Below are 57671 nucleotides of genomic sequence, written 5' to 3'. Positions count from 1 at the left end.
CACGTGATTATCACGTTGGGAACAGCATGGGTTTATCGATTAAAAGCATTGGATATGATTGTAGCCAATTGTCATAAAATACCACAAAAAGAGTTTCAGAAAGAGCTTTTGTCTGTTAATGAAGTGGTGCAATGTCTTCAGAATTGTATTCATTTGGTGCGAGCAATTAACCCTTCTGTACAGTTTATATTTACGGTATCTCCGGTGAGACATAGTAAAGATGGCTTTGTAGAGAATACACGAAGTAAATCTCACTTATTTACTGCAATACATCATGTGATAGATAAAATAAAAGGAGCATCCTATTTTCCGGCTTATGAAATAATGATGGATGAGCTTAGGGATTATCGTTTCTATAATGAGGATATGATTCATCCCAGTAAACTTGCAATACAGTATATTTGGGAGTGTTTTATAGAAGTATGGATTTCTAAAGAAGCAACACAGATTATGAATAAAGTCGAGGAAATTGTTAAAGGAATTTCTCATAAACCCTTTAATCCGCAAAGTGTAGCGTACCAGAAGTTTCTTAAGAAGTTAGAATTAAAAAAAGAACAACTCACCAGAGAGCATCCACATATGAGCTGGGATCAATAATAATTTTAATAAAATAAGGTAGCCTAAAAATAGCTACCTTATTTTTTACAAGTTTATTTTTATGGTGTTCATTAATAAACACTAATTGTTTGGTATAAATAATGGCGATAAAGTAACCGTAGCGTTTCCTCTGGCTCCTCTGTGATTGGTATACGTTTTGTTTTTCTCGATAGTATAAAAAGAATCGACATAATCATCATTGTTGATGTACCACTCATCTGGCATAGCCTGTAAAATAGCACCAGCAATTTGACCTAGTGTATTTACCCATGATTGTCCTGTAACGGTTCCTACAATTTGAAAAATTCCGTCAATAATAATTTTTACTAATTCTTTAAAATTGTAATTATCATCTTTTTCAAACAATTGTATATTGGCAGCTTGATATTTGTAATCCTCCCAAAAAAGCATAATTTGATTTGGATAGTAAGTGGTGCCTTCATGATCAAGGTAATACATTGGGATAATCTTTACTTCTGCTTCATTGTTATTGTTTTTTATGCCAGAAGTAATAGCGTAGATCTCTGCTGCACCACTAATCCAAGGTTCTTCATCATTGTCTAATTTTATTCGATCCAGTTTTGTTGTTTCCAACCCACTATTAGATTTTGAAGAAGGACTTAAGTCCATTTGAGAAGATAAGAAACGGCTATTTTGTAGCCCATTAATTTGTAGTTGGTGATTCATATAATCGACTTCTGCCTTTAAAGCTTCAAAACCTTTGGTTTCGATAATAATTACAGGTACATCGGGTGTTTTTTTGCTATCTAGATAAACAACTTCTCCATCAAGATTGAAAGCTTCAATTTTTGACCATGATTTCTCGTCTCCTTCTGGGGCAAATGATACCAATAACTTTGTATAATCGACAGTTCTGTTATTAGGTTTTTGCATCCATAGTTCAGGAATTTCCATTCGCACTGGGATTTTACAGGATTTAAGCCGATTATCTACTTCGTTTACTATCTTTTTTAAAGACTTGTATGAGTTATGGCCAGATACTTGATTATTTTTTTCTAATAAATAAGATAATTTAATGCCAGGAGTATGGTTTGAAGATAATTCTTTGATAATATTGGTTTTAAACTCTTTGTCGGCAAGTAAATTAATTAGATTTGAGGCGATTTCCTTTTTGTTTAAACCAGTATCGTTATTGATTTCTTTGATCTCGATATTAGAAGATTCTTCGGGGTCGCAATTAATGAAAAATACAGATAGAAAAGTTAGGCTAATGAGTAGTAGTGATTTTTTCATAATTAAGTATTATAGGTTAGATTAGTTTAGTACTTAAAATTAGAAAAAATGTCAGTTATTTAACTGGTTAATAGTGATTTAAACTCTCAAAAAGTCTGAGGTAATACCATAAATAATGTGGCTGTTTTTTTTTGCTTTTAACGATTTTATTATGCATGCATATAAACACTATTATGTTTAAAGTATATGATTTTCATTTAATTGTGTTTTTTTTGAAATGGTTGAACGCGATTTTTTATAAAAAGTACTTTTTCTAACCGTCAAAAAGAAATTCTTGACACTTACTATTTTTTGTATTCAACTATATCATATAGTAGTTATCTACGCATGGGTTTTAGAATTTCTCAAAATATCAAGTCCACCTGTTATTAAGTGTTCAATTTTTGGTCTTTTAGATTTTATGCTATTTAAATGCTCAAGAACCTGGGCGGCAAACTTTTCATCCCGATCATAAACTAACTCATATATCTCTAATGGTAGTAACCAGTCATCTGAGTGATGATTTTTGGTGAGCTCAAAAGCGGCTTCTAAGGAAAAAGATGTATTTTTTCCTTCTCGTATGTTTTTTACAGAATCGTAAAGTGTATGTAATTCCAGTTCTTTTTTAGAATATTCTTTTTTAATGGTGGTAGTAGAAGATTTATGCGTAATCAAATCAAAAGAATTATCGTCGGCAGGGCCTGAGAATGCAGAGACAATTTCTTTACCAATGGCTAAGTCAAACGCTCCCCATTCTGGTTTAAAAAGAAACTCACCTTCATAAGTAACAGAACATTTACTAAACTGAATCAAAATTAATTCTCCTTTAATATTTCTTGTTCCGGTAATAATATTTCCTGCTACCTTAATCCCACTTTCGAATTCGAATTCTATATGTTCTCCTTCATGAAAGTTATAGGCTTTCAAATCTCTTGGAGACATATTTTCTATAGCCAGATTACTACCTTTTAACTTACCTATCGGTGATCCAAATCCACTACTATGGGTATCAATACCGTGTCCTATTAATTCTTTTTCTCTAAACGAAAGAGCAGAGGGGCCTTCGGTTTTAAAATAGATTACTTCATTGTCTTTATTCTTAATCATTCTGGTAAATACACCAGAGATTTGAATACCTGTGTTTAATTCTATTGTGCCCAAGTTTTGAGATCCTATTAATTTTTCTAAGCCTCGATGCCCACCTTTCCTCAATGCCATGGTATCAGCAAATTCTTCGAGGACTTGGCACAAGTACGCAAAATCGGGTGTTACAAAAAGCTGTGGCTGAGGTTTTGTAATGTCAAAATCCTGAAAAGCAGCTTCTGGAGAATAAGGTAGTTTTGCTACATTATCAGTCATGCACCATTCGCTTTCTCCTATAGAAGATAATAAACCTGCACCATATATTTTAGGGTTCTCTACAGTTCCAATTAACCCGTACTCAACCGTCCACCAATGTAAATTTCTAATCAAAGCCATTTCAGATGGTGTTTCCTTTAGATTTTGCAATTCTTCGACCTTTTTCTCGGCAGCATCAATTGCTTCGGGACTTGTATTGTGTGCTTCTTTCAAAATAGATAATGAACGCACAGCTTCATACATATCATGATCTTTTTTAGAAGAAATAGCTTTGCATCCAATTTTTCCAAAACGTCTTAAGTATTCTGCATAATCTGGATTTGCAATGATAGGAGCATGACCTGCAGCTTCATGAATAATATCTGGTGCAGGAGTATACTCTATGTTTTCGAGTTGTCGTATGTCTGAAGCAATAACCAAAATGTTATAGGCCTGAAATTCCATAAAAGCATTTGGAGGAATAAAACCATCTACAGCAACCGCTGCCCATCCAATTTCTTTTAAAATTCGATTCATCCCATACATGTTTGGGATTTGATTTATAGATATTCCTGTTTGTTCAAGTCCTTTTATATAAGAGTTATGAGCTATTTTGTTAAGTGAAATAATGTTTTTTCGCATTACATAGCGCCATACGGCTTGATCCATAGCTGTATATTCCTCATAGTTTTGAGGCTTTATAAATTGCTTTAAATGACTTGGTAGTCTTTCAATCAAGGGGTTAGATGCTATAGCAGAATCCATTTTAGACAACTTTTAGTGAAAAAATATTATTAATGTAAAATTAAGTGGTTTATTTTGATTTATAAACGTTATATATATGTAATTTAACAGTTGATATAAATTTTAGATATGCGATCAAAGTTTTTGCTAATTGGATTCTTATTGGTTTATGTAACAAGTAATGCACAGATTACCAATGAAGGATATCCTAAAAGTTGGGAAATAAACAGTTCTAACAAAAAGAAGGTAATGCCTGAAATAATGAAGACTTTTGATTTGGAAGAGCTACAAAAGGAAGATGTGATTAATGATCTTAATAAATCGGGAGCATGGCGTTTTGGATATGAGTTAGAAGTAAATTTAGGATTGCAAAATTCTGGAGTTTGGGACAATTTACCTGATAGAGAAGGAAGGATATGGCGAATCAATATTGTTTCTAAAGGAGCACAAACATTAAATTTTGTTTTTGATTCATATGAGCTGCCAAAGGGAGCAACGATATATATTTATAATGAAGATCGATCAGAACTTTTAGGGGCCTATACAGATGTTTTTAACAATGCTAACGGGGTATTAGGTACCTGGATGGTAGCAGGAGAAAATGTATGGATCGAATATTTCGAACCTAGAGAAGTAATAGGTAAAGGCAAGTTGAATATAACCAAAGTAGTGCATGGATATCGCTCTGTACAGCACTCGAAGCTCGAAAAAGATTTGGGATCATCTCAAGACTGTAATTATGATGTAGCATGTGCACTTGGTGATGATATAGACCCAATCAAAGATAGATTAAAACATGCTGTTGTTAGAATAGTCCAAGGTGGCCGTTACTGTACAGGAACTTTGATTAATAATACAAGCAATGATGCTTCTTTATATGTACTAACGGCAAATCATTGCAATAATGCAGATGAGTCCACATGGGTTTTTAGATTTAATTGGATAAGCCCTACACCTTCGTGTGCATCTGAAACCAGTAGTGTAGATACTGAAGAAAAACAGACCACAAGTATAAGCACTTTGTTGGCTTCCAATGTAGCGTCTGATTTTAAATTGATAGAATTAGATGGAGGAGTAAGTGATTCCTGGGAACTCGAATGGGCAGGTTGGAACAACGGGATAGCCAATCCTGAATTTACTTTCGGAATTCATCATCCGAAAGGAGATATTATGAAAGCCTGTCGATCAAAAAAACTTCCCATACTACCTAGAAAATTTTTGGTTGGAGATATTCCTGACCCCATCGATTTATGGGTAGTACAGCAATGGGAATTGGGAGTGACAGAAAAAGGTTCTTCAGGCTCTGCTCTTTTTGATCCTAATGGTAGAATTATAGGAGCATTATCAGGAGGAGGAGCCGATTGTACAGGTTTGATCTATAATGGAAGCCCTGATTATTATGGTAGATTCGATACTTCATGGGGCTTTGGGAATACAGACAATTCGAGATTATCTAATTGGTTAGACCCTATAGATAGTGGGAGAGAAACATTGGATATGATTTCTATAGAGAAACCATCAGGAGTTCCACCGATCCCAAAGCAGAATGTGGATATATACTACCAATTGACCAATAATACTCTTAATATTGTTAATGACTCAAATAAAAGAATACGGTTTGCTGTTTACAATATGTTGGGACAACAGTTAGAATTAGGAATGTTATCCTCACGTAGTTCAAAAAAAATTTCCCTAATTACAGTATCTAATGGCATGTATTTTGTGCATATAACAAAAATGAATGACGGAAGTTCTTTTACAAAAAAAATAATGATCTCTAAATAGAAACGTTATAGTAGTATAAGAGGTTGCATCTCAGCATCGAAATGCGATCAGACTTTTTATTAACCCAAAATAATCTGATCTAAAATCTAGATTAATTTATCATCTAAGAAACGATAAATTAGAGTCTTTTAGTTTTTAAAAAGCATCTCTAGTTTTTAATAATTTAGGAGTAAAATTCTGTTAATGAATATGTTTTAAAATTATTTTTTGGTTAAAAAATTTTTAAATGGTAAATTAATAGTTTTATTTTGATAGTTGAAGTAATATTAAAAGATTGATTTTTACTAAAAAAAATATGGTTGCGAGAATTGGCTTGTTAGCATTTGCCCTTATAAGTATGACTATGGGGAATGCTCAGGTAAAAAGTGGGGATACTCCAAATAGTTGGAAAGGAAATACGCTTAGTAAAAGAAGTATAGCTCCGGTTGTTTTAAAGGAATTTGATTTAGTAAAACTTAAAGAAGAAGATGTAATTAACGATTTGGACAAATCAATCCCATGGCGATTTGGACATGAGTTAGAAGTAAATTATGGGTTGCAAAATTCTGGTGTTTGGGATGAATTACCAAATGGTAAAGGTAGGATTTGGCGAATTAATATTGTATCCAAAGGAGCAAGGACCTTAAATTTTATTTTTGATTCATATTACTTGCCTAAAGGGGCTACGCTTTATATATATAATGATGATAGATCTGATTTGCTGGGAGCCTATACAGATGTGTTTAATAATCCCGATGAAGCCTTAGGAACTTGGACTGTAGAAGGTGAAAGTATTTGGATGGAACTTTTCGAACCAAGTAAAGAAAGAGGAAAAGGAAAATTAAATATATCAAAAGTAGTACATGGATATCGTAGTATAACGGATGCCGAAATACGACAAAAGTTAGTAGGGTTTGGAGATTCAGGACCATGTAATTATGATGTAAATTGTGCTACAGGAAGTGATTTCGATCCTATAAAAGATAAACTTAAACATGCAGTTGCCAGAGTGATAACAGGAGGTAGTGTATGTTCGGGGACATTAGTAAATAATACCGCCAATGATGCATCCTTATATTTTCTCACTGCAAATCATTGTAGAGGAGCAGATGAATCTTTATGGGCTTTTCGATTTAATTGGATAAGTCGTGTTACTTCTTGTGGTACACTAGACGAAAGCGAAGATACCGAAGAGAATCAAACTACTAGTAGAGCAATATTATTGGCTTCTAATGTAGAAAGTGATTTTAAACTGCTAAAATTGGATGGCGGAGTAGACCCATCTTGGGATTTGGAATGGGCAGGTTGGGATCGAAGAGAAGTAGATCCATCATACACAATTGGTATTCATCATCCGGTAGGAGATATAATGAAGGTATGTAGATCAAACTCTGCTCTGGGTACCTATAGAGGCTTAATAGGTTCTGATATTCCCGACCCTATAAATTGTTGGGTAGTACAACAATGGGATTTTGGTGTTACAGAAGGTGGTTCTTCTGGTTCTGGGTTATTCGACCCATCGGGTAGAATAGTAGGACAGCTATCAGGAGGAGGAGCCCAGTGCGCAGGAATAGTAAATAATGGTGCTTCTGATTTTTATGGAAGATTTGATACATCATGGGATTTTGGTACTACAGATGATTCGAGACTCTCGAATTGGCTCGATCCACTTAATACAGGGCGAGAAACATTAGATATGCTATCTATAGAAAAACCAGACGGAACCCCATTACCTCCCAAAGATGAAGTTATTGTATTCTTTAAATCCTCTAATTCGACGCTTAACATTGTTAATGATTCTGATAAAACCCTAAGATTTATTATTTACGATATGTTGGGGCAGCAATTAAATGCTGGACAACTGTCAAAGGAAACACAAGAAATCGAGATGGGTAATGCTTCTAGCGGAATGTATTTTGTACATATCAAAAATGTAAACAGCAATGCTTCCTTTACCAAAAAGGTAATGGTGGGTAATACAATGTGATAGTTATTTCTTTTCCTTTTTACTTACTACTACTATCTCAATATTAAGATAGTCGCCAAACTACATATGAGTAATATTGCTTATTCGTTGTATTTATGTGCAAAAGATAACAACATGTGTAAAATCATATAAATGTAATCGTTACTAATATCTAATAAAGACTAACGTATCAATGAAAAATGCCCAACAATTCTTTTAGGGTTATTATTATCTAGATATTCTAGCGTAAACCAGTACTCTGAGGAAGGCATTTGTTTACCACTATAAAATCCATCCCAACCACTTTGATTAGGGATTAATTGTGTTAAAAGTTTTCCGTATCGATCAAAAATATAAAGCCTGGATTCTACTGTTAATAATGTATTTGTGGTGTCTGTTATATGCCAGGTATCGTGAAACCCATCTCCGTTAGGAGTGAAATACTCTGGGATAATAAGTTGATCATTAGGTGTGTTTGGGTTATTTGGATTATTAGGGTCATCCTCCTTATCAGGAGAAACCTCTATACTTGAGATACAACCATTACGTTTTATAAAAATAGTATGTGTTTCGGGTGTTACATTACCAAATCGAGTGCTATTTTGATAAACCCCATCAATATCATCTAGAGCATATTCGATGTTTCCTTCGGTATCTGCGGGAGTAACGACAATATCGTTTCCTTGAAACGCTGCACGATCATCAAAGGAATCAGGGTCTTGGTCAAAAATTATAGTTTCTGTCAATACAGATGTTATCATCTCTTTGGTATCGGGATTGGTTTGTGTTATAGTTGCTTGAATGGTGTAGTTACCTGCCATTGTAAAATCATAATTACCGAAAATATCTGTAGATGAAAAAAGTATGCTACTATTTGTATCTAAAATTTCCCAGGCAACGGTATCGACACTTAAACTTAAACCAAAACCCGTTGTTTCATCCAAACAAGCTTGATCAATAATTATCTCTGGTGTTTCTACACAACAACCACCCACCATAGAATATGCATTGATTCTAAGGCTACCGTCACCGGCGTTTGGTTTAACAAAAATAGGTTCATTAGAAAAGTGTTGTTTTACAGTTCTTAACAGAGCAAGCCAATCATATCGATAACTAATAGTCGTAGATGAAGAAGAAGGAGCTTTTCCTTTTAAAATATCAAAAGCATCTTCTAATGTAGTCATTATTTCTTGCTTTCTTGTAGTATTATTGGTATGAAAATGTTTGAACAAACCTCCTTTTCCTTGTATGGTAACCGTACCACCTTCTCCCATAAAAAAACGCTCTATGGTGTTCCAATCAATTTGATGATCCCAAAGAGGAATCGAAGTGTTGGTCGTTGCTTCTTGTGATCGAGCTACTATAGATTCTATGACTTCTGTTATATGTTTTCTGTAGAAACTATTTCCTTGAGGGAGTAAATCTCTGGCAGTAGGATTTGTATGTGTTGCTTCATAATTATCTTTATTCATAGTTTCTGCAATAGGATCTGCAGAAAATACACCTAGGTTATAAGTAACTGTCATTGCAGCCAATGTATAGTATCTATCCGCTGGGTTGTCAATTACTTTATGCCAACATAAATCTTTAGAATAACTAAACCAATTATAAATGTTGTAGAAATTTAGTGCCGATAAAAAGTAACCATTTATTGTGTTGGCCTTATCCAAATCTATTTCATCTACAGTATCAATAGGCAGAAACCCAACGTAATCATCCAAAAAGGCATCAGGGAAGATATTAGGAAATGCTATTGCCAAAGAAGCAGCATCAGGTGCATTGCTAAGTTGTGTTTGATATTCTGTAAAAAATAAGGGGTAAGTAATAGCTCTATCTATTGCTGTCCAGTTTTCTATCTCAAAGGGCCCATATGCTCGTTCTTGATTAGTTGTAGATGTAGGGGATACATGGATAGTGCCACTAAATGTTTCTTTGGCACCTACTCCCATCATCCATTGCATATCTGCATTCATATACTCTTGCCCCATTGCAAGGGTCATCCAATACATATAGTTCGTATTATTAGCAATAAACTCTGTATCTGTTAAATTTACACGAATGGGAAGCCCATTATATGGGAACATAATTTGTGTTTCTCCTAACCAGGTATCTATAAAGCCTGCAGAATATCTCCCCCCTCTATATCCAAGATCATCTATGTATCGATGATTAGAGTTATAAAAATCTGGAGTTGTGATCAAATCAGATAGTTGTTGTAGCGTGATAGCAGGCTCGTCTACAGGCTTTTCTGATATATTACATAATTCTCCTTGGGCACTAAGGTTATAAAAAGATAAAAATATGCCTATGGCATAGATAGTGAATCTAATCTGCATGTTGTAAGTTGATAAATTTAGTTAGGTAGTAAGAACGAACGATGAAGTATATTAGTATACAATGAAGATGGAATATGAAGAGTTTTTTGGAAGGAGAAATTTTATAAAATGAAATCAAAGCAACGAGAATTTCGATTTTTTTTAATTTTAAAAAGTTAAATAGTTAAGAAAAAGGGGAAAATACCCCATGTAAATTTTACAGATAAAGTTTATTTTTATTATGGCTTATACGTAATTACGAGTTAAATATGTGTTAAACATATTTTTTTAATGTCTGTTTATTAGGTGTTTAGGTTGTTTTTGTGGTTTTGAATATTATAATTTAAGATTATTTATTACTTGCAATTAGTACATTTATCAAACTCGTATATGACCAAAATTGTCTTACCAAAATTAATAGGCTAAATACGAGTATTCAAAACACATAACAGGCTATTGCTTTTGTTAGTGATTATTTAATTTTTTCAAGCAGAGAACATGTGGTTGGAATCGGCGAAGCCATGCTTTACAACGTAAAACTCATTTTTTTTAAGTCAAGAATCTCGATCAATGAAATATTGTTACTTATTGGTATTATTACCTGTGCTATCTTTTTCTCAAATTCAAATTACCGGAACCGTAAAAAATGATATCGACAAATCAATAATAGAGTTCGCAAATGTATTACTTATGAATTCGGAAGAGGAGTATGTTACAGGTGGAATCACTGATGAAAAAGGAAACTTTGAAATTGCAGTAGATAAAGGAAATTATATAATTCAAGTAAGTTTTTTGGGATATGCCGATTGGAGTAAGAATATTACAGTAGGAAAAGATATGGATTTGGGCATAATTTCATTGACAAGAAAAGAGGATGAATTAGAACAGGTTACTATTACCACCAAGAAAAAGATTTTTGAGAAAAAAGTAGATCGTTTGGTTTTCAACGTGGCAGAATCTCCTTCCTTAACAGGAGGAAATGCAATGGATGCTTTACAGATTGCCCCTAGAGTTAGAATAGAAGGAGATAAAATATCGATGATAGGAAAAGATAATATGAGAGTAATGATAGATGGTAAAATCCTTCAGATTACAGGAGATAACCTAAGTGCATATCTTAATTCTATTGCTACCGATGACATCAAGAAAATAGAGATCATTACGACGCCTCCTGCGATGTATAGCGCAGAGGGAAATAGTGGTTTGATTAATATCGTTTATAAAAAAGGAAGAAAGAATTCCTGGAACAGTACCGTAAGAGGAGTATATAGACAGTATACATTTCCAATGGGAGGGTTAGGGTTTAATTTTAACTATAATAAAAATAAATTATCGATAGCAAATAATTTGTCTTTTACGCATGGCTCTAAAGTAATAACAGATGCGAGTACTGTTTTTTATGAAAATCAAACATGGGCTAGTAATGCTCCCAGAAGAGTATTTTACAAGCCAGTATTAAGCGGTAAAATTTCTTTAGATTACCAATTGAGTAAGTCAGTATCTATAGGAACGCAATATCTAGGAGAGTACAATAAACTTAGAATAACAGAAAGAGATGATACAAGAATCATTAATACTGCCAGTCAAGCTATAGATTCGTTAGTGAAGACAACAGCAAATTCTTTAGACGAGTCACCATCACATTCGTTTAATACCTATGCAGAATTTAGACTGGATTCATTAAGCAAAACAATCAAACTCAATTTTGATTATTTTACCTATCAAAATGATAAAGAAAGGAATTATACATCAGGAAATTATACGGCGTCTAATAATTTATTAGCAGATAGTTTTAATGCAGGTCATAATTTTGGGAATCAAAAAATTCAAAATTATTCAGGAAAAATAGATGTGGTTTTACCCTTAAAAAAAGTAGATCTTAATTTTGGTAGTAGAGTCTCACTAACAAAAACAGATAATGATATTAGATTTTATAATTTAACTTCGGGCGTGGCTATTTTGGATTCGAATCAGAGCAACCAATTCGATTTTGAAGAAAATACCCAAGCGATCTATTTTTCGGCAAGTAAGAGTTTTGGAGAACAATGGGAAGCACAGGTTGGGTTGCGTTATGAGAATACACAAACGACAGGGATATCGGTACAATTAAATCAGAAAAATGAGAATGACTATGATAGAATATTTCCTACCGTATATGTCTCATATACCCCCAACGATAAAAATAATGTATCACTAAGTTATAGTAGTAGGATAAGAAGACCATCTTTCGAGTTTTTAAACCCGTTTAGAATTATAGAAAACCAATATATGTTTGTAGAAGGTAATCCTTTTTTAGAACCATCTTTTTCTGATAATGTAGAGTTGTCACATACCTATGCTGGTAAATGGGTAAATGGGGTGTATTACTCTAAAACAACTAATGGGTTTAGCCAGGTTTTACTGTCTGATCCGAATACAAACATTCAACAAATTATACCTCTTAATTACTATGATTCACATTCATATGGATTTATGGATTCTTATTCTTTTTCTCCATTTTCGTGGTGGGACAGCTATACATCTCTAGATGTGTTTTACTCTAATAGTTCTTCTCGTTTAGCTAATGTAGGTATTAATGAATGGGAATTGGGAGCATATTTTTCGACGAACAATACTTGGACACTGAATAAAAATAAGACAGTTTTTCTAAGCACAAACTTTGCATTGCTTTTCCCCACGTCAGGACAATTGTTTTCTACAAAACAGAATAATAGTTTGGATATCGCATTGAAGTTTTCGCTAATGGATAAAAAACTACAAATAGCTCTGTCCGGAAATGATGTTTTTAGTAGTTATAGACCTCAATACAAAGAGGTAACCAATGGCATAAATATAGAATACAATAACTACTATGATAATAGAAATTTTAGATTTTCTATGTCTTATAAATTTGGGAACTCTAAAATAAGAACCAAGAGAAGAAAATTTGGTAATCAAGCAGAGAAAAGAAGGGTGTCCAATTGATACTGCCAGTATAATAAACGTTTTTAAAATGAATGCCTCTCAAATATAGGGTTTAATACTGGTTACTTTTTTCTTATACAATAAATATTCAATTAGCACATAGTATAATTTACTATCAATAATAAATTACGATTTAATAAACACTAAGAACTGTTTCACAACATTTTTGATAGTTGTTGTTTAATTCAAACAGTCTATATCTATTCTTTTTCTATTAAGAACACTAATAGAGGAAAATCTTTTATATCTAATCATCCATGCTTTTTCATTTCTGATAATAAGAAACGGGAGTAGCAAACACACCGTGTACCCAAAATTTAAAAAATAGTACAGGTTTATTCGCCATTTCAGAATATAACCAAATCATATTCAGAATAATACTAAAGAGACTTGCAAGTGGGTCCTATTAAGAGTTTTATGACCATAAACTATAACTCAATTAGTAATCATTTTAACATTTTAAAAATGAAAAAAATCAAATTAAAAAAAGGGTTGGCCTTTAACAAAGAAGCCATTAGTAAACTAAATGATGATCAATTGTCACAGGTAAAAGGTGGTGGAATTTTTGGAGGAGGAAGCTCTAAAGGAGATTCTTGTTCTTGTTGCCATCACTCATGCAACACAAAAATTGCAGATGCAGGGAACCCATAATTTAATAATCTTAAACTCTTAAAATCATGAAAAAAATCAAATTAAAAAAAGGGCTAGCCTTTAACAAAGAGGCGATTAGCAAGCTAAATGATGATCAGTTATCTCTAGTAAAAGGAGGAGGAGCCCTTGGATTAGGAGGAGCTAGCTCTAAAGGGGATTCTTGTTCTTGTTGTCACCACTCATGCAATTCAAAAATTGCAGACGTAGGGAACGCATAAATTAATAATCTTAAACTCTTAAAATCATGAAAAAAATCAAATTAAATAAAGGATTGGCTTTTAATAAAGAAGCCATTAGCAAACTAAATGATGATCAACTATCACAAGTAAAAGGTGGTGGAATATTTGGAGGAGGAAGCTCTAAAGGAGATTCTTGCTCTTGTTGCCACCGCTCTTGTAATAGTAAGGTCTAAGAATAACCTTAGTTAATAATTTAGATCATTTAAAAATGAAAAAAATTCAATTAAAAAAAGGTTTAGACTTTAATAAAGAAGCCATTAGTAAATTAAACAAAGATCAACTGTCACATTTAAAGGGTGGAGGTGATCTTGGTACAAGTACTAGAGGTGATTCTTGCTCCTGTCTTCATCATACGTGTGGTGGAACCAGGATTACAGAGATTGGTCAAGCCTAATTACTAAATCTAAAATTTTTAAAAGATGAAAAAAATCAAGTTAAATAAAGGATTGGCTTTTAATAAAGAAGCCATTAGTAAATTAAATGATGATCAATTGTCACAAGTAAAAGGTGGTGGAATATTTGGAGGAGGAAGCTCTAGAGGAGATTCTTGTTCTTGTTGCCATCAATCTTGTAACAAGAAAATATGATAATTGATTTATCAATCATTTAATTATGAAAAAAATCAAATTAAATAAAGGGTTATCCTTTACTAAAGAGATTATTAGCAAATTAAATGAAGATCAATTGTCTTATTTAAAAGGAGGTGGCGCCAAAGGATGTACAGGTAGTTCTTCGAAAACCGATAACTGCTCTTGTCGTCATCATTCTTGTGTAGAAACCATTAAGTAATCAATTAATTGATAATTAAAGTTTTTTGATAAGAACAAGAGAGGGACATCTTCTCTTGTTCTTTTACCCTTCTTTTTATGAATAAAGTTTCATGACGCAATAATAAAAAATAGAGGCAATTAATACGTATATAACAATGCCCTCATTTTTACCATAAAGCATAAATTTTAAAATATAATGTAACCGTATAAAAGCATGCGTAAGACACAAATTTCAGCTATAGAACAAGCATTAGTTCAAAATCAAAACTTTTTGAATGTCAAAGGTGTAAATCTAGGCGTTACTGGTGGGACCTTAGGTCTTTCCTTATTCTATTATTACTACTACCTATATACAAATGAAGAAAAGTATATCGATAAAATTATGTTTCACCTCAATAAAGCTTTTGAGGGCATAAGTTCTGATTATCAAGGGTATTTTATTGCTTTGGATATGATAGAAATTGTACAGTTTCTATATTTTATTAAAGACAAAGAGTTGATTGATGATGATATTAATGAATATTGCCAAGGTTTTGATGAGTGGATCTATAAATTTCTAGATATAAAAGTAAAAGAGAAAGAATTAGATCCTTACGGAGGTATCATCAAAGTAGGCACTTATTTCTTAGAAAGGAGTAAAGATATAGAAGTAACCCATATTATAGACAATATTTTAACTCTTATAGAAGAGTGGGCAACTACAGATGGATTAAAAAAAGAGGAAATTAGTTTTGACTATAATTTTCTAGATAAAAAATGTAAAGAAGTAGGTAAAGGGCATGGTGTTGCTGGGATAGTTTTTTTCTTGCTTCAAGTACATGAAAAAGGTTTTTTTAAAGACCGGTGTAAAAAAATAATAACCCCTGCCATTCAGTTTTTATTGAATCGAAAACTTACCAAAGGCACCAATCTATTTCCTTATAACTCGGATAGTACCATGACTTACGAATATAGCAATTTAAGCTATGGAGATATGGGGATAGGATATACATTATATCACGCCGGAAGAATACTTAACAATGAAACATATAGCACTCAGGGAATAGAAACAATGCTCAATTTGTCAACATTTAGAGATGACAAAGAAGAAAAAATTTACGATGCAAATTTGATTTATGGTGCAGCAGGTATTTACTCTTTATTTCGATTATTTGAAGAATATCATCCCAATAAAGCGTTTACGCAAGCAAGCGAATATTGGTTAGACAGAGTCATGGCATTTGGAACTAAGAACACAAAATGGGCAGGTTATAAAACCTTTTATAACGGAGAACAAAATGAATTACAACTGTGTTTTGATCAGGGGATATGTGGGATAGGCATCACCTTGATTTGTAAAGAGCTTAATATACTACCCGATTATCTAAATTTTGTGAATTACAATTTTATCTAAAATGGAACCAAAAATCAAAGAAATTACAGAAACGTTTAACACCAAGCTGTTTAATAAAGATTTTACCAAAGAAGACGTTAGAGATGGACTTTTCGAAGGACAATTAGGGATTTTATATTATTTGTTTAATCTCTATAAAATAGAGCAAACTGATATTGTCGCAGATAAAATATCAGAAATTTTAAATGATGTTTTCTCCAGAGTATCAGAAGGGAATTACCTAATATCTGTTTCAACTGCATTTTCTTATGGGTTAAGTGGATTTGGATATATCACCAACGAATTGGTGAAAAATGGTATTCTTGAAGAAGATGTTTTGTCCTTTTTTGATGATATAAATGATTATATCTATGAAGCTGCTCTAAAAGACTTTGAAAAAGGAAACTTTGATTTTATGGAAGGTTTTCCTGGGGCATTACATTACTTACAAAGTATTGATCATACACATTGCGCTTCTTTAATAGATAAAATGCATGATGCGTTAGGACAGACCAAATACCCTTTCTATAATCACATTACAGAATTGTACAATAAAGGGATCAATTTTGGCATAGCTCATGGGATATTAGGGATACTAACAGTCATGTTAGAGATCTTTGAAAAAGATAAAACTAATCCCAAAGTAAAAGATATTATTACCCATTGTCTTACTGTGATTTTTGAATCTAAGAAAGAAGCAAAAGCGTATGGTATAACAACATACTATCCTTATAACCTTTTTTATGATGGTGATGAGCTGGTATCGCACCCAACAAATAGATTAGCTTGGTGCAGCGGAGATCTTGCGGTTGCTTTGGTGCTATACAAAGCTGGAATTTTGTTGAATAGAGAAGACTGTATTTCTCTATCAAATATGTTAGGAAAAACGAGTATAGAAAGAAAAACAATAGAAGAAACAGGGATACATATGTCTATGTTTTGCCATGGTACTTCTGGAGCTGCCTGTATGTATAAAAAATTATATGAATTAAGTAACAACGATATATATCGACAGGCATATCAATACTGGCTTACAGAGACCGTAAGCTATTTGGAAAAAGAAGTGAATGATAGTAATGACAACTACTATAATATGCTCTTAGGGTATCCAGGAGCAATATTGACAATTAATAACCATAGTGATGCCATTATGGGGTGGGATAAAATATTTTTAATATAAGACAGATCATGAAACAAGCCAAAACAAAATTTTGATACATATCGAAAATGATTATTTGGCGAGTTCTGTCTGACATCCAAAACAATAGTATAAACAGATGAAAATAGGTATATTAGAACAAGGCAAGCGCTCTAGAAATGAGAATAGCCTAACAACTATAGAAGATATTATAGAATATGCATTAAAAGCAGATGAATTGGGCTTTTCTCGCTTTTGGTTAACAGAGCATCATTATTCCTTTGTGTCGCATTCATATTCTAATCCAGACATATTGATTTCAATAATTGCCGGAATGACAGAAAATATAAGTGTAGGTTCTGCAGGAGTGCTTGTGAACTTATATCCCCCACTTTCGGTAATTAGCAATTATAAATTAATGAACAATCTGTTCCATGACAGAATTGATCTGGGGCTTGCAAATTCTTTAACCGATATACCTTATGTCAATAAGATGTGCAATCAAGAGACAAAGGATGTACATTTTAGTGAAATTTTTAAAAAAAATGTGACAGAAATGTCCGCACTTATTCATAACGAAGAAAAGTATTTTCGTGATGAAGGCGTTGTGATTCCTCCTTTTAAAGGAGTAAAACCCAACTTATGGTATCTGGCGACATCTTATAAAAGCTCAGAGTTTGTTATCAAAAACAAGCTTAATCTTTGCCGAAGTATTTTTCATAATCGAGGCCAAAAGCTTCATAATGTAAATTATGATAAAGATCAACTCATAAAATTTAAACACGATTTTAAAGAAAGAAATGGATTTAATCCTAAGATATCTTTGTCACTTGCCTTTTATATGTCAGAGTCACTTTCGCAGTCCAGAAATGTTGTCGATAATATGAGTGTAACAGAAGCAGGTATTAATCAATCTCCTTATGTCGTTATTCCTACCACACCAACACATTTTTATGATTTACTATACGATTATAAAGATAAGTTCGGAATAGAAGAGTTTATTCTATATGATTTGGGTAGAGATAATCAAAAAAAGATAGAAAACCTGCAAATCACCTCAGAAATGTTTAACCTTAAAAGTGTAGTAATGTCATGAAAAATATAAAACATATCAATGAGGCTATATTACGAGAACCGTCATATGACTATAGTAAATATGCAGAGATTCCCGACTCTGATAAGGAAGTAGCTATTTTTGTAAAATCTTTGTTCGAAGATGATTTTTTTAAACAAGCATTATTTCTGGCTTCTCCACAATTATACCAACAGTGGAAAAAATCTATTGTAGAAGATAACTGGTCCGATGATAAAAAAAGTAGTATTCATAGAAGTATTATCAAATACTATATTAGAATTTCTACGAGATGTACTCCTTTTGGATTGTTCTCAAACTATACAAATATACCTCCAGAAGAAAGAATACAAGAGATTGATCACCAAGAAGGTGTTCAAAAATATGCTAGTATTGATTTACTGTTTTTATATGCTGTTGTAAATGCCTTAAACAAAAACCATGTACTTAGAAGTGTTCTAAAGTATACTCCTAATAATTCGATGTATAAAATAGGAGAGAATTATCGATATGTTGAGGTGTCTTATAAACATACCAAACGTTTTCATGGATTAACCTCATTAGAATCTGATGAGATTATAGAATTAATATTTTCAGAAATCCAGAATAAACCTATAACAATTAAAGAACTAGGCACCCTATTATTTGATGCCATTGAGGGAGTTACCTATGAAGATGTGGTGTCCTATATACATTCGTTGATAGATGCTCAAATAATAACCAGTGATTTAGATATCGGGCTTAATGAAAGTTCACCCATTGTACAACTTGTGTCTTTTCTAGAAAGACATCTGTCGACTATTAATGAAGATAATTACCTGCAAAAAGTATATAACACCCTAAAGGCACTAAATGAAAAGATTGATATTATCAATGAGGGTAAAACAACTTTGTCAATAGACTTTTATAAGGATATATTTAAAATTGCAGATGCATTAGAGATCTCTTATGAAAAGCAGTTTTTGATTAATATTAATCTAAGGAAAAATCATGTTAATGAAACACAAAAATCATTAACACCTCATGATTACAAGTTATTGCATAAAGCAATAGAAACGTTATCCTTGTTTAGTGCTCCGGTTGCCAGTGAAGATTCTAAATTAAGTAATTTTAAGAAGGCGTTTTACGAAAAATATGAAGAAGCAGAAGTATCCTTAACAACTGCCTTAGACAATGAGTTAGGAGTAGATTATAAAGGTAATGATGAACATTTTAATGCTTTTTCTACATTGATAGATGATATTATTTGGGAAGGAGGAAATGTCAACCAGGAAGAAATAAAGTTTAATCGTAAACAGCATACATTCTGGAATACTCTTTTTCATAAATCATATATCGAAGGAAAGAAAGCAATAGATCTGTCAAAAGAAGATCTGAGTGCTTTCGAACCTTTGGTAGATGAACTCCCTACTACATTTAGTGCCATGGTAAGTAAAGTGAATAATAAACTCTTAATGCATTCTGTAGGAGATAATGCATTAAATATGATAGGTAGGTTTACCAATTTAGATGAGCGGTTGACTCCAATGGTTACTAACATAATAGAAAAAGAGAAAAAATTTAATCCAAATAGTATTCAGGCAGAATTCATACACCTCCCAAATGATAGAGATGCCAATATTTTGGCCAGGAAAATTAATCGAGATATAGAAATTCCGTTTTTATCAAAACAATCTAATGAAACAAATAGTATACTCCTTAGTGATTTATACATTAGCCTCTATAACAATCGTTTTATTTTAAGAAGTAAGACTCACAATAAGATAGTGAATGTGTACAACTCTAATGCACATAACTATAAGTATGATTCGTTACCAGTTTATGAGTTTTTATGCGATTTACAGTTCGATTCGAAAATAAGAGGGTTAGGACTTAATATTGGAGGAGTTAATGTGAATTGTTTTAAGTTTTTTCCTCGAGTTACTTATGGAGAAGAAGTTATTTTATCACCTGCAACCTGGAAACTTAATCTTACAGATCTAGAGGGAGTAGAAAACAAAAAAACAGGCAAGTTCTCTTTTGTAAAGTTTGAAGAGTTTAAAAAGAAGTATGATATACCAAGATATGTGTATCTAGCAGAAGGAGATAATCAGTTACTCATCGATACTAAAAACGAATTTTTAACGCAATACATTTTTGAAGTTTTAAAGAAAAATGAAAGAATTGTACTGATAGAAGTTTTTGATGATTTAAGCAAACCAAAGAATCTATATGCCAATGAATATATAGTGCCTTTTGTAAATGAAAAAGAAAGAGAACATCTTGTTTTTGATAAAAAAGTAGAAAAAGATAAAGTTCAAAGAAAATTTATCCCTGGGGATGAATGGCTGTACTATAAAATTTATTGTGGTATTAAGTCTGCAGATATCATTTTAAGTGACATTATTGCTCCATTAATAGAAGAATTAAAAAAAGAACAATTAATAGAAAAATGGTTTTTTATTAGGTTTAATGACCCTGATTTTCATTTAAGGATTCGATTTAAATACAACAAAAATATAGCAGGAAGTATCGATAAAATAGCCACATGTTTTAAGCATTATATGAAAAGCTATGTAGATAATCATTTTATAAACAAAATAGAATTATCAACTTATATAAGGGAGCTAGAAAGATACGGAGGTGATTTAATCGATGAAGCCGAAACTATTTTTCATTATGACAGTGATATGGTAATGTATCTGGTAAGTAAGCTTCGAGAAAATCGGCAAGAAAAAGAGCGATGGGTACTTTCTTTAAAAGCTATTGATGGGTATCTCAGAATGTTTAAGCTATCGAGTAAAGAAAAACTAACAATTGCTCAAGGACTTTATAGCTCTTTTCAGAAAGAGTTTAGTGCTTCAAAAAACATGAGGAAGCAGATCGATAAAAAGTTTCGATTGTATAAAGATGATATAATCGAAAGCATGAAGGCAGAAGAAAATGAATATGCATACATCATAAATGCAAGGAATAGAAGCATAAGTGATCATATAGAAAAATTGCTAAATGTAGAAAAGAGACAGTTAGTATATTTCCTGAATAGTTTTATTCATATGACTATTAATAGAATTGCTATTTCTAATCCCAGAATGCATGAACTAGTACTTTATGGGTTGCTAGAAAAATTCTATAGGGTAGAAGTTTATCAAAAAAATAAGCCAGAAATTATTTATTAGAAAAAGCTAAACCATGAAATTTATACCACAAAAAGACCAAATGGACTGCGGACCTGCATGTTTGGTTATGGTCGCTAGTATTTACGGAAAAAAATACCCATTAGATTACATTAGAGATTTATCATATATCACCAGAGAAGGGGTTTCGTTATTAGGAATAAAAGAGGCAGCTACCAGAATTGGTTTTGACGCGTTTGCAGCAAAACTAACCTCACAGGATTTGATAGAAAAAAGATATAAGTCGCTCATAATACACTGGAATCAGAATCATTTCGTGGTGCTATGTGGTGTGAAGAAAAATCTTTTCAAAGGGGAGTATATGTTTAAAATAGCCGATCCAACCCATGGCGTTATATCATTAACCCAAGAAGAGTTCGAAAAAGGATGGTTGCCAGATGAACAAGAAGGAATAGTGTTGTTCTTAGAGCCAACAGAAGAATTTTATAAGTTAGCGCCTCAGAAGCAAAATAAAACCTCTATAAAATACCTTTTAAACTATCTTACTGCTTATAAAAAACAACTGGTGCAAATGTTTGCATTGTTGTTGGTAGGAAGTGGTATCACATTGATCTTTCCTTTTCTTACACAACATCTTATAGATAAGGGGGTTAATGCCAAAGATTTAAATATTATAGGATTAGTATTGGTAGCGCAATTGGTATTGTTTTTGGGGTCGATTACAATAGAGATTGTAAGAAACTGGTTGGTTTTGTATGTGGGAACCAAAATGAGTATCAGTATCATATCAGATTTTTTAAAGAAAATTTTACAGCTTCCTATTAAGTTTTTTGATACCAAAATGATGGGGGATTTTCAACAGAGAATTCAGGATAATGAACGCATAGAAAAATTCTTAACTTCAGAAAGTTTGATCACTTTTTTCTCTATGATCACATTCTTAGTATTCTTTGGAGTGTTATTATACTATGATTATAAAATCTTATTGGTGTATATAACCTTAACCGCGGTAGCAATTCTGTGGTCATTGTTTTGGTTAAAGAAGCGAAAATACTTGGATTACTTTCGTTTTCAACAGCGTAGCGATAACCAGGATTCTATATATGAAATACTAAATGGAGTAACCGAAATGAAACTAAATCAGTTCGAAAGTTTCAAAAGAAAAAAATGGGAAGAAATTCAGAAAAAACTTTTCAAGGTTAATATTCGTATTTTAAAATTAGATCAATTACAGCTTTCGGGGTTTCAGTTTTTAAATCAGGTTAAAAACATTATAGTTACGTTTATGGCAGCCAATTATGTGGTGCACGGGCAGATGACTATCGGTGAGCTCTTAAGTGTGTCCTATATTATTGGAGAAATGAATTCTCCTATCTATCAATTGGTTAATTTTTTTAGATCATTACAGGATGCAAAGCTAAGTATAGAAAGGTTAAATGAAGTACAAAACCATCCTAAAGAAGAGGTAACAGATTTACTAAAGATATCAGATATAGATAATATTCTTATAAATAATGCAAAAAAAGACATTGTTTTATCGAATGTAGATTTTCAATACGAAGGGCCTAAATCTCCTTTTGTATTACAAAATATTAATTTTTCAATATTAAATGGAAAAACTACCGCAATTGTAGGAGCAAGTGGAAGTGGGAAAACTACCTTAATGAAGTTGTTATTAAAGTTTTATGAACCCATTCGGGGTGATATACAAATTCATAATACCAATTTATCTGATGTTTCTGCCAATAGCTGGAGAGGAAATTGTGGGGTGGTAATGCAGGATGGGTATATTTTTTCTGAAACTTTAGAAAGAAATATAGCTATGGGAGATGAAGAAATCGATAGTGAAAAACTGGCGCATGCAATTAGAGTTGCCAATATAGGCGACTTTGTAGAATCCTTACCTCTTAAATTAAAAACTAAGATTGGCGCAGCCGGTAATGGAATTTCTGGAGGGCAAAAACAAAGAATTTTGATAGCGCGAGCTGTTTACAAGAACCCTAGTTATATTTTCTTTGATGAAGCGACAAGTGCTCTTGATGCCGAAAATGAGAAAATTATACATGACAACCTTCAATCCTTTTTTAAGGGAAAAACCGTTTTGATTATTGCGCATAGATTAAGTACGGTGAAAAACGCAGATCAAATAATAGTGTTGCGAAACGGGAGAATAGTAGAACAAGGAAATCACCAACAATTGGTAGAAAACCAATCTGATTACTTTAGTCTGGTAAAAAACCAATTAGAGTTAGGAGTGTGATAAAAATCTAAACCTATTAACTCGATAAGAAGATTATTTCTTTCTAAAATAAACAGATACGGGTACCCCGTTAAAATCAAACTCTTTACGCAATTGGTTTTCTATAAAGCGTTTATAAGGATCTCTTATATATTGAGGTAAATTACAAAAGAATGCAAACTGTGGTTGTGGTGTTGGCAATTGTGTAATGTACTTGATTTTCACATATTTTCCTTTATAGGCAGGAGGTGGATTACGTTCTATGATTGGTAAAAGCGTATCATTTAACTCACTTGTTTTAATTTTTTTAGACCTGTTTTTATACACATCGACAGCTGTCTCAATAGCTTTAAAAATTCGTTGTTTTGTCAATGCCGAAATAAATACAATAGGTACATCGGTAAACGGTTCTATTTGTTTACGAATATATTTCTCAAAATCTTTTAAGGTATTACTTTCTTTATTTTCAACAAGATCCCATTTGTTGACTAGGATAACGATCCCTTTACGATTTCGTTCTGCTAACCAAAAAATGTTTTGTACTTGTCCATCAAAACCTCTGGTTGCATCTAATAAAAGCAAGCAGACGTCACTGTGTTCTATGGCTCGAACAGATCTCATTACAGAATAAAACTCTAAATCTTCTTTTACCTTCGATTTACGTCGAATACCCGCAGTATCTACAAGGTTAAAATCAAACCCAAAACGATTGTATTTGGTATCTATGGCATCTCTGGTAGTTCCTGCAATATCGGTTACAATATATCTTTCTTCACCTATTAGCGCGTTGATAAAAGATGATTTTCCTGCATTAGGTCTACCTACCACAGCAAATCTTGGTAGATCATCACGATCGTCTTCTGCCTTTTCTGGTAACGTTTTTACTAGTTCATCCAAAAGCTCACCTGTTCCACTTCCGTTAATACTAGCTATAGTATAGTAGTCTCCTAATCCTAGATTATAAAACTCTACCGCATTTGCAACTCTCATTGCATTATCAACTTTGTTAACTACCAAAAACACAGGTTTTTTGACACTACGTAGTAGTTTAGCAACGTCTTCATCCATACCTGTGATTCCTGCTTCAACATCTACCATAAAGATAATGGCATCGGCCTCATCAATGGCAAGTTCTACTTGTTTGTCAATTTCAGCTTCAAATATATCGTCACTACCTAGAACGTATCCACCGGTATCAATTAGAGAAAATTCCACACCGTTCCAGTCACTTTTTCCATAATGACGGTCACGAGTAACACCACTTACAGCATCTACGATAGCCTCTCTTCTTTGAATTAATCGATTAAAGAAAGTTGATTTTCCTACATTAGGTCGCCCTACAATTGCCACTATACCACTCATTGAGATCTATTCTAAAATTTTGTGCAAAATTAGCCTTTTTATTTTAGAACTTAAGGAGTTTCTGGTTTATAATATTGGATCCTAAAAATATAGGAAACAAATTCTTAAATACTCGTTTTAAAAAATGGTAAAATAGAAAAGAAGGCAGCTTTTTTAGAAGGTGAAAAAATGTAAAAAATAAAAAGCCCAAAGACCATTTGGTAGGTCTATGAGCTTTTCATAATTGATAGTCAGTCAGTGAAATAATTACTTACTTCAAAGATACCAAGTATTATAGATAAGTTGGTTACTGTAAAACAACAAACTTTTTATGGAGGGGTTACTTTACCTCATAAATAGCAACAGTATTAGATACTTCGTTGGTTATTATCACAAGATTATTACCCGTTGGACTATGCTTTTTCTTAACTGTAATTAAGCCTTCAGGCGAGATGTCTTCTACATCACGAAGCCACTCTATAAATTTAGGATTAGAAGGGTGAGAGATGTCATATACAAGTACCCCTCCAGTTCTTTCAAGACCAACAAAAAGTAAAGTTTTGTTTTTGATTTTTAGAGTGGCTACAGCTTCTGGTTCTGCTCCTTTATCATCAGATCTTCCGTCTGTTTTACTACCTTCATTACTGTTAAATGCATTTGGATCAAGATCAAAAATAGTTTTACCAATTTGATCACCACTATCGTATATAACAGCTCCAGAGGTAGACCAGATGGTAAAAGATCTTGCTCCATAGGCATAAATCTCATCAAAATCACCATCGTTATCGATATCTCCATTTGCGGTAGTTGTTTTTAGCCTACCAAGGTTTTCATTTAATTGTAGTGTGGCAGCGTCAGGAAAAATGGTTGGGTCCAAAGTAAGATCTTTTACTCTTACCTCTTCAGAATATCCATCATAGTCTCTAGCATCTCCTTCGTTAGCAGTAATTAAATACCTTCCCCCTCTAATTTTAGCATATGTAATAGCATCTGGGTGGTAAAAACCTAAAACAGGCCAGTTTTTGAAATTACCAACAATGTTATCTTTATCACTGGCATCTATTTGATTACCTGATAAAGAATAATCTTTTACACCTAATCCAACAATATCTGTAATTGTTTTTGTTTGTAAATTTACGATGGCGATTCCGTTATTCTCTTGTAAAGTAACATAAGCGGTTTTAGAATCATGAGAAACCGCTATATATTCTGGTTCAACGTCTTGGGCCAAAGTTGCATTTGGTCCAAAAACTCTAAATCCATTACCTATTGTTTGGCCATTAAAAGCAGAAAACCCTAAGGTTGAAATTTGCCCTGTAGCAACTTCAATGATCGTTATCGAACCTTCTGGGTCATTGGTGTATTCGTCATTTGGCTCTCCTTCGTTTGCAACAACAATATATTGACCATTTGGACTAAATGTTACCATATCGGGTAATGCTCCAGCGGGATATGTGTTAAGTAATGCTTGTGAATCAGAATTATATACAGCAATAGTACCATTGGCTTGTTTATTAGATGCATTTTCTAGAGCAACAGCAACTAATCCGTTATGAATCGAAACACTGTTAGGAATACCTGTTAATGCTATATCAGTTCCTTGTATTGGCGAACCAGGATTGGATATATTCCATACAGAAAGTTCAGAATCGTTTGGGTTGACCACAAAAAGTTTTCCTGTAGATGGATCAAAAGCAGAGATTTCTGCAAATCCTTCGTCTCCTGTTCCGTTAGTAAATCCTCCTATTTTGGTAAATGTAAGAGAATTGTTGTTTCCTCCTCCTGTGTAATCGTCAAGATCACATGCTGTGAATAATGATAATACTGTAGCCGAAAAAAGGATGGTTTTGTTAAAGAAATTCATTATTGAAGATGTTTTACGTGATTAAAACCTCAAATATTAATAACAAGTGTATCCCCAATGTTAAGTAAAGGGTAAATTAAAAATATTATTCGTTGTGGATTGTCTCTTTTGAGAAGGTCTAAAGCACGAAACAATTTTTACTTCTCTATCTTCATATATTCTTAAACTATAAAAATAAGTTCAATTAACAAGTAATTTTAAGGAGGAAAGAAGGTTAATTGTTATATCCAAATCGTTTTAATTGACGTTCGTTATTACGCCAGTTTTTATTGATTTTCACATATAATTCGATATGGATTTTTTTGCCAAAAAAGTGCTCAAGGTCTTTACGAGCTTCAGTACCTACTTTTTTTAGTGCAGCTCCCTTATGACCAATAATAATCCCTTTTTGAGATTCGCGTTCTACCATAATAACAGAACGAATTCTGATGATATCTTCATCTTCTATAAACTCCTCTGTTTCTACCTCGACAGAATAAGGAATTTCTTTTTTATAGTGCAGTAATATTTTTTCGCGAATGGCTTCATTTACAAAAAAGCGTTCAGGCTTATCGGTAAGTTGATCTTTCGGGTAAAAAGGCGGTGACTCTGGTAAAAGTTCAACGATTCGATCAAAAACTTCTTTGACGTTAAATTTTTCAAGTGCAGATATGGGATACATTTCTGCATTAGGTACTTTTTGTGCCCAAAATTGAACTTGTTCTTCCAGTTGTTCCTGGTTAGACTGATCAATCTTATTAATTAGTAAAAGTACAGGGATTTTTGCGTTGGTGATTTTTGTAAAAAAAGCTTCGTCCTTAAGCTCTTTTTCTCCAATTTCTATCATATAAATAAGTACATCGGCATCTTCGAAAGCAGATTTAACAAACCCCATCATAGATTCTTGCAACTCATAAGCAGGTTTGATAACACCAGGGGTATCTGATAAAATAACCTGAAAATCATCACTGTTTACGATGCCTAGGATACGATGTCTGGTCGTTTGAGCTTTTGACGTAATTATGGATAATTTCTCTCCTATAAATGCATTCATCAATGTGGACTTACCTACATTAGGATTACCTATAATATTTACAAAACCAGCTTTATGCCCCATATACTTATAATTTGATGCAAAGGTAGATGAATTTATTTATAAATTATGATAATAATATAATATTGGCAAAGTCTATATCAATGCGCATAAAGTGTAAATAATCCTTAAAATGAAGACGAAATCCACTTTTTAATTAATTTTTCTTAAATTTATCTTAAGTTACGTTTTCAAAACCCCGTGAAAACAAGTTTTTAAACCATAAATCTTGGGATCATTTGGAATATAATTTTTTCTTCTTCACACATTTCTTAAACAAAAAAAATCTTCTTTTTTTTTGTATTTCAATAATGGTGTGTTTCTCTGTTTTTTCTCAAGATCATGATAAACGTATCGCTAAAGCAGATGAAAACTTTGAATCATTTGCCTATATAGATGCAAGAGCAATTTATGAAGAGGTCATAAAACAAGGGTATTCTTCTCCTGATTTGTATGCTAAACTTGCAGATTCTTATTACTTTACCAGTAACTTGGAGGATGCAGTAGGATGGTATGAAAAGTTAATAGAAGTTAGTGGTAATAGTTTAAATCCAGAATATTTATTTAGATATTCTCAAAGCCTTAAAAGTGTAGAACGTTATCAAGAGGCCGATGACACAATGGAAGAGTTCTATAAGCTTACCGATAATGATAAAAGAGCAAAATATTTTATTGAAAAAAAGGACTATCTAGATTTTATAGAACTGCAATCTGGAAAATTTGAAATGTTTTCTTTAAACATTAATACCAAAAACTCTGAATATGCACCAAGTTTTGATGCTAATGGTAAAATCGTTTTTGCGTCCTCTAGAGAAAAAATTAATAATCCTGCCAAGTTACACAAGTGGGATAAAATGCCTTTTTTAGATATTTTTTCTTCAGAAGTAAAACCGGATAGTATAGGTTTAAAAGAACCGGTAAAATTAAAAGGCAAAATAAACACCAAGTTTCACGAATCATCCACAAGTTTTAGTCGGGATGGTAGTACAGTTTATTTTTCTAGAAATAATTATACCAACAATAAATTGGGAACCAGTAAAAAAGGAGTAGTTCTTTTAAAATTATATAAGGCAACGCTGGTAGATGATAAATGGACAGATATTACCGAGCTACCGTTTTGCAGTGATAATTATTCGGTATCTCACCCCTCATTAAGTGCAGATGGGAAAAAATTATATTTTGCAAGTGATATGCCTGGTACCTATGGTAAATCAGATTTGTATGTGGTAGATGTGTTGGGAGGAGGAAAGTTTGGTAAACCCAAAAACCTTGGTGAAACTATTAATACCGAAGGAAGAGAAACTTTTCCGTATTTAAGTGATAGTGGCAGACTATTTTTTGCTAGTGATGGTCATGTAGGTTTAGGCGGATTAGATGTTTTTGTGGCAGAACCAGAAGAGTCAGGTTTTTCTGATGCATATAATGTTGGTAAGCCAATAAATAGTCCTAAAGATGATTTTACTTTTGTTCTCAATGAAAATACGAAAATAGGATATTTTGCCAGTAATAGAAGAGGAGGTAAGGGTAATGACGATATCTATAGTTTTAAACAAAAAGAAGAATTAATCACTTCTTGCAGACAGTATATTGAAGGTGTTATTGTAGATAGTGAAACAAATACACCGCTTTCTAGTGCAGATTTATCATTATGGGATGAAAATAGAGAGATGATTAGTAGAATGATATCTGATACGAACGGAAAATTTAGAATTACTGTGGATTGCGAAAAACAATTCGCTATTCAGGTAGGATTAAATTCATATGCTCCAGAAAATATAACGATTAAAACTACAGATGTTCTAGAATATACACATTCTATAGTTATTCCTCTACAGGCTATAAAAGCAGATGTACTATCTCCAGAAGCATTAGTAAATGTTGGAGATGACTTAGGAAAAACATTGCTGCTAGAGCCTATTTATTTTGGGCTTGATGATTCAACGATTACTCCAGAAACCGAAATAGAATTGCAAAAGATAATTGCAGTCATGAAAAAGTATCCCGATTTAAAAATAGAAGTTCGCTCGCATACCGATAGTAGATCTAGTTATTGGTATAATAAAAAGCTAAGTGTAAAAAGAATGAGAGCTACGGTAAGGTATATCATAAGAAAGGGAGGAATTCTTTGGAAAAGAATTCATGGTAAAGCTTATGGAGAAAGAAGATTGATTAATGAATGTGGGAATAATGTGCCTTGTTCTGAAGAAAAACATCAAGAAAACAGACGAAGCGAATTTATAGTAAGGAAATAAAGGTGTTGGTTTCTCAATTCTTAGTTAATATTTTGAGACTTTATGTTTTTAAAGTAACCTTTGGCCATTTCGTTTACTTTTGGAGCCAATACCAATCCAGAAACTATAGTAGGAATAGCCATAAGCGCAAAAGCACTATCAATAAGATTAATAGCAAATTCTATTTTTACTACTGCAGCTACAATAATAGATAGAATATAGATATAATTATAATAAACACCATACTTGGGCTTTGTTAAAAAACCTAAACAAGTAGTGCCATAATAAGAATAAGAAAATAAGGTAGATAGTGCGAATACCAATACCATGATAATAACCACAATATCCCCCAAACCGTAGGGTAGTACAGCATTAAAAGCTTCTAGTGTGAGAGAAATTCCATTATCATTTGTTGTTTGCCATACTCCTGTAGAAAGAATCGCAAGCGCTGTTAATGTACAAACCAATAGAGTGTCTATTGCAGGACCAATCATAGCGACCAATCCTTCTCGTATGGGTTCATTCGTTTTTGCCATACCGTGCATCATAGGAGCTGTACCAATACCTGCCTCATTAGAAAAAGCAGCCCTTTTCACTCCTGTTTTAATAAGATATCCTAAAGCCCCACCAGCAGCCGCTTTTCCCGAAAATGCATCTGATAAAATAAGTAGAAACATTTCGGGTATTTTTTCGATTTGCAATATTAATATCGTTATTACGGTAATAAAATACAGGCCAACCATAAAAGGAACTAATTTACTGGCAACAAAACCTATTCTTTTAATACCGCCTAATATGACTAATGAGGCAATACCTGCCAGCACTATTCCAATATGCCATTTATAAGTTTCTTCCCAATCAAATACATCTATTATAGTTTGTGTTAGTTGATTTGCTGTAAAGGCAGGTAAAGTGCCAATTAACCCAGCTAGAGCAAATATGATGGCGAGAGGTTTCCACCTATTTCCCATTCCGTTAATGATCACATACATGGGACCACTTAATAAAGCACCATTGGTGTCTTTTGATCGATACATCACTGCAAGCGAGCAAGTATAGAATTTGGTGGCCATCCCAATCAAAGCACTAATCCACATCCAGAATATGGCTCCGGGGCCACCCATTACAATTGCTACAGCAACCCCACTAATATTACCCATGCCAACAGTTGCTGCCAAAGCAGAAGATAATGCCTGAAAATGACTAAGGTCTCCTATGTCATTTTTTTTATCATACTTTCCTCTTAGGACATCGATTGCATGTTTAAAATAGAGAAAAGGAGTAAATCTTGAATAGACAAGAAAAAATAAACCACCTCCTATAAGAAGAATCAATAAAGGCCAATCCCATATCCAAGGGCTAAAGGCTGCAAAAAAACGTTCTACGGTTTTAAACATAAACTAAAGATAAGGCGATTCTTATTACAAATTACGAATCTCTTATAAATCTAGGTTTATCAATGCCTCTGTCATACATAATAATACTTCCGGCAACAGCTACATTGATACTTAATTCGGATTTGAATTTTATTAAAAACTTTGATTTTTCGATTGCTTTTTTTGATAATCCATGATCCTCTGCCCCTAATAAATAAACACACCGTTTAGGATGTTTGAACGTTTCTAGTGATTCGGCATTTTCATCAAGTTCAACACCAACCAACATTGCCCCTTTAGGAAGGTGTTTATAAAAATCTTCGAAAGAATCATAATGAAAATAGGGCATTGATTTTACCGCATTGTGAGTGTCACAAGCTTGTTTTGCATATCGGTTCCCAATGGTGAAGATAAAACTAGCACCCATATTTTGAGCAGAACGCCATAAGACACCTAGATTTTCGGGTGTTTTTCCATTCTGAATACCGATTCCAAAAAACTCATTCTCAAAATTGTCTATCATAATCGCAAAAATAGCAACTCTACAGGATTATACAACTACCAATTTTACCCATTAGCTATGAGACTATCTTTAATAGCTTTTGTTACCCATTCATTAGGGATCATATCAATGGTTAGGTTAATCCTTTCTGTGGCTCCCAAATTATCTATTTTATGTGAATCAGTAAGTTTTAAATACCAACATTCTCCCGGTTGTAGAGGCACCTCGGTACCATTCAAATAGAATGTTACTTGGTTATTCGTATAAATAGGAATTGTAAGTCTTATTAGAGATTTATCTATTTCTAATCCCAAAGTTGGATCGGTATGTTCTTTTACGATAGCGCCTGGTGCTAAACGAAGTAATCTAACCAATGTTACCTTGGTGTGTTTGCGAAAACTATCTACTACACTTTTAAGATACGGAGATGATTTGAGTGCTTTTGTGTCTAGCCATTCTGTCCATGAACCATCTGCATAGTCTCCAGAAGGAGGAGGTATTGGAAGTGATGTATCTACAATATGAGAAGGTGCTCGTAATTGTATCACACTATAATATTCAAAATGTAATAACTCTAAAGCTCTGCATTCATCTAACATTTTTACTGGGTCAAAAGTAAAAGGAAGTTTAATTCTGTCTTTGTTTTTAATATTGATTTCTTTGATAGGTATCATATATTATTATTTCTATTAATATAATTTGTGAATTCCTCTTAAATAGGAAAAGAGGTAAGTTGGTAACATCACTTTTATTAAAAAAGAGAATCACTAAGATACTTATAAATCGTTAGAGTTAATATATTTATGTCTTCTATAAATACTATAATTATTGTTGTTTTCTTACCCCCATAACCAAAAGCCATAGGCATAATGAAAATTCTCCTAAGTTGGCAGGAAGGGTAGCGTATTGTAAGATTATAGAAGGATGATCGGGGAAAAGAAAATACCTAAAGAAATCAACAAAGTCACCAATACATCCTAACATTAAAAGAATACCTATTGTTTTGGGAAACATATTTGATTTATAAACAAGATATCCTAATGGGAATAGGTATAAGCCATAGAATATTTGAGCAATGAAATACCCTTTGGTATGCAAATTCATAAAGAGGAGTACCAGTGCTTGTCGTTGTTCTAATGTAAAAGCATTTAGATAATCTACGTCTTCGGTTATTAATAGAACTGCGAGTTGATTAAGCATATTTACACATAAAATAGCAACCGAAATTATTACCGATAACACCATTATTCTAGCATAGTTTTTGTGTATCTGTTTAAGTAAAGGATACAGCATCATAACAAACAAAAAATAGGCAGTAGACATTAATAAATCACTTATTGCTCCCAGGCTAAACAACATTTTTGAAGACAAGATATTATCCCAGGTTGTTTCGGGGGTATTATAGATGATCAATTTTTGACGAACAAACATCTCTGCAAACATGCCACAGCATACTACTATTAAAAAAAATAGGCCTGCTATTCGTGCATTTTTTTTGATACTATTCATGTGAATTCAGTTTTAAGAATTTATGTACTAGTAATAGACCAGCAATTTTTACGCTTATTTGAAGGGCGATTTTTTCATGTTCATGAATTATAAATGTCTTCATAAGGATGATTTGAAGCTTCGATAGAATTAGGTTCGAGTAATGATTTACCTTAAAAGACGCAGAAGTTTTAAGAAAGGTTGTCTAACAAAATTAAAAGTAGAATTAAACCTTTTTGTAATCGGAGAGTCTAAGACATAAGAACCCAAAATACTAAGGACATGAAAAATATAATTAGAATAATTTTACCAGTTTTATTAGTTGGATGTTTGACCACTTCTTGTGCAACTACAATACAAGCGGCACCAACCCAAGATGTGGTTATTACCAAAGTGCATCATCCCAAGGTGATTGTACATAAAAATGTACGCTATTATAGAAGTAAGGGTAAATGGTATGTTAAAAAAGGTAAAGTATATAGAAGAGTGAAAGCACCTATAGGAGCTAGAATGGTGACTTTACCAAGAGGGTACAAGGTGATAAAAATAAGAGGGGTAAAGTATTATACTTATAACGGAGTATACTATAAAAGATCAGGAAAGAAATATATTATTGTTACTGTTTAGTTTTTTTAGTTAGTTGGAATGATTAGTGGGTAGGTGATCGGTTACTACCCACTATTTGTTTTTAAAAATAGGTAAATAAGTATTGCTAAAAAATTATTACCATGCTTCTTCAATCTTTATACGGGCACCGTTTTGATAAGAAGCTATAAAGGCATTTCTAAAACCTAAACTAACCAACTCTCTTCGGAAACGTTTAGCCTCGTTAAGTGTTTCAAAATTTCCTAATGCATATTTATTGAAATTTCCACTTTTTATTTCTTTAAAATTCACAAAGTTTTCAGAATACATAGACAAATCTTTGTCCTCGAAAGCACCAATCTGCACGGCATAAATGAGCTTATCTTCTAAAGAACCTGCAGAACCCGATTGACTTTCTTGATTGTCAATTTCCTGATTCATGGCCATGTTTTTGATAGTTTCTTCAAGCTCAACTATTTTATCATCCCGAGTCTTAACCTCTGCATTGTATTTTTTTTGTGTAATAGCATTTTTTGGAGTGCTAAAATTCATAAGATAGACAGTGCCGGCAACGCCCAAAAGCGCAATAATCCCAAGTATGATAGCGGCTATTTTAAATTTCTGAGAGTTCTCTCGCTCATCTTTTACTGCTTTATTACGAGCATAATCTATAGCACGTTTTGATTCTTCGGCTTTTTCTATTTGATCTTTGTAACCTTGTAATTCTTCGTCTGTTATAAATGGCATCTGATTAGTCTTTTTAGATACTCAAATATAAAGGATTCTTTGTAAACTCCAAGGCTTTGTGGTATTTAGCATTCTGGAACAGTATAAGAAAGGATGTGTTAAAACAATGAAAGTAAGTGAATGCCATAATTCGAATTAAGATTTATTTAATTGTTGGCTAATATTTAAGTTGAATACAGAGAATACTTTTGACTTATAAAATTTAAAATGACAAAATACTTAGAAGAGATATAATACTCTTTTAATGAAAATTTTGAAGGAGTTATTTTATGTGAAATAACTTCTTTAAGTTAGGGTTAATTAAAGTAGAAAACGCGGCTCAACAGCCGCGTTTTTGTTTTGTAAGATGTTGAAATAATGAGCTTTAAAGTAAAGTGTGTTATTACTCTGCAACTTCTACGATAAGACTATCTTCTGTTTTTGTTACTTTGGTTAGTCCAAGTTTAGAAAGACCTTTCATTCCTTTGTCCCATCCTTTATTACTAAGTCCTGCGGCATCCTTAAGCTCGCTTAACGACATACTTTTCTCTTTTTTAAGAATATCAAAGATTGCTTTTTCGTTATCGTTTAGCGTTACTTGCTTCTTCTCGGGTCTCATTTGTGGGAAAAACAACACTTCTTGTATCGACTGATTGTTGGTAAGGTACATAATCAAACGATCCATACCAATTCCTAATCCAGAAGTAGGAGGCATCCCATATTCTAAAGACCTAATAAAATCTTGATCTATAAACATTGCTTCATCATCTCCCTTTTCACTTAGTTTTAATTGTTCTTCAAAACGTTCACGTTGATCGATAGGATCATTAAGTTCTGAGTAGGCGTTCGCAATTTCTTTACCACATACCATCAATTCAAAACGCTCTGTAAGTTCTGGATTATCTCTATGTTCTTTACATAAAGGACTCATTTCTTTTGGATAATCGGTGATGAAAGTAGGCTGGATATATTGTCCTTCACATTTTTCTCCAAAAATCTCATCGATTAACTTCCCTTTACCCATAGTATCATCGACTTCGATTCCCATTCCTTTTGCAGCCTCTCTAATTTCATCTTCAGATTTACCAGTAATATCAAAACCTGTAAAGTGTTTGATAGAGTCTGCCATGGTTATCCTTGCATACGGAGCTTTAAAATCAATTTTATGCGCTCCAAAGGTGGCTTCTGTGGTTCCGTTAACAGCAATGGCGCAATGCTCCAATAATTTTTCGGTAAAATCCATCATCCAGTTATAATCCTTATAGGCAACATAAATTTCCATAGCCGTAAATTCAGGATTATGAGTACGATCCATTCCCTCGTTTCTAAAGTTTTTAGAAAACTCATAGACTCCGTCAAAACCACCAACAATTAATCGTTTTAAGTATAATTCATTTGCAATCCTAAGGTATAGAGGGATGTCAAGTGCATTATGGTGCGAGATGAAAGGGCGTGCAGAAGCACCCCCAGGTATTGGTTGTAAAATAGGAGTTTCAACTTCAAAATATCCACGGTCATTAAAGAAATTTCGCATAGCATTAAAAAGCTTTGTCCTCTTTACAAAAACCTCTTTTACATGTGGGTTTACAATTAGATCAACATAGCGTTGACGATATCTCAATTCTGGATCAGAAAAAGCATCATATACTTTCCCATCAGCATCGGTTCTGGGTTGAGGTAGTGGCTTAAGAGTTTTACTTAACAAAGAAAAATCCTTAACCAATACTGTTTTTTCTCCAACCTGAGTAGTAAAAAGTTCTCCTTCAATTCCTATAAAATCACCTATGTCTAATAGTTTTTTATAGATTTCATTGTATTTGGTTTTATCTTCATCAGGGCATATTTCGTCTCTGTTAAAATAAACTTGTATACGTCCATTGGCATCCTGTAGTTCTGCAAAAGATGCTTTACCCTGTATTCTTCTTGACATTAGTCTACCTGCGATTACCACCTTTTTACCTTCTTCGAATTTATCCTTTATCTGTTTAGAAGTATAATCCACCGGGTATAACGATGCCGGATAAGGATTGATGCCTAAATCGCGTAATGCGCTTAACTTCTCTCTTCTTACAAGTTCTTGTTCTGATAATTGCATAAATTCTATGTTTTAAAGGCACAAAAATAGCCTATTTGAAGAATTTAAAGAAAAGTCTGCATAAAAACTTTTAGTATCTAAACTTTGTTTTTAGAAGGCATACCCAAATAGGTTCAAAATCTACCAAAAAAAGGTAGTAATTATTAAACATATCGTTCACCTATTAACATCATTTTTTAGATAATTTTACCCAAATTAATATACCCAAAAGGTTTATGTAAACCTTTCGGGTATTGTTTAATGATTGATGTTACGATCACATTAAATAATTAATAGAATAGCAAATTATTCTATTTTCGATCTTGAAGATTACGACAAAAAACCATAGAGAATAAAACCTATTAATAAATCTGTAAAATTAGTTATGGGCCGATTTTTGATTTGATGTTGTTGCTTTTGGAGTAACCATTGCTTTAATTGTAAGTATTTCTTTACCTTTTTCTGTATTTGCAGTAATGGTTACTTGTTTGCTTTGTAAGTTTGGTTTACCATTCGAATTAAAAGATACCAGTAATTCACCTTTGGCTCCGGGAGCAATAGGTTCTTTTGGCCATTCTGAAACGGTACAACCGCAACTACCTTTGGCATTGATGATAACCAATGGTACTTTTCCTGTATTGGTAAAGGTAAATATGTGTTTTACAATTTCACCTTCTTTAATTGTTCCAAAATCATGATTGGATTTTGCAAAAGACATTACAGGGTAATTTGCAACTTTAGCTTGTAAAGAAGAGACAGTTTCTTGATGTTCTGTGGTTTTTTGAGAAACGTCGTTTTTACAAGATACCATAGTAAATAAGGTAACACCAGCTAAAATTAAAATTGTTTTTTTCATGAGTATTGATTTTTAAATTAGTGTTTCAAAAATCAAAATAAACGAGAGGTAAACCAACAAAATGGTGTTTGAAAAGAGGACTAGAACCCCGGTTGATTTTTTGTTACTTGTTGCTGTATAGTGACTTAACTTCTTCTCTCGAGTGAACATTAAGCTTCTTGTATAAGTTATTAATATGTGTTTTTATAGTACTTATACTCACAAACATTGTGGTTGCAATTTCTTTGTTTGTCTTATCAAGTAAAATAAGATCCAGAACCTTTTGTTCTTGTTTGGTTAATTTCTTTTCTACACCTCCCAAATTGTTCTTTTTCTTTTTATAGCTTAAATACTGTAGTACATTAAGAAATACCGAAAAAAGTAATACAAATAGTACAACTAATAACCATGGACTGGTAGAAGAAAAAGTAGAAGGATTGATAAGAAACTTATCTGCAGCCAATTCTTTTTGGTATTGAATGGTATAGGGACTGTTTGGATACTTTTCTTGAAGCCGACTTAGTAATTCGTCGTAATAAGTATGGTTTTTTAAATCATTTAAATAATATGAATGTAAGTCGTTAGTTTTATTAGAAAGAAAACTATATACATATAACTCTGCCAGAGGTTCATTCTGGGTGCTTACATAGTTTTGTAAAGTTGACAACCATTTTTTAGCATTCAATTTACGATTGGCCTCACTTCTATAAGAGGCAAAGGCAAAACGCATCTCATCTATGATAGAATCTACTTTGATAAAAGAATTACTCTTTTCTGAAGTAGAAACGATAGTACAGAACATTTCATAATCGAATGAAAAAGGAAAGGTAATTGAATCCTTATTGTTGGCAATAAATAGAATTTCTTTACTTTCTGGGCAGACACCATTAAAATGTATGGGTTTATGTGTTTCTTTTGTGCAGTTCTCTATGTGAATTCTGTACATGCGATTTTGTATGGGGAGGTTGTCACCAGAAAAACTGAAGTATCCTGTAGAATCGCTAACGGTTTTTTTTATAATTTGCTCATGATAGATACCAGATAACTGCCTGTAATCTTCTATAAGGGATAAGTAGATATCACCAGACCAGTTTTCTGTATTTGCAAATCCAGAGAATTTGTATTGTGCAGCAATTTCTTTAGAGCAAAGAAAAAGAATACAAAATAAAAAGAACCGAGATATCTTCATCTAAGGTTGATTTTTGTTTAAAAAGTAAAATGGAAATAGTTTATATCATTTCATCGCCTTAAAAGTATAGAAATAAATTTATACTGGGATGTAACATTTTTTAATTCTATGCTACATATAAGTATACAATTTAATTATTTCTATAGTACACATTATGAGCATTTGGAGAGTTTTACTGGCGATTTTTTTTCCACCCCTATCGATATTGGATAAAGGTTGTGGGTCTGTCTTAATAGTTTTGTTATTGACTATCTGTGGATGGGTTCCTGGGGTAATCGCAGCATTAGTAATATTAAATAATCCAAAATAGTTATAGATTACTATAGAACGATAGAAGTATTTTATTCCTCTTTTCCTAATTTATTCTTGGTATAGGTTATCTTTGCGTATTCTTTATATGGTAATTAAAGCTGAGAGCCTTAGTATGATCAAACCGTATAAGAGCAATTGAAAAGCAGATGAATAAAAAAATTCAGTTTCAGGATTTAGGACGTAAGGATTATAAGGAAACCTGGGAATATCAAGAGGGTGTTTTTAAACAAATTCTGGATATTAAGGTGAAAAATAGAAGAGAAGATGCAGGGCTTACTACACCTAATCACTTTCTTTTTGTAGAACATCCTCATGTATATACGTTGGGTAAAAGTGGTAAAATAGATCACCTGTTATTGTCAGAAAAAGAACTTGCAGATAAAGAAGCAACGTTTTATAAGATTAATAGAGGAGGAGATATTACATATCATGGCCCGGGTCAGATAGTAGGGTATCCTATACTAGATTTGGATAATTTTTTTACAGATATACATAAATACCTTCGTTTTCTAGAAGAAATGGTCATACTTACCCTAAAGGAGTATGGTGTTAATGCAACCAGAAGTAAGGGAGAAACAGGAGTATGGATCGACATAGGAACTCCGTTTGCACGCAAGATTTGCGCAATGGGTGTACGTGCCAGTCGTTGGGTTACTATGCATGGTTTTGCATTAAATGTAAATGCCGATTTGGGATATTTTGATCATATCGTTCCTTGCGGTATACAAGATAAAGCCGTGACGTCACTTCATGTCGAAATAGGTAAAGAGAAGGTAGATATAGAAGAAGTAAAAGAGAAATTATTAAAACACTTTACAGTTCTTTTTGAAGCAGAAATTATAAAAGAAACCACCAAAACCTAAGTCATGGTGGTTATTTGAAATGATGGTCTTTGGTGATAAAAATAAAATCTGTTACCTCTTATTTTGATATCATTTTTAGTACCAAAGACGCTACATAAAATTGTTTCTAAATGCTACTTTTTAATATCAACAACAAATAATTCCGAAGCTTTGTAGTAGAGCTTCTACATCATCAATAAGTTGGCTGGTTTTAATTTCGAAATCAAAAAACACAAAGCGTCTGCCGTTTATTGTTTGTTGTCGTATCCCTTTATGATTTACGTAAACTTTTGAAATAAAATCATAAGAAAAATCAAGATCAACGTCGACTTTGATCTTAACAAACTTATTGATTAATAGTTTTATGATTAGTGTTTTGATAGGAGATATAATTGATAGTATTCCGCCTCCAATACTAATTTTAGAGATTTTAATAGTAGAAACTTCGATAGTGTGTGTACTCGTATTAAAGTATAAAGGTATATCAACATTGGCAGAGCCTCTTTTGTCTAATATCTTTCTCCATTTTCCAAAAATCTTAACGTATTTTCTATAACGAGCATTTCCTCTCACATCAAATTTGATGGTTTGACCACTAATAGATATATTATGTAATGAAAAACCGTATAAGTCTATTTTACGTTTATTAGTATGATCTTTCAAAGCCGGGAATTTGGACACTGCAAGGCGTATTAACTCTGTATTGAGTCCAAGATTAAAATCAGGAAGGTCATTTGGAAAATCGGTCTGAAAGTATTTGGCCGGATCTGTTTGGATTTCGTACAACATATATCCGATCGCACCCGCTAATTCTGCTCTGTTAAAATCAAACCCCTTTGCGGCTGTAGATTTTATTAAACCGTTAGATAAGGCCTCTTGACTTAATCTAGATTCGAGTTCTTGTTCATAGTTTTGATCATCTTCTGCAATAGACCGAAGTAATTCTTCTTTGGTCATACCAGTTTCTTCTAGATAGGTTTGGTTAATCCCATCCACAAATACATCATCACTATAATCATTACCATCAATAGTATTATCTGTAGTTACATTTTCGACGTTAGGGGAGATTTCATCCGTATCATTTGTTGTACATCCATTGCAAAGTAATAAGACCAATAACAATAGGATTGGGTAATTAAAATTTTTCATTGGTTTAGGTTTTAATGAGTTTTAATTTAAATCAATTTTTGTGTAATAAAGAGGCAACGATTTATGTAGTAAAGTTACTATAAATCAATACTTTGAAATAAACAATTAACGTATCTTTAATTGTCTTTAAATAATTGATAATCAGTGATTTATTTTGTTTTATTTGGGGAGATTTACGTTTTTTAATAACGTTGTAAGATAATAGTAACAAAAAGAGAACTGTTAGCATGTTAAAGGATTCTTATAAGCAAAATACTATAGAATCATTGTGCTTATAAGAATCTTCATGTTAGTAAGGGGGGCAGATATTGCTACAATTTATAGGGCGAATTTTAATTGATTTGATAAAGTAAAATACCATTATCTTCACCTTTTACAACAAATTCGATATTGGGATCTTTATCCATATTTCCTATACTTAAAACCGAATTACCATAGACTGGGAAATTAGGAAATAACTCGGCATTACTATCATATAAGTATACTTTTTTAGATTGCAAATCGGTAATAGTAATATATATTTTATCATTTACAACATAGAGCTTGGGTGTTGTATATACTCCAAAATCTAATTCGATTGTTTTTCCTTTAATAGCAAGTTTGCTTTCAGAAAATGTCACTAATGTCTTATTAGTAGCTACTACATGATTGTCATGCTCTAACCCCATATTTTGTTGTACAGCATTACCATCTTTTTGAATCTGAATTAGGTTTCCTCCTTTGGTAGTAGAAGTAAACTTATCTAGATACTGATACCATTCGTTTTTAGAGAAATCAATTTTTTCTTTTACGCTTACCCTTGTTTTTCCTAATCGATCCAAAATAGTTAATTTCCCATTTTGTTCTGATAAGAGGATGTAATCTTTGCCTTTGATACGTATATGCTTAGGAGGCAAAATCAAGTCGGTCTCTGTATTTTTAAATGTAAAACCAGTTACAATATCTGATTTTGCATCTAACATAGTAACCTTATTTCCTTGAGTAATAAGAACGCGATAGCGTTTGTTTTTGTCATAATCAAACAGAGCGAGAGGTTGTGTGATGGTTTTTTCAAACTTTTTGGGGTAAGGTGCAACATCTTTACCGTTACGATCTATCAAATATAGAGTATGAGCTGTATTGAATAGCAACTGATATCTACCATTTTTATAGATGTCTATTTGTTTAATGTCCCCCAGTATTTCGCCATCGATTTGTTTTTTCCAAAATATAGCCCCCTTATCAGAGATGAGATATAAGGTGTTTTCAATGTCTTGTACGGCAACGTCCATTCCTTTTGTTCGATGGTTTTTTACCAAAATAGGGTTGTTCAATACTTTGTTCTCTAGTGTAGTGGATGCAACCTGACTAACAGAAGCTACTGCTCCTTTGGTACTGCTTTTTTGTAAAACACTATGTACATGAGCAAAGTCGTTTTCCTTTGTTATTTGTACAACTCCCATTTCGTAACCTTTATTCTTAATGTTATCCCATTGTGAAATGTAGGTGTCCTTACAGTTTTCTGAAATGTAATCTTTTAAATAATTAATGCGACTCGCGATTAAAATAGAAGACTCATCAGACAACCCACCGATAGAACTTTTGTAATATCCTTGATTATCAAGTAGTGTTTGGTTTAAAACATTGGCAATAATATCTTTTAGTGATCCTATTGAATTGCCAAAAACGATAAACTTGTCTTTAACAAAAAAATATTTAGCCTCAAAATCGGTGATTAGAGGGGTAAGTATTTGAGAAAAAGATGCGGGACTATTATAAGAGTAAATAGGGATATTTCGATAAGTTTCGATTCTGTTATCTCCTAAATATTCTTTGGCACTATCAACTTCTAACGAGTTAACAATGAGTACTTTTTCTTTTTCAAGAAAAACCATTCCAATTTCTGAAGCATTTGATAACAATTCGTCCAACTCATCTGGGATATCTTCAAACTCTCTGTCCTGAGCTAATGAGAGATTCTTTTTTAAAATAGTAAAATCGTCATAGGTATAGGATATAAATCCATTTGCCGTAATTGGAGTGATTTGAGAAATTTTGTTTTCTTGTGCAATGGTATTGTCAAAAATTCCAATAGTACTTGATAGTGAATCCTTTTCTATTGCGATACCATCAAGATACATTGCATTTTGTTCGATTGTGGCATCTAATGAAATCCATCCACTAAAATTCTGTAAGGTTGTTTGATCAGTATTTGGTAATAAAATATTATGAATACTTTGTAGCTTTTTTCCATTTGCCAAAATAGATAGTGGACTTTCTGTACCAGATACTTCATACACTTTTTGCAAATCTTCATTAATCGATACAGGAACCTCTTTTGTTCGTATAGCGTTTTCAATCAGTAACTGAGAAGAAGATGCAATAAGTACACTATCTCTTCTTGTTGCAAAAAATGATTGCTCTTTCGAGGATATTTTATAAATCTGCTCCTTATTGTAATCTATAATTTCAATATTCTTTGTGTCTAAAGAATCGTTTTTAAGTACGGCAGGATCAAACCTTGAAATATAGGTGTAATCAAAGTCATTTTTACCTTTAGGAGAAAAACATAACAATCCTGATGGTGTTTTAGTTTTATGAATGACCGGTAGTTTTTTGAAATATTTAAAAAAAGCAAGCTGATTATTGTTTTTTATAAAATGGTTATCCCTTAGTTTACTTGCAGCTTCTTCTGTATCATTTATTTTTATAATGATCTGCGTGTCTTTAGGGATATGATCGATTAAAGAATTTGATGATTTTGGTTTGTTTTCACAAGAAATAGCGATTAAGAGAAAAAGAATTGCAGCTATTTTTTTCATGAGGTGATTGTGTTTTGTATTCCTAATTTTGGTACTTCCTTTATATAATGAACGATAAATAATTTTGGTTATTTTTTTATGGATATAAAACAACTATGAAATTATTACTTTTTTTCCTTTTCTTGGAAGAAATAGGAAAACTATTAAATAAATCGATCATTTCAATAAAAGAATTTACTCTTTCTGCTGGTGATAATTGCAAGAACTTTGTCCTTTGTATCGAATAGCTCTCTTCTTTTGATCTAAAATTAATTTCCATAGTATTTGGTAAGCTTTACTTTTGAAAAGTATCTTCTATGTAGTTTCAAAGATATCAATTATTTAAGATCTAAAGTAAGTTGCTCTGGTAATAACTTAAAACTCTTTCGGTGATATTTTGTGATACCATACTTGCGAATAGCATCCCGATGTTCTGTAGTGGGGTATCCTTTATTTTTTTTCCAATTATACATAGGAAACTCTTCATGTATTTTTTCCATATACTCATCGCGATATGTTTTGGCTAGTATCGATGCGGCAGCGATGTTTAGATATTTTCCGTCTCCTTTTATAACGCATGTATGGGGTATATTATGATAAGGTTTAAATTTATTTCCATCAACAATAATATGTTGCGGCTGTGGGTTAAGTTGTTCAATAGAACGTTGCATGGCAAGAATAGATGCATTAAGAATATTGACTTGATCTATTTCTTCCATAAATACATGTGTCACACCATAGCTAATTGCACAGTCTTCTAATAAAGGACGTAGTTGGCTTCTTTTGATCTCACTAAGTTGTTTAGAGTCGTTAAGTGTTTTATTGTCAAAATCTTTGGGTAACAGTATAGCTGCAGCAGTAACAGGGCCAGCAAGGCATCCTCGTCCTGCTTCATCTGTACCACATTCTAAAATATCTGGATGTAATTGTAGTGTAAGCATACTGCGAAGATACTTTATGAGTAGATGATCAAAAAACTATTTTTTGATTTTGATTGGCAAGTGAATAAACTTGAGTTTCAATTAATGTTCTTATAAATATGAAAACGTCAATTTGAAATATCCAATAAAAAGCTATCCATTGTTTATACTAACGTTAATAACTTGAATTATTTACTACTTCTTCCTTTGAAGGAGGATTGAGGTGGATGTTTTTGGAAGCAACACCCATCCTAACCTTCCCTCAAGGGGAGGAGTTAACTATACAGAAAAATAAAAATTCACAAAATATGCCAATAATCGCGATTTTTCGAAATAATCTCTCTGAGCCTGCCCTGAGTTTGAAGGGCTTGATAAACTTAGGTTACAAAGATGGTAATATAGATGATCATAAATAACTAGGTAAATTTAATTCAGAGGTTAATGAAAAACATAAAATTTGCAGGCAAAATAAAAAGTCAGGATATGTTCTTCATTAAAAAAAGTATACTTTTGCCAAAGTTTTATAGGCTAATGAGAAAAAACATAATATTCATAGTTGTGCTGCTGTCGTTAACTACCCTGTGGGCACAGGATAGAAAACCTATCAATAATCAAGAAAATATCCCGGGTAGAAACGAAGCTGGCAATTCAGAAGATTCATATAAATCGTTACGAGATAGAGGAGATAAAAGAGAAAAACCGCCAATAGATGAGTATAGCATCATAACTGTAGAGAACGATACTACTTATGTCGATACCACATTAACCATACAAAAGGATTATAATTTTAATTACCTGCGAAGAGATGATTTTGGGTTATTACCAATTCATAACGTAGGACAAACCTATACTAGTTTAGAGAAAAGAGACGAAGGAGATCATTTGTTGCCTCTTTTTGGAGCCAGGGCGAGACATTTTAATTATATAGAAGCAAGGGATATCAGGTATTACCATGTGCCAACACCATTCACAGAATTGTATTTTAGAACCACTTTTGAACAGGGTCAGCAATTAGATGCTTTCTTTACGGTAAATACATCACCACGTCTCAATCTATCGATAGCATATAAAGGGGTACGTTCCTTGGGGAAATTTCAACATGCATTAACCAGTACGGGTAATTTTAGGGCAACAGCAAACTATAGTACAAAAAATGAGCGATACAGTGTTAAAACGCATTTTGTATCGCAGGATTTGTCTAATGAAGAAAATGGAGGGTTGTCTGAAACAGGTATAAACCAATATTTGGCGCAAGCAGAATTTGTAGGCGAAGAAGACGAGTTTACAGACAGGGGAGCCATATCAGTTAATTTCTCAGATGCAGAGAATATTCTTTTAGGCAAACGATTTTATATCAATCACCAGTATGCCTTGATCAAGAAAACAGATAGTACAAATAATAGCGTGTCTATTGGGCATATTTTGGATCTAACAGACAAGAGATTTCGGTTTACTCAGGCGGCGGTAGCTCCAGATGGACTTTTGGGAGAATCGTATGTGTCTGCATCTATCTCTGATGATGTAGCTCTCGAAGATTTTAGTAATCGCCTTTTTGTAGAGTTTACCAATAGTTGGTTAGGGAAACTTCGTGTTTCAGGAGGTAGCTCTAATTACAATTATGGGTATAATTCATTGTTAAGTCAGGTAGATGAATCGGGTAATCAAATTAATATAACCAATAGATTGCAAGGAGATGTGTATGCTGTAGGAGGTAACTATACAAGCGAATATAACGGGTTTCAGTTATTTGCCGATGGCCGTGCGATAGTTTCTGGAGATTTGGAAGGAAATTATTTTAATGCTGGGGCAGGTTATGACTACAATAAAAAATATAAAATAAAGGCAGCGATAGGTGCTAATTCTGTAGCTCCTAATTATAATTTTCTCTTATACCAAAGTGACTATATAAATTATAATTGGCAAAATAATTTTGATAATATAAATACAAAAACTGCGCAACTTACCATAGAAGCAAAAGATATTGCAGAAGTACAAGCTGGATATACCACGATAAGTAATCATACTTATTTTACAAAAAATACAAATCAGGCCATTACTCCAATGCAAGCTTCAGAAGATATAGAGGTGCTAAAAGTAAGGCTAAAACAAGGTATAGAATATTGGAAACTTGGTTTGGATAATACGGTATTGTATCAAAAAGTTGATGGAGGAGAAAACATCTATAATGTGCCCGAAATTACAACAAGAAATACCCTGTACTATCACGATCATTGGTTTAAAAAAGCTATGTATATGCAGGCAGGAGTCACGTTTAAATATTTTACAAGTTATACTGCCGATGGGTATGATCCTGTTTTATCAGAGTTTTATACGCAAAATACACAGGAAATAGGGAGGTTCCCGCAGTTTGATATTTTCTTTAATGCCAAAGTAAAACAAACACGTATTTATTTCAAGTTTGAAAACATAGGAGAAGCATTTAGGCAAAACAATGAGTTTTCGGCACCAGGATATGCAACTCGAGATGCTGTACTTCGCTTTGGATTGGTCTGGAATTTCTTTTTGTAAACTCCGGAAACATAATCAGATTTAGATAGGTTACAAGATAACTAAAGTTATAATTAGAATGAGCTTCAGAGTTGCTTGAATACACTTCGAGATCGTTTGAACGATAATCAAAGTTGCTTGAATACACTTTAGAGTTATTTGAATGATGTTTAAAGTTGTCTGAATGCTAATCAAAATTACTTGAACATACTTTATAGTTGCTTGAATAATGATCAAAGTTGCTTGAATGTACTTTGTGGTTGCTTGAACGATAATCAAAGTTGCCTAAATACATTTCAGAGTTCATTAAATGGTGATCAATGTTGCTTGGATGAACTTCAGAGTTAGTCAAATGAACTTCAAAGATAATTTTATAAAATTAATTAGTCTCTTCTATCAGAGGGAGAAGGTTAGGATGAGGGTTTTCTGAAATAATTCCTTAGCGTTAATCCTTTCGCAGAGGTAAAAGAAACACCATAAAGGTTTTGGATTAGTTATTTAGTTAGAGGTTAAAGTTTAGGAGCTATCAAATTCACATTAAATAGTATTTAGGCAATACATATTTAAGAATATGTTAACAAATTGAATATCCCTTGTCACTATTTAATTTGATAGTTTAGCAGTCTCCTACCCAAAGAACTCTGTAAGAGGAGTTCTACCAAATTTTAATTATAAGATATCGTATACAAACAAACAAGATTGAATGCGTCGTTTTATAATTGATTTGGTATGAAATACATAATTCAAATATTTAGTAACTGTATGCCTTTAAGGATATACGATTGGCAGTTGTTTGTTAGATAAACAGATATTGCTAGTAGATGTATAACCATAGAGGTATGCCAAAACGTATTGTAAAATGAATAAAACGCAATTAAAGTATTACCGTATGTATCTTGCTGTGCAAAATACTTTAGACGATCACACAAGCATTTGGAATGGGAACCCAAAATTTACAGAAACCAAAAACCTTTTTGATACAGAAATAGAAGGAATAGAAAATCTGGCTGAAGCTGTTTCGAAAACGACCAAAGGAGAAACACGGGATAAAAATCAGATCAGAAAAGCAATTCAGAATAAATTATTAGCCTTGGGAGGGGCAATGGCAGCACATGCCGCTATTACCAGTAACGAAAGCCTTAAAGAGATAATAACCACAAGTTCTAGTACACTAGAAAACAGTAAAGAAACAGACTTGATTACCTATAGTGAGATTTTGGTAAATGAAGCTACCAAAATACAAAAGGTGCTCACTACAGATTATGGAGTAACACATGCAGAAATCAAAGATGTTATCACTGCAGTAGCAGAGTTTAAACCCTTGGTAGGTAGTGCAAAACCAAAACAAGCAGCCATTAATGCAGCAAAGAAAACGCTAGATGAACATGTAAACGAAGCCAATCGATTATTAAAAGAGATTATCGATAATCTTTTTATACGATACCAGTTTACCCACCCCGCATTTTATAACCAATACAAACAATCAAGAACCATTGTAGATTAACAGAGTAAAAGCATTTAACATTTATTAAGTATAGAAATGAGATTATTTAATCCACATTGTGGAGTTTAATTCTCCGAGGCTTGCCTCGAAATGTAAAAACTTTTTATCCGCTGGATGCCTCGTTAGCTTGCTCCGAGGCAGTTGACTTTTTTTCGTAGAATTTTGTCATTCCAGCGTAGGCTGGAATCCATTTTCAACCCAAAAAAGAGAGTCAAACCTATGTAAAATGGACTTTTATATTCAACAAACAGTTCTTTTTTTAAATGCTTTTGCCCCGTGTAGATTAAAGAAAAAAGAAAAAAGGAAAAAGAATCACAATAAAGGGGTAACAAATCCTTATCAAAAGCTATAAACCTATAAGTTTGTAGCTTTTTTTAGGGAAATATAAACTTAGGTTGTTAAACTAAATATCCTTTTTAGCATTATTTCAAAGAAAGAAGCTTAAAGTCTCCCTTTGAGGGGAGATTTAGAGGGGTGTAAATGCCTAAATCAAATTAATTTATTAAGAAGGTAAAGTAGAAACAAAAATATCAATAGCTATCAGTTACAACGATATTTGACAAATAAAAACAATGTAACAAATTAGTAAGGAAACAATAAATACAAGAGAAATGAGAAAAATAATAGTAATACTTACAATGCTAGGAGCAAGTTTTATAGGGAATGCACAAAATGTAGATTTAAAAAATGGTACTGATTATATTAGGACTCAAAAAAGTGGAGAAACTGGGTTTTCAAGATCTTTTGGTCTTAACGGTAGTAATGAACTATATATCGGAAGTGTCGAGAAAACGATAAGCAATATATACTTCTATAACAAGGGTTCTAATCATTTGATGACGATTCGACCAGATGGTAATGTAGGAATTGGTACAACTGCTCCAGATGCCAAATTACAAGTTCATATAAATGGTAATGAAAGAGCATTTAGAATTAAAAATGATTTGAATAATTCACAGTTTAATTTTTGGACAACTCAAGTTGGAAGTCATAAACAATTACGTATAGATGAAGATACAAACGGAAAAAATATTGCCACATTTTTTCAAAACGGTAATGTTGGAATTGGCACTACAACTCCTACATCAAGATTAGATGTTAGAACCAGTAACAATAAAGGAGTGAGGTTAAACTTTAATAACGAATCTGCTATAACTTTTGTTCCTAATAATGGTAATTCGGTATTTCATCTTAGTCATGGTCATGATAATAGATTACATGTTTCTCAAGGAGGAACGGTGGGAGAAGGTAAGTTAATGACTTTTGTAAATAATGGCAATGTAGGCATAGGAACCACCAACCCGGGCTCCTGGAAACTAGCCGTAAACGGTAACATCCGCGCCAAAGAAATCAAAGTAGAAACCGGTTGGTCTGATTTTGTATTTTATGACGATTACAAACTACCTACGCTAGAAGAAGTAGAAACCCATATCCAGCAAAAAGGCCATTTAAAAGATATCCCAAGTGCCAAAGAAGTAGCAAAAAACGGAATATTTTTGGGAGAAATGGATTCGAAACTGCTTCAAAAAATAGAGGAGTTGACATTGTACACTATTGCACAAGAAAAGCAAATCGAGGTACAAAACAACAAAATCAAAATGCTAGAAAAAAGATTAGAGCAAGTAATCCAATTAATAGATAAATAGAAACTCGTAGTGTTTATTTATAAAAGGGAAAAATAACCAGCATGAATTGGATTAAAAGAATTGCACTTATTTTAATTGTCTTATCAAGCTTTAGAATAAGTGGTCAACAAGAAGAACTAACTTCAAACTTCGAGGATCTATCATACATTACTTTTGATGTAACCGCTCCCCTCGATCCACAGGTGCCCAGATGGCGATTGGGGTATTTACGAACCATAAAAAAAGAGATTAAAACAAGACTTGGTTTTGGGTTAGGGCTAGATGATATTTCAATAAAAACACCAATCAAGACTAGAAGAAAAGAAAATTATAGACTTTGGGAGATTCGAAACGAATGGTATTATGTCTTTAATCCAGACCAAGGAAAACGAAACACAAATTACCTCTCTGTCGAACTGTTTTATATCAATCACAAAGATACTTTTTATGATAATAGCTACGAACCTTCTGAAGGTAATATATCCGTAAGTTATGATAGAGCAGACCTGTTTAGATATAAATACGGTGCCATAGCAAAATTTGGATATTTCTTTGAATGGAGAAGAAGGGTAATTGTTAACCTGTTTGGGGGTATAGGGTATAGGATTAAAGAAAACAAATATTCTAATGTGGTAAACCCTGTAGAAAGTGATGCTAGAGTTGTAAAGCATTGGGATTCAGTGTCATTTGTGGAGAGAGAAGGAAAAAAGGATGGAGTCGAACTCTCTCTGGGACTAAAGTTAATTTTAAACATAAGTAAAAGAAAAACAACTAATAATACCAATCTATAAAAACATAAAATGATAAAAAAATACATATACATCGTGTTCCTTTTTTTTGGTGTGATAACGTACTCACAAACAGATCAAGAAACTCCAGAAGAGATGTATCTCGAATATCTAAATAATGTAAATAAAAACGATTTAACCACAGGATTTTTGTTAAATCGAGGCTTTATGTCTGATGATGAAATTGTCTCATTATATCAATATATAGAAGGATATAATGAAGAGACTAATGAAGTAATACCTCCTATGAGTATTATGGATGGTGTTTCATGGGTGCAGACATACAATTCTTTGGTAAAAAGTGAAATTAATGCAGTAAAACAATTGCCTAAAATAGAAAGTATTAATCAACGATTTCAAGATAAAACTCCTTTAGAGAGGAATGTTCCCATTCTTATCTATGATGTAAAAGGAGAACTTCTTGAAGAAGATGAAATCGAAAATTCAATAAATGGAAGACCGCTAACAACTCCTTATAATACAATACAATTATTTGGAGCTATGGCAATGAATAGTAATTTTTATAAAAAACAAATATCATTCAGCCTAAGTCAAATAAATTATTTTTCAGGAAACGCCAATATCCCTTCAAGTATCTATATAGATTTTTCAGATGGTAGAGGAATCCAAGAATATAACACTTCGGTTGGAGAAATTGTGGTTACCTATAATTCGCTAGGAGAAAAAGTTGTCAAGGTATATCGAGATATTCAAATTGGATCTAATAGTTTACGGTTAGGAAGTTCTTTCAAAATTAATATTAAAACGAATTTAACCCAGCAAGTTTCTAAAGTAATTGAGGCAGAAAATTCTGTTAAGTTTTCAAAAAAGGATGGAACTATTATAGGTAGAGGAGGTAAGGCAGTAATTTATAACGGCTCAAAAGGTAATAAGTTGGATAAGCCTGTAATTGTTGTGCAGGGTTTTGACCCAACAGGAGAGATTTTTGCAGATTCACAACATGAAAAATATCAAAGTTTTTTTGATAATAACTTGTCAAGTGAAGGTTATGATATGGTATATGTACTGTTAAATAACACAAATCTTTCATTACCTTCTAACGTAGCAGTTGTAAAAGATTTAATAAAAAAAATCAATGCTCAGAAAGAAGGTAACTTCGAGTCTATAGTAATCGGTGAAAGTATGGGTGGATTGCTATCCAGAGTAGCATTAAAAGAACTCGAAAATGAAAATTATGACCATCAGGTAGGGCTATATGTTTCTTTTGATGCACCTCATAGAGGTGCTAATATCCCTCCGGGATTACAGCACTTGTTTAAAGATGCTTTGGATTTAAAGATAACTAGAAACCTTGGCGGAATTGCCAAAGTTCTTGATCTAACGATTATAGGATTATATAATGTGTTTAAAGCAATATTTACGGGGAATAACGATACGGTTTCATTAAGCGATGCATTACAATTGGATAAAGCATATAGAGCCTTGGATGCATTAAATTCTCCAGCGGCCAAATCGATGCTGGTAAGACATATAGATCCGGGGAACTACTTTGTAAATACACAAAGTTACTTAAGAAATACAGGTTACTCTGAACATACCAGAAATATAGCATTGATTAATGGAAGCAATAGAAATGTATTACAAAGAAATACCGATGGTTCAGTATTCGTTCCAGGTAATACTTTGGTTCGTTTTCCCTTATGGCGATCTGATTGTAATGAATTTTCTTTAGAAGCTTGGTCTTCACCCATTAATAGAAGAATGCGTGTGTCTCGTATCAAATGGAAAATCGGACTAAAGATTCCGGATATAAGAATTCGTTGGGAAATAAGAACTGTGATCGGTATTTTTGGAGTACGAATAAGAACCAGGGTTCCTGTAAGGGTTGTGGTGGGGACTAAATGTGCCACTACCAATTTATTAGATAAGGAAAAAGAATATACATTTAATGCAGCCTCTTATGATAATGCACCAGGATCTACTTTGCCAGGTCTTTCTGACCTACCTTTTGATCTTAACGCAGAAACAACATTTGTTCCTACAGCAAGTTCTATAGATCTTAATCGCAATGCATATAATGCATCAACCAATCCAGATGGCTTAAGAGCAATAAATAGTACTACTACACTTAATAATTTTATTAGTACCAATCGATTACCTTTTGATGAGGTATATTCTTCTGGAATTAATAGTGTTCATGTGTTTTTTGGTGGGATAAGCAATCAATTTAGAAATGTTATTGATGACGAGTTTATGATTAACGATCTTACGATACAAGACAAAGTGATTAGTAATACTAGGGACTATGAAGCTAATGACGAGATAAGAATCGGGCATGATATGAATACAATTTCAAGAAAAATATTCGAAACAGGAGATGTTGTGGTTAATAGTGGAACACGTATAAATGTAAGTAGCGGTAATACCATAACCATAGGTCCAGGTACTCATATAAAAAATGGCGCAATTGCTAATTTTAAAATTAATACTTCATTAACGAGGAGATCGGCTCGTAAAAATGGTATCGAAGATGATTTTAAAATTGCAGTTATTGGTGATGATTCATATAAAGCTGGAGAAGAACCTGCTTTTAAAGCTTTGGTTTCGAATTTGGATAATGAGTATACTTATAATTGGACTCTACTAGAAAATCAGGAAACAAATTCGGGAGAAGAGTTTTTTATAAATAGCCCATTACCTTTTGGGATGTATACGCTAGAGCTTAAAGTTGTTTCAAAAAAATCATTCGAAGAGAAAATCATTACAAAGGTATTTCAAGTAAAAAATCAATTCGAAATTACACAAAAAGAATATGAAATAGGTAAAGCTCCTTCTGCAAATTTTGTTACCTATCCCAATCCAACAAAGGATAACGTAACCATTATCTCAGAGAAAAAAATAAATAGGATTGTTTTGACCGATATTTCTGGGGCAATTAAAGAAAGTGTTACAGTTAATAGAACATGGGGAACTATAAATATGCAAAAACTTGCATCAGGTACCTATATGATAAAAGTGTTGTTTACAGATAATACGAGCATGACAAAAAAAGTAATCAAGGAATAAAGAAATTAGAAAAGCAAAAGATATAAACAATGAAAAAAATAATTTTAATACTAACCATATTAGGTTTAGGTTTTACAATGAATGGGCAACACCAAACAATAGGGTTAAATTATTCATTTGGTCATAACCCATCTGGAGATAAATTTACTTTCGATGGTAAGTCAATAGGTAATTATTCATTAGGATGGTATGCTACTCCAACTGCAGCAGAAGCTTTGTTGTCAGGTTACGGAGGAATAAAGTTTTTTACAGAGAGGCTCCCAAGGATGACAATTACCAGATCTGGTAATTTGGGAATCGGGATTGTTAATCCAACTAGTAAGTTTCATATATATAGTAATACTTCAAGTGTGTCTTCTGACGCAGGGGTAACCATCGAACAAAATGGAACAGGCGATGCTCAATTACAATATCTTCTGACAGGAGTACAAAGGTGGGTAACAGGAATTGATAATTCAGATGGAGATAAATTTATAATCGGTAGAGGCACCAATTGGGTGCAAGGAAAGAATTTTGTTTTGGACAATAATGGTAATGTAGGCATAGGAACATCAAACCCAGGCTCCTGGAAACTAGCCGTAAATGGTAACATTCGTGCCAAAGAAATCAAAGTAGAAACCGGTTGGTCAGACTTTGTGTTTTATGAGAATTATAAATTACCTACGCTAGAAGAAGTAGAAACTCATATCGCAGAAAAAGGGCACCTAAAAGATATCCCAAGTGCCAAAGAAGTAGCAAAAAACGGGATCTTTTTAGGTGAAATGGATTCGAAACTGCTTCAGAAGATTGAGGAATTGACATTATATACTATTCAACAGCAAAAAGAAATTCAAAATCTAAAAGAAGAGAATGAAGAATTAAAATCGATGGCAATTAGGTTAACCAGACTAGAGAAGTTACTTGAAAGTAAAAAGTAATACTTGATCTATTGAAGTAGAAAAGTGCAGTTGTTTGTAATAAAATAGCTGCACTTTTTTGTTTAATAAACATTCGAGTTCAATTTAAAAACGTAATTAGTCCCTTCTAACTCTGTGAGAAGGTTAGGATGAGGGTTTTCTATAATAGTTACTTACTCCCCTCAACTTAATCTTCTTCTATTGGAAGAGGGAATATAGTTGTTTTATTATTAGTTACTTATCTTGAAATTAGAGTTTAAGCTTTCAATTCGCATCAACAAGGTAAAACACCAAAAAACACTTTAGATCAATCCGTCTATGATATGTATCTTTGACAAAGCATGTAAATCATATTCAGTAACCAACTTTTACTACAATGACAACAGATACACAAATCACTACTATAAAAAGTCTCCCTACTCCAAAAGGCCATATACTTCTAGGGCATTTACCTCAATTTCAAACACCCAATAAACATCAGGTTTTAGAACGTTGGGTAGAAGAGTGTGGAGAGTTATTTAGAATTAATTTTGTTGGTAAAGAATTGTTAGTTTCGGCAAATGCAGCTGTTAATAGTAAAATATTAAAAGAAAGACCTGATACATTTAAAAGACTATCAAAAATGAATGAAATTTTGGTAGAAATGGGAGTCGATGGGGTGTTTAATGCAGAAGGAGATTCCTGGAGGCGTCATAGAAAACCTGTAGCAGAAGCCTTAAATGCGCAAAAAATAAAAGGATTTCATCATGTTCTAGTAAATAAAACTCAGAGTTTGCTTCAGAAATTCGAAGAATATGCTAGTACAAAAAAGGAGGTTGATATAAGGAAAGACTTTATGTGCTTTACAATAGATATCACTACTGCAATTGCTTTTGGATATGAGATCGATACCATACATACTAATGAAAGTGACTTTCAGAAACATCTAGAGGTCATTTTCCCAATGATTAATGAACGCATAACTGCTCCAATCCCATTATGGCGTTATATAAAACAAAAAAAAGATAAAAAGTTAGAAGAGGCAATACAGTCTATCGAAACAATCATTCATAGATTTATAAATGAGACCAGACAAAAACTTGATGAAAACCCTTTGCTAAAAAAACAACCGTCCAACTTTTTAGAAGCTTTGTTGACAGAAGAAGGTGGGGCTCAATTTAGTGATGAGGAAATTTATGGAAATATTTTTACCATGTTATTGGCAGGTGAAGATACTACATCCAATACGATTTCATGGATTATATATTATCTGTCACAAAATCCAGAAATGGTTACTACAATAAGAGAGGAAGCTATAGAGGTATATGGAGAAAATGAAGTTTCAAAAACCACTCAAGAATTAGCAAAACTTACTTATACCAATGCAGTAGTACAAGAAGCAATTCGATTAAAACCTACTGCACCACAACTATACCTCGAAGCCAACGAAGAGGTAGTAGTAGAAGGTTTACTAATCCCAAAAGGGACAAAAATTATTATTCAAAATAAAGTAGCGCAGACTCAGGAAAAATATTTTACAGATGCCGATCAATTTATGCCAGAAAGATGGATAAAGTCAAAATGCCCTATGCATCAACAACATTCTCCAGAAGTAGTCAAAGCTTTTGGAGGAGGAGCTCGTTTTTGCCCGGGTAAATATTTAGCTATAAATGAGATGTTGATTTTGGTTTCGGCAATTTGCAAGAATTTTAATATTACCTTGGCGGTAGCACCAAAAGAAGTAACAGAACAATTCGAGTTTACCATGTATCCCGATAACCTAAAGGTGCAGTTTACAAAGAGAAACTAATGATTCGACTTAAATCTTTTAGCCCAAAGTATGTGGACTAAAGAAGTCTCCCTTTGAAGGGAGATTTAGAGGGATGTTTCTACATATTTTGGAAAAAAAAATATAGACTATAACAACAAAAGCGTTCTAACTTAGAACGCTTTTGTTGTTTGGGGGAAATTTCGTACTCTCTTTAGTTTTGTTCGATTTGGGGTCTTTTAACTAATGTCCTCACACTCAATTTATCCCTGATTTAACTCTAAACTATTATTTTAATCTATATCGTCATACAACTTAAAATAATAGTTTTATAAATTACATCAATTGTTGTTTTTTTAAGACACCATAAATATAATACATAAAAACCGTAACGACAAAATAAATAACGTTAAAAAGCATTATAAATCGACGAAATACACAAAATTTTATGATTTAGAAGGTTTTTTAACGGGATTTAAGACTTTTTAGAGTGATTTAAATAAGGTAATTCTCCCTGTTATACCACTTGTACTTTTAATGCCAGTTCTTAAATGATTTTACCGTTAACTGAATCAAAAAGAAACAATTTTAGTAGGTAATATCATTTAAGAAATGGTATAATCTATGAGAGGCTGTCTAAAAAGGCAGTCTTTTTTTGTAGATTTTTGAGTTATTTTTTAACTTTAAGAATGAGTAGAAAAGTAGTTTTTAAGACCTATGATCAAGATCAGTTAAGTTTATTACCTCCAAGCTATGATGATTTAGTGGCTAT

43 protein-coding genes (1 of these 43 running past the window's edge) are annotated in these 57671 nt (G+C 32.8%); 26 read left to right on the top strand and 17 right to left on the bottom strand.

Features of this window, described 5'->3' with window-relative positions; genetic code table 11:
- On the top strand, positions 1-597 hold the 3' portion of the coding sequence (locus ABW636_RS08605; protein ID WP_367589565.1) for a GSCFA domain-containing protein. The gene continues 357 nt to the left of window position 1, outside the view; the window shows 597 of its 954 coding nt (coding positions 358-954); its start codon lies off the left edge, out of view; its stop codon occupies positions 595-597.
- A gap of 81 nt (positions 598-678) precedes the next feature.
- On the opposite strand, the gene ABW636_RS08600 is transcribed toward ABW636_RS08605, so the two are convergent.
- Positions 679-1851 carry a DUF3103 family protein gene (locus ABW636_RS08600; RefSeq protein WP_367589564.1) on the bottom strand — a complete coding sequence of 391 codons (1173 nt, stop codon included), beginning with the start codon at positions 1849-1851 and terminating at the stop codon, positions 679-681.
- A gap of 321 nt (positions 1852-2172) precedes the next feature.
- Positions 2173-3933 (bottom strand): aromatic amino acid hydroxylase, encoded by a 1761-nt coding sequence (locus ABW636_RS08595; RefSeq protein ID WP_367589563.1) that lies wholly within the window; start codon positions 3931-3933, stop codon positions 2173-2175.
- 108 nt (positions 3934-4041) lie between these two features.
- Between ABW636_RS08595 and ABW636_RS08590 the strand changes: the two genes are divergently transcribed.
- Both ABW636_RS08590 and ABW636_RS08585 read left to right on the top strand, forming a co-directional pair.
- Positions 4042-5697, top strand: a complete 1656-nt coding sequence (locus ABW636_RS08590; RefSeq protein WP_367589562.1) for a T9SS type A sorting domain-containing protein — start codon at positions 4042-4044, stop codon at positions 5695-5697.
- Between the two features lie 295 nt (positions 5698-5992).
- Positions 5993-7663, top strand: coding sequence for a T9SS type A sorting domain-containing protein (locus ABW636_RS08585; protein ID WP_367589561.1), 1671 nt, complete (start codon positions 5993-5995; stop codon positions 7661-7663).
- A 161-nt stretch (positions 7664-7824) separates the two neighbouring features.
- Here the strand turns inward: ABW636_RS08585 and ABW636_RS08580 are convergent, their stop codons facing one another.
- Entirely contained in the window at positions 7825-9978 is a 2154-nt protein-coding gene (locus ABW636_RS08580; RefSeq protein WP_367589560.1) for a T9SS type B sorting domain-containing protein, read from the bottom strand.
- 549 nt (positions 9979-10527) lie between these two features.
- Here ABW636_RS08580 and ABW636_RS08575 point away from each other — a divergent pair.
- The 12 genes from ABW636_RS08575 to ABW636_RS08520 all read left to right on the top strand — a co-directional run bounded on the left by ABW636_RS08575 (position 10528) and on the right by ABW636_RS08520 (position 23539).
- Entirely contained in the window at positions 10528-12921 is a 2394-nt protein-coding gene (locus ABW636_RS08575) for a TonB-dependent receptor domain-containing protein (RefSeq protein WP_367589559.1), read from the top strand.
- Between the two features lie 465 nt (positions 12922-13386).
- Complete coding sequence (locus ABW636_RS08570; protein WP_367589558.1) at positions 13387-13572, top strand: class I lanthipeptide; 186 nt, start codon at positions 13387-13389, stop codon at positions 13570-13572.
- A gap of 26 nt (positions 13573-13598) precedes the next feature.
- Positions 13599-13790: a class I lanthipeptide gene (locus ABW636_RS08565; protein ID WP_367589557.1), complete on the top strand. Its 192-nt coding sequence runs from the start codon at positions 13599-13601 to the stop codon at positions 13788-13790.
- A gap of 26 nt (positions 13791-13816) precedes the next feature.
- The gene (locus tag ABW636_RS08560; protein ID WP_367589556.1) at positions 13817-13984 is read left to right on the top strand and encodes a class I lanthipeptide; all 168 of its coding nucleotides are present in this window, start codon (positions 13817-13819) and stop codon (positions 13982-13984) included.
- Positions 13985-14019: 35 nt separating this feature from the next.
- Positions 14020-14205 carry a class I lanthipeptide gene (locus ABW636_RS08555; RefSeq protein ID WP_367589555.1) on the top strand — a complete coding sequence of 62 codons (186 nt, stop codon included), beginning with the start codon at positions 14020-14022 and terminating at the stop codon, positions 14203-14205.
- A gap of 25 nt (positions 14206-14230) precedes the next feature.
- On the top strand, positions 14231-14398 hold the full coding sequence (locus tag ABW636_RS08550; protein ID WP_367589554.1) for a class I lanthipeptide: 168 nt from the start codon (positions 14231-14233) through the stop codon (positions 14396-14398).
- A 25-nt stretch (positions 14399-14423) separates the two neighbouring features.
- Positions 14424-14600: a class I lanthipeptide gene (locus tag ABW636_RS08545; protein WP_367589553.1), complete on the top strand. Its 177-nt coding sequence runs from the start codon at positions 14424-14426 to the stop codon at positions 14598-14600.
- 195 nt (positions 14601-14795) lie between these two features.
- Complete coding sequence (locus ABW636_RS08540; protein WP_367589552.1) at positions 14796-15974, top strand: lanthionine synthetase LanC family protein; 1179 nt, start codon at positions 14796-14798, stop codon at positions 15972-15974.
- Position 15975: 1 nt separating this feature from the next.
- The gene (locus ABW636_RS08535; protein ID WP_367589551.1) at positions 15976-17133 is read left to right on the top strand and encodes a lanthionine synthetase LanC family protein; all 1158 of its coding nucleotides are present in this window, start codon (positions 15976-15978) and stop codon (positions 17131-17133) included.
- A 97-nt stretch (positions 17134-17230) separates the two neighbouring features.
- The gene (locus ABW636_RS08530; protein WP_367589550.1) at positions 17231-18187 is read left to right on the top strand and encodes an LLM class flavin-dependent oxidoreductase; all 957 of its coding nucleotides are present in this window, start codon (positions 17231-17233) and stop codon (positions 18185-18187) included.
- Complete coding sequence (locus tag ABW636_RS08525) at positions 18184-21321, top strand: lantibiotic dehydratase (protein ID WP_367589549.1); 3138 nt, start codon at positions 18184-18186, stop codon at positions 21319-21321. Before ABW636_RS08530 ends, ABW636_RS08525 begins: the two co-directional genes overlap by 4 nt.
- 13 nt (positions 21322-21334) lie before the next feature.
- Positions 21335-23539: a peptidase domain-containing ABC transporter gene (locus ABW636_RS08520; protein ID WP_367589548.1), complete on the top strand. Its 2205-nt coding sequence runs from the start codon at positions 21335-21337 to the stop codon at positions 23537-23539.
- 33 nt (positions 23540-23572) lie between these two features.
- Here ABW636_RS08520 and der read toward each other — a convergent pair whose 3' ends face one another.
- The 3 genes from der to era form a co-directional block, all read right to left on the bottom strand.
- Positions 23573-24880, bottom strand: a complete 1308-nt coding sequence (gene der / locus ABW636_RS08515; RefSeq protein ID WP_367589547.1) for a ribosome biogenesis GTPase Der — start codon at positions 24878-24880, stop codon at positions 23573-23575.
- Between the two features lie 319 nt (positions 24881-25199).
- Positions 25200-26723: a choice-of-anchor I family protein gene (locus ABW636_RS08510; RefSeq protein WP_367589546.1), complete on the bottom strand. Its 1524-nt coding sequence runs from the start codon at positions 26721-26723 to the stop codon at positions 25200-25202.
- 214 nt (positions 26724-26937) lie between these two features.
- Positions 26938-27819, bottom strand: a complete 882-nt coding sequence (era, locus tag ABW636_RS08505; RefSeq protein ID WP_367589545.1) for a GTPase Era — start codon at positions 27817-27819, stop codon at positions 26938-26940.
- Between the two features lie 287 nt (positions 27820-28106).
- Between era and ABW636_RS08500 the strand changes: the two genes are divergently transcribed.
- Positions 28107-30047 (top strand): OmpA family protein, encoded by a 1941-nt coding sequence (locus tag ABW636_RS08500; protein WP_367589544.1) that lies wholly within the window; start codon positions 28107-28109, stop codon positions 30045-30047.
- Between the two features lie 20 nt (positions 30048-30067).
- Here the strand turns inward: ABW636_RS08500 and ABW636_RS08495 are convergent, their stop codons facing one another.
- The 4 genes from ABW636_RS08495 to ABW636_RS08480 form a co-directional block, all read right to left on the bottom strand.
- Positions 30068-31423 (bottom strand): alanine/glycine:cation symporter family protein, encoded by a 1356-nt coding sequence (locus ABW636_RS08495; RefSeq protein ID WP_367589543.1) that lies wholly within the window; start codon positions 31421-31423, stop codon positions 30068-30070.
- Positions 31424-31454: 31 nt separating this feature from the next.
- Complete coding sequence (locus tag ABW636_RS08490; RefSeq protein WP_367589542.1) at positions 31455-31925, bottom strand: RNA methyltransferase; 471 nt, start codon at positions 31923-31925, stop codon at positions 31455-31457.
- A 44-nt stretch (positions 31926-31969) separates the two neighbouring features.
- The gene (locus tag ABW636_RS08485) at positions 31970-32578 is read right to left on the bottom strand and encodes an aspartyl/asparaginyl beta-hydroxylase domain-containing protein (RefSeq protein ID WP_367589541.1); all 609 of its coding nucleotides are present in this window, start codon (positions 32576-32578) and stop codon (positions 31970-31972) included.
- Between the two features lie 151 nt (positions 32579-32729).
- Positions 32730-33413, bottom strand: a complete 684-nt coding sequence (locus tag ABW636_RS08480; protein ID WP_367589540.1) for a DUF4386 domain-containing protein — start codon at positions 33411-33413, stop codon at positions 32730-32732.
- A 261-nt stretch (positions 33414-33674) separates the two neighbouring features.
- Between ABW636_RS08480 and ABW636_RS08475 the strand changes: the two genes are divergently transcribed.
- Positions 33675-34019 (top strand): DUF6515 family protein, encoded by a 345-nt coding sequence (locus tag ABW636_RS08475; protein WP_367589539.1) that lies wholly within the window; start codon positions 33675-33677, stop codon positions 34017-34019.
- A 96-nt stretch (positions 34020-34115) separates the two neighbouring features.
- Here the strand turns inward: ABW636_RS08475 and ABW636_RS08470 are convergent, their stop codons facing one another.
- The 4 genes from ABW636_RS08470 to ABW636_RS08455 form a co-directional block, all read right to left on the bottom strand.
- Positions 34116-34724 (bottom strand): SPOR domain-containing protein, encoded by a 609-nt coding sequence (locus tag ABW636_RS08470; protein WP_367589538.1) that lies wholly within the window; start codon positions 34722-34724, stop codon positions 34116-34118.
- 382 nt (positions 34725-35106) lie between these two features.
- Positions 35107-36798, bottom strand: a complete 1692-nt coding sequence (gene lysS / locus ABW636_RS08465) for a lysine--tRNA ligase (protein WP_367589537.1) — start codon at positions 36796-36798, stop codon at positions 35107-35109.
- 358 nt (positions 36799-37156) lie between these two features.
- Positions 37157-37633, bottom strand: coding sequence for a DUF1573 domain-containing protein (locus tag ABW636_RS08460; protein WP_367589536.1), 477 nt, complete (start codon positions 37631-37633; stop codon positions 37157-37159).
- 103 nt (positions 37634-37736) lie between these two features.
- Positions 37737-38801 carry a LuxR C-terminal-related transcriptional regulator gene (locus tag ABW636_RS08455; RefSeq protein ID WP_367589535.1) on the bottom strand — a complete coding sequence of 355 codons (1065 nt, stop codon included), beginning with the start codon at positions 38799-38801 and terminating at the stop codon, positions 37737-37739.
- A 154-nt stretch (positions 38802-38955) separates the two neighbouring features.
- On the opposite strand from ABW636_RS08455, the gene ABW636_RS08450 reads away from it, so the two are divergent.
- Together ABW636_RS08450 and lipB are read left to right on the top strand one after the other, a co-directional pair.
- Positions 38956-39111: a YqaE/Pmp3 family membrane protein gene (locus tag ABW636_RS08450; RefSeq protein ID WP_367589534.1), complete on the top strand. Its 156-nt coding sequence runs from the start codon at positions 38956-38958 to the stop codon at positions 39109-39111.
- 148 nt (positions 39112-39259) lie between these two features.
- Entirely contained in the window at positions 39260-39976 is a 717-nt protein-coding gene (gene lipB, locus ABW636_RS08445; RefSeq protein ID WP_367589533.1) for a lipoyl(octanoyl) transferase LipB, read from the top strand.
- Positions 39977-40102: 126 nt separating this feature from the next.
- Here the strand turns inward: lipB and ABW636_RS08440 are convergent, their stop codons facing one another.
- The 3 genes from ABW636_RS08440 to rnhB form a co-directional block, all read right to left on the bottom strand.
- Positions 40103-41104 (bottom strand): hypothetical protein, encoded by a 1002-nt coding sequence (locus tag ABW636_RS08440; protein WP_367589532.1) that lies wholly within the window; start codon positions 41102-41104, stop codon positions 40103-40105.
- Positions 41105-41436: 332 nt separating this feature from the next.
- Positions 41437-43905 (bottom strand): hypothetical protein, encoded by a 2469-nt coding sequence (locus tag ABW636_RS08435; RefSeq protein WP_367589531.1) that lies wholly within the window; start codon positions 43903-43905, stop codon positions 41437-41439.
- A gap of 317 nt (positions 43906-44222) precedes the next feature.
- Positions 44223-44825 carry a ribonuclease HII gene (rnhB, locus tag ABW636_RS08430; protein ID WP_367589530.1) on the bottom strand — a complete coding sequence of 201 codons (603 nt, stop codon included), beginning with the start codon at positions 44823-44825 and terminating at the stop codon, positions 44223-44225.
- Positions 44826-45335: 510 nt separating this feature from the next.
- On the opposite strand from rnhB, the gene ABW636_RS08425 reads away from it, so the two are divergent.
- The 7 genes from ABW636_RS08425 to ABW636_RS08395 all read left to right on the top strand — a co-directional run bounded on the left by ABW636_RS08425 (position 45336) and on the right by ABW636_RS08395 (position 56941).
- The gene (locus tag ABW636_RS08425; RefSeq protein WP_367589529.1) at positions 45336-47333 is read left to right on the top strand and encodes a putative porin; all 1998 of its coding nucleotides are present in this window, start codon (positions 45336-45338) and stop codon (positions 47331-47333) included.
- A gap of 838 nt (positions 47334-48171) precedes the next feature.
- On the top strand, positions 48172-48816 hold the full coding sequence (locus ABW636_RS08420) for a hypothetical protein (RefSeq protein WP_367589528.1): 645 nt from the start codon (positions 48172-48174) through the stop codon (positions 48814-48816).
- A 611-nt stretch (positions 48817-49427) separates the two neighbouring features.
- Positions 49428-50462 (top strand): hypothetical protein, encoded by a 1035-nt coding sequence (locus tag ABW636_RS08415; protein WP_367589527.1) that lies wholly within the window; start codon positions 49428-49430, stop codon positions 50460-50462.
- A 41-nt stretch (positions 50463-50503) separates the two neighbouring features.
- Positions 50504-51232, top strand: a complete 729-nt coding sequence (locus ABW636_RS08410; RefSeq protein WP_367589526.1) for a hypothetical protein — start codon at positions 50504-50506, stop codon at positions 51230-51232.
- Between the two features lie 9 nt (positions 51233-51241).
- Entirely contained in the window at positions 51242-54256 is a 3015-nt protein-coding gene (locus ABW636_RS08405) for a T9SS type A sorting domain-containing protein (RefSeq protein WP_367589525.1), read from the top strand.
- A 29-nt stretch (positions 54257-54285) separates the two neighbouring features.
- On the top strand, positions 54286-55173 hold the full coding sequence (locus ABW636_RS08400) for a hypothetical protein (RefSeq protein WP_367589524.1): 888 nt from the start codon (positions 54286-54288) through the stop codon (positions 55171-55173).
- A gap of 355 nt (positions 55174-55528) precedes the next feature.
- On the top strand, positions 55529-56941 hold the full coding sequence (locus ABW636_RS08395; protein ID WP_367589523.1) for a cytochrome P450: 1413 nt from the start codon (positions 55529-55531) through the stop codon (positions 56939-56941).
- Positions 56942-57671 lie beyond the last annotated feature (730 nt).

The sequence above is a fragment of the Aquimarina discodermiae genome (genome assembly GCF_040786235.1).
Lineage (GTDB): Bacteria > Bacteroidota > Bacteroidia > Flavobacteriales > Flavobacteriaceae > Aquimarina.
The sequence above is the reverse complement of the archived record's forward strand: the minus strand, read 5'-3'. Positions and strand labels throughout refer to the sequence as shown.

Excerpts from the sequence above, each read along its gene's own strand:
- ABW636_RS08395 (WP_367589523.1), top strand. The coding sequence starts at position 55,529 with ATGACAACAGATACACAAATCACTACTATAAAAAGTCTCCCTACTCCA.
- ABW636_RS08455 (WP_367589535.1), bottom strand. The coding sequence starts at position 38,801 with ATGAAGATATCTCGGTTCTTTTTATTTTGTATTCTTTTTCTTTGCTCT.
- ABW636_RS08440 (WP_367589532.1), bottom strand. The coding sequence starts at position 41,104 with ATGAAAAATTTTAATTACCCAATCCTATTGTTATTGGTCTTATTACTT.
- ABW636_RS08480 (WP_367589540.1), bottom strand. The coding sequence starts at position 33,413 with ATGAATAGTATCAAAAAAAATGCACGAATAGCAGGCCTATTTTTTTTA.
- ABW636_RS08510 (WP_367589546.1), bottom strand. The coding sequence starts at position 26,723 with ATGAATTTCTTTAACAAAACCATCCTTTTTTCGGCTACAGTATTATCA.
- ABW636_RS08490 (WP_367589542.1), bottom strand. The coding sequence starts at position 31,925 with ATGATAGACAATTTTGAGAATGAGTTTTTTGGAATCGGTATTCAGAAT.
- ABW636_RS08415 (WP_367589527.1), top strand. The coding sequence starts at position 49,428 with ATGAGAAAAATAATAGTAATACTTACAATGCTAGGAGCAAGTTTTATA.
- ABW636_RS08555 (WP_367589555.1), top strand. The coding sequence starts at position 14,020 with ATGAAAAAAATTCAATTAAAAAAAGGTTTAGACTTTAATAAAGAAGCC.
- ABW636_RS08565 (WP_367589557.1), top strand. The coding sequence starts at position 13,599 with ATGAAAAAAATCAAATTAAAAAAAGGGCTAGCCTTTAACAAAGAGGCG.
- ABW636_RS08495 (WP_367589543.1), bottom strand. The coding sequence starts at position 31,423 with ATGTTTAAAACCGTAGAACGTTTTTTTGCAGCCTTTAGCCCTTGGATA.
- ABW636_RS08535 (WP_367589551.1), top strand. The coding sequence starts at position 15,976 with ATGGAACCAAAAATCAAAGAAATTACAGAAACGTTTAACACCAAGCTG.
- ABW636_RS08545 (WP_367589553.1), top strand. The coding sequence starts at position 14,424 with ATGAAAAAAATCAAATTAAATAAAGGGTTATCCTTTACTAAAGAGATT.
- ABW636_RS08470 (WP_367589538.1), bottom strand. The coding sequence starts at position 34,724 with ATGCCATTTATAACAGACGAAGAATTACAAGGTTACAAAGATCAAATA.
- ABW636_RS08550 (WP_367589554.1), top strand. The coding sequence starts at position 14,231 with ATGAAAAAAATCAAGTTAAATAAAGGATTGGCTTTTAATAAAGAAGCC.
- ABW636_RS08585 (WP_367589561.1), top strand. The coding sequence starts at position 5,993 with ATGGTTGCGAGAATTGGCTTGTTAGCATTTGCCCTTATAAGTATGACT.
- ABW636_RS08540 (WP_367589552.1), top strand. The coding sequence starts at position 14,796 with ATGCGTAAGACACAAATTTCAGCTATAGAACAAGCATTAGTTCAAAAT.
- ABW636_RS08425 (WP_367589529.1), top strand. The coding sequence starts at position 45,336 with ATGAGAAAAAACATAATATTCATAGTTGTGCTGCTGTCGTTAACTACC.
- ABW636_RS08590 (WP_367589562.1), top strand. The coding sequence starts at position 4,042 with ATGCGATCAAAGTTTTTGCTAATTGGATTCTTATTGGTTTATGTAACA.
- der (WP_367589547.1), bottom strand. The coding sequence starts at position 24,880 with ATGAGTGGTATAGTGGCAATTGTAGGGCGACCTAATGTAGGAAAATCA.
- ABW636_RS08595 (WP_367589563.1), bottom strand. The coding sequence starts at position 3,933 with ATGGATTCTGCTATAGCATCTAACCCCTTGATTGAAAGACTACCAAGT.
- ABW636_RS08600 (WP_367589564.1), bottom strand. The coding sequence starts at position 1,851 with ATGAAAAAATCACTACTACTCATTAGCCTAACTTTTCTATCTGTATTT.
- ABW636_RS08575 (WP_367589559.1), top strand. The coding sequence starts at position 10,528 with ATGAAATATTGTTACTTATTGGTATTATTACCTGTGCTATCTTTTTCT.
- era (WP_367589545.1), bottom strand. The coding sequence starts at position 27,819 with ATGGGGCATAAAGCTGGTTTTGTAAATATTATAGGTAATCCTAATGTA.
- ABW636_RS08525 (WP_367589549.1), top strand. The coding sequence starts at position 18,184 with ATGAAAAATATAAAACATATCAATGAGGCTATATTACGAGAACCGTCA.
- ABW636_RS08435 (WP_367589531.1), bottom strand. The coding sequence starts at position 43,905 with ATGAAAAAAATAGCTGCAATTCTTTTTCTCTTAATCGCTATTTCTTGT.
- ABW636_RS08485 (WP_367589541.1), bottom strand. The coding sequence starts at position 32,578 with ATGATACCTATCAAAGAAATCAATATTAAAAACAAAGACAGAATTAAA.
- ABW636_RS08450 (WP_367589534.1), top strand. The coding sequence starts at position 38,956 with ATGAGCATTTGGAGAGTTTTACTGGCGATTTTTTTTCCACCCCTATCG.
- ABW636_RS08475 (WP_367589539.1), top strand. The coding sequence starts at position 33,675 with ATGAAAAATATAATTAGAATAATTTTACCAGTTTTATTAGTTGGATGT.
- ABW636_RS08460 (WP_367589536.1), bottom strand. The coding sequence starts at position 37,633 with ATGAAAAAAACAATTTTAATTTTAGCTGGTGTTACCTTATTTACTATG.
- ABW636_RS08500 (WP_367589544.1), top strand. The coding sequence starts at position 28,107 with ATGGTGTGTTTCTCTGTTTTTTCTCAAGATCATGATAAACGTATCGCT.
- ABW636_RS08530 (WP_367589550.1), top strand. The coding sequence starts at position 17,231 with ATGAAAATAGGTATATTAGAACAAGGCAAGCGCTCTAGAAATGAGAAT.
- ABW636_RS08580 (WP_367589560.1), bottom strand. The coding sequence starts at position 9,978 with ATGCAGATTAGATTCACTATCTATGCCATAGGCATATTTTTATCTTTT.
- ABW636_RS08410 (WP_367589526.1), top strand. The coding sequence starts at position 50,504 with ATGAATTGGATTAAAAGAATTGCACTTATTTTAATTGTCTTATCAAGC.
- ABW636_RS08420 (WP_367589528.1), top strand. The coding sequence starts at position 48,172 with ATGAATAAAACGCAATTAAAGTATTACCGTATGTATCTTGCTGTGCAA.
- lipB (WP_367589533.1), top strand. The coding sequence starts at position 39,260 with ATGAATAAAAAAATTCAGTTTCAGGATTTAGGACGTAAGGATTATAAG.
- lysS (WP_367589537.1), bottom strand. The coding sequence starts at position 36,798 with ATGCAATTATCAGAACAAGAACTTGTAAGAAGAGAGAAGTTAAGCGCA.
- ABW636_RS08520 (WP_367589548.1), top strand. The coding sequence starts at position 21,335 with ATGAAATTTATACCACAAAAAGACCAAATGGACTGCGGACCTGCATGT.
- rnhB (WP_367589530.1), bottom strand. The coding sequence starts at position 44,825 with ATGCTTACACTACAATTACATCCAGATATTTTAGAATGTGGTACAGAT.
- ABW636_RS08570 (WP_367589558.1), top strand. The coding sequence starts at position 13,387 with ATGAAAAAAATCAAATTAAAAAAAGGGTTGGCCTTTAACAAAGAAGCC.
- ABW636_RS08560 (WP_367589556.1), top strand. The coding sequence starts at position 13,817 with ATGAAAAAAATCAAATTAAATAAAGGATTGGCTTTTAATAAAGAAGCC.
- ABW636_RS08405 (WP_367589525.1), top strand. The coding sequence starts at position 51,242 with ATGATAAAAAAATACATATACATCGTGTTCCTTTTTTTTGGTGTGATA.
- ABW636_RS08400 (WP_367589524.1), top strand. The coding sequence starts at position 54,286 with ATGAAAAAAATAATTTTAATACTAACCATATTAGGTTTAGGTTTTACA.